42 protein-coding genes and 2 pseudogenes (2 of these 44 running past the window's edge) are annotated in these 57671 nt (G+C 71.5%); 12 read left to right on the top strand and 32 right to left on the bottom strand.

The window, feature by feature from the left end; translation table 11 throughout:
* A protein-coding gene (locus tag OG247_RS29870; protein WP_327255104.1) for a phosphocholine-specific phospholipase C crosses the window boundary here: on the top strand, positions 1–875 show its 3' end. 1156 nt of this gene lie to the left of the window's left edge; only the last 875 of its 2031 coding nucleotides appear in the window; its start codon lies off the left edge, out of view; it ends in the stop codon at positions 873–875.
* Between the two features lie 109 nt (positions 876–984).
* Here the strand turns inward: OG247_RS29870 and OG247_RS29865 are convergent, their stop codons facing one another.
* The 5 genes from OG247_RS29865 to OG247_RS29845 all read right to left on the bottom strand — a co-directional run bounded on the left by OG247_RS29865 (position 985) and on the right by OG247_RS29845 (position 9028).
* Positions 985–1233 (bottom strand): DUF6406 domain-containing protein, encoded by a 249-nt coding sequence (locus OG247_RS29865; RefSeq protein ID WP_327255103.1) that lies wholly within the window; start codon positions 1231–1233, stop codon positions 985–987.
* Positions 1234–1237: 4 nt separating this feature from the next.
* The gene (locus OG247_RS29860; RefSeq protein ID WP_327255102.1) at positions 1238–3391 is read right to left on the bottom strand and encodes a hypothetical protein; all 2154 of its coding nucleotides are present in this window, start codon (positions 3389–3391) and stop codon (positions 1238–1240) included.
* The gene (locus OG247_RS29855) at positions 3388–6420 is read right to left on the bottom strand and encodes an ATP-binding protein (RefSeq protein ID WP_327255101.1); all 3033 of its coding nucleotides are present in this window, start codon (positions 6418–6420) and stop codon (positions 3388–3390) included. The genes OG247_RS29860 and OG247_RS29855 overlap by 4 nt, the downstream gene beginning before the upstream one ends.
* The gene (locus OG247_RS29850; protein WP_327255100.1) at positions 6417–8297 is read right to left on the bottom strand and encodes a hypothetical protein; all 1881 of its coding nucleotides are present in this window, start codon (positions 8295–8297) and stop codon (positions 6417–6419) included. The genes OG247_RS29855 and OG247_RS29850 overlap by 4 nt, the downstream gene beginning before the upstream one ends.
* Positions 8298–8458: 161 nt before the next feature.
* A complete protein-coding gene (locus tag OG247_RS29845) occupies positions 8459–9028 on the bottom strand; it encodes a GNAT family N-acetyltransferase (RefSeq protein WP_327255099.1) in 570 nt (189 codons plus the stop codon).
* A gap of 129 nt (positions 9029–9157) precedes the next feature.
* Here OG247_RS29845 and OG247_RS29840 point away from each other — a divergent pair, with 129 nt between their 5' ends.
* The gene (locus OG247_RS29840; RefSeq protein WP_327255098.1) at positions 9158–9859 is read left to right on the top strand and encodes a nitroreductase family protein; all 702 of its coding nucleotides are present in this window, start codon (positions 9158–9160) and stop codon (positions 9857–9859) included.
* Here the strand turns inward: OG247_RS29840 and OG247_RS29835 are convergent.
* The 4 genes from OG247_RS29835 to OG247_RS29820 all read right to left on the bottom strand — a co-directional run bounded on the left by OG247_RS29835 (position 9856) and on the right by OG247_RS29820 (position 13770).
* Complete coding sequence (locus tag OG247_RS29835) at positions 9856–10050, bottom strand: hypothetical protein (protein WP_327255097.1); 195 nt, start codon at positions 10048–10050, stop codon at positions 9856–9858. The genes OG247_RS29840 and OG247_RS29835 overlap by 4 nt on opposite strands.
* Positions 10050–10928, bottom strand: coding sequence for a hypothetical protein (locus tag OG247_RS29830; RefSeq protein ID WP_327255096.1), 879 nt, complete (start codon positions 10926–10928; stop codon positions 10050–10052). The genes OG247_RS29835 and OG247_RS29830 overlap by 1 nt, the downstream gene beginning before the upstream one ends.
* A gap of 250 nt (positions 10929–11178) precedes the next feature.
* A complete protein-coding gene (pruA, locus tag OG247_RS29825; RefSeq protein ID WP_327255095.1) occupies positions 11179–12810 on the bottom strand; it encodes an L-glutamate gamma-semialdehyde dehydrogenase in 1632 nt (543 codons plus the stop codon).
* Positions 12811–12843: 33 nt separating this feature from the next.
* Positions 12844–13770, bottom strand: a complete 927-nt coding sequence (locus tag OG247_RS29820; protein WP_327255094.1) for a proline dehydrogenase family protein — start codon at positions 13768–13770, stop codon at positions 12844–12846.
* Between the two features lie 201 nt (positions 13771–13971).
* On the opposite strand from OG247_RS29820, the gene OG247_RS29815 reads away from it, so the two are divergent.
* A complete protein-coding gene (locus OG247_RS29815; RefSeq protein WP_327255093.1) occupies positions 13972–15225 on the top strand; it encodes a PucR family transcriptional regulator in 1254 nt (417 codons plus the stop codon).
* A gap of 53 nt (positions 15226–15278) precedes the next feature.
* Positions 15279–19397 carry a phosphorylase family protein gene (locus OG247_RS29810; protein ID WP_327255092.1) on the top strand — a complete coding sequence of 1373 codons (4119 nt, stop codon included), beginning with the start codon at positions 15279–15281 and terminating at the stop codon, positions 19395–19397.
* Positions 19398–19399: 2 nt separating this feature from the next.
* Here OG247_RS29810 and OG247_RS29805 read toward each other — a convergent pair whose 3' ends face one another.
* Positions 19400–19996, bottom strand: a complete 597-nt coding sequence (locus tag OG247_RS29805) for a TetR/AcrR family transcriptional regulator (protein WP_327255091.1) — start codon at positions 19994–19996, stop codon at positions 19400–19402.
* Between the two features lie 116 nt (positions 19997–20112).
* Here OG247_RS29805 and OG247_RS29800 point away from each other — a divergent pair, with 116 nt between their 5' ends.
* Positions 20113–21648 carry an MFS transporter gene (locus OG247_RS29800; protein WP_327255090.1) on the top strand — a complete coding sequence of 512 codons (1536 nt, stop codon included), beginning with the start codon at positions 20113–20115 and terminating at the stop codon, positions 21646–21648.
* A gap of 77 nt (positions 21649–21725) precedes the next feature.
* Here OG247_RS29800 and serA read toward each other — a convergent pair whose 3' ends face one another.
* The 6 genes from serA to OG247_RS29770 all read right to left on the bottom strand — a co-directional run bounded on the left by serA (position 21726) and on the right by OG247_RS29770 (position 31535).
* Positions 21726–23315, bottom strand: a complete 1590-nt coding sequence (serA, locus tag OG247_RS29795; protein ID WP_266881282.1) for a phosphoglycerate dehydrogenase — start codon at positions 23313–23315, stop codon at positions 21726–21728.
* Positions 23316–23602: 287 nt separating this feature from the next.
* On the bottom strand, positions 23603–24604 hold the full coding sequence (gene ilvC / locus OG247_RS29790) for a ketol-acid reductoisomerase (RefSeq protein WP_266881281.1): 1002 nt from the start codon (positions 24602–24604) through the stop codon (positions 23603–23605).
* 141 nt (positions 24605–24745) lie between these two features.
* Positions 24746–25270: an acetolactate synthase small subunit gene (gene ilvN / locus OG247_RS29785; protein WP_266904165.1), complete on the bottom strand. Its 525-nt coding sequence runs from the start codon at positions 25268–25270 to the stop codon at positions 24746–24748.
* A gap of 32 nt (positions 25271–25302) precedes the next feature.
* Positions 25303–27192 carry an acetolactate synthase large subunit gene (locus OG247_RS29780; RefSeq protein WP_327255089.1) on the bottom strand — a complete coding sequence of 630 codons (1890 nt, stop codon included), beginning with the start codon at positions 27190–27192 and terminating at the stop codon, positions 25303–25305.
* 215 nt (positions 27193–27407) lie between these two features.
* Positions 27408–30296 (bottom strand): putative bifunctional diguanylate cyclase/phosphodiesterase, encoded by a 2889-nt coding sequence (locus OG247_RS29775; RefSeq protein WP_442813453.1) that lies wholly within the window; start codon positions 30294–30296, stop codon positions 27408–27410.
* A gap of 282 nt (positions 30297–30578) precedes the next feature.
* Positions 30579–31535: a 2-hydroxyacid dehydrogenase gene (locus OG247_RS29770; RefSeq protein ID WP_327255088.1), complete on the bottom strand. Its 957-nt coding sequence runs from the start codon at positions 31533–31535 to the stop codon at positions 30579–30581.
* An 80-nt stretch (positions 31536–31615) separates the two neighbouring features.
* Here OG247_RS29770 and OG247_RS29765 point away from each other — a divergent pair, with 80 nt between their 5' ends.
* The 3 genes from OG247_RS29765 to OG247_RS29755 all read left to right on the top strand — a co-directional run bounded on the left by OG247_RS29765 (position 31616) and on the right by OG247_RS29755 (position 34329).
* Positions 31616–32617: an aldo/keto reductase gene (locus tag OG247_RS29765; RefSeq protein WP_327255087.1), complete on the top strand. Its 1002-nt coding sequence runs from the start codon at positions 31616–31618 to the stop codon at positions 32615–32617.
* Positions 32618–32886: 269 nt separating this feature from the next.
* A complete protein-coding gene (locus OG247_RS29760) occupies positions 32887–34113 on the top strand; it encodes a PQQ-dependent sugar dehydrogenase (RefSeq protein WP_442813452.1) in 1227 nt (408 codons plus the stop codon).
* A gap of 42 nt (positions 34114–34155) precedes the next feature.
* A complete protein-coding gene (locus tag OG247_RS29755) occupies positions 34156–34329 on the top strand; it encodes a DUF6191 domain-containing protein (protein ID WP_327257687.1) in 174 nt (57 codons plus the stop codon).
* 204 nt (positions 34330–34533) lie between these two features.
* On the opposite strand, the gene OG247_RS29750 is transcribed toward OG247_RS29755, so the two are convergent.
* Positions 34534–35544 (bottom strand): quinone oxidoreductase family protein, encoded by a 1011-nt coding sequence (locus tag OG247_RS29750; protein WP_327255086.1) that lies wholly within the window; start codon positions 35542–35544, stop codon positions 34534–34536.
* 133 nt (positions 35545–35677) lie between these two features.
* Here OG247_RS29750 and OG247_RS29745 point away from each other — a divergent pair.
* Positions 35678–35929 (top strand): annotated as a pseudogene (locus tag OG247_RS29745) (IS481 family transposase); the annotation flags it as partial.
* A gap of 140 nt (positions 35930–36069) precedes the next feature.
* On the opposite strand, the gene OG247_RS29740 reads toward OG247_RS29745, so the two are convergent.
* The 6 genes and pseudogenes from OG247_RS29740 to OG247_RS29715 form a co-directional block, all read right to left on the bottom strand.
* Positions 36070–39123, bottom strand: a complete 3054-nt coding sequence (locus OG247_RS29740) for a helix-turn-helix transcriptional regulator (protein ID WP_327257686.1) — start codon at positions 39121–39123, stop codon at positions 36070–36072.
* A gap of 81 nt (positions 39124–39204) precedes the next feature.
* Positions 39205–39372: a hypothetical protein gene (locus OG247_RS29735; protein ID WP_327255085.1), complete on the bottom strand. Its 168-nt coding sequence runs from the start codon at positions 39370–39372 to the stop codon at positions 39205–39207.
* Between the two features lie 189 nt (positions 39373–39561).
* Positions 39562–40152, bottom strand: coding sequence for a hypothetical protein (locus OG247_RS29730; RefSeq protein ID WP_327255084.1), 591 nt, complete (start codon positions 40150–40152; stop codon positions 39562–39564).
* A 124-nt stretch (positions 40153–40276) separates the two neighbouring features.
* Positions 40277–40831, bottom strand: a complete 555-nt coding sequence (locus OG247_RS29725; RefSeq protein WP_327255083.1) for a GNAT family N-acetyltransferase — start codon at positions 40829–40831, stop codon at positions 40277–40279.
* 39 nt (positions 40832–40870) lie between these two features.
* A complete protein-coding gene (locus tag OG247_RS29720) occupies positions 40871–43120 on the bottom strand; it encodes an MMPL family transporter (protein ID WP_327255082.1) in 2250 nt (749 codons plus the stop codon).
* 328 nt (positions 43121–43448) lie between these two features.
* Positions 43449–43835: pseudogene (locus OG247_RS29715) on the bottom strand (signal peptidase I); the annotation flags it as partial.
* A gap of 59 nt (positions 43836–43894) precedes the next feature.
* Between OG247_RS29715 and OG247_RS29710 the strand changes: the two are divergent.
* The gene (locus OG247_RS29710) at positions 43895–44704 is read left to right on the top strand and encodes a GNAT family N-acetyltransferase (protein WP_327257685.1); all 810 of its coding nucleotides are present in this window, start codon (positions 43895–43897) and stop codon (positions 44702–44704) included.
* 576 nt (positions 44705–45280) lie between these two features.
* Here OG247_RS29710 and OG247_RS29705 read toward each other — a convergent pair.
* Positions 45281–45748 carry a hypothetical protein gene (locus OG247_RS29705; protein WP_327255081.1) on the bottom strand — a complete coding sequence of 156 codons (468 nt, stop codon included), beginning with the start codon at positions 45746–45748 and terminating at the stop codon, positions 45281–45283.
* Positions 45749–46349: 601 nt separating this feature from the next.
* Here OG247_RS29705 and OG247_RS29700 point away from each other — a divergent pair.
* Complete coding sequence (locus tag OG247_RS29700) at positions 46350–46871, top strand: DinB family protein (protein ID WP_327255080.1); 522 nt, start codon at positions 46350–46352, stop codon at positions 46869–46871.
* A gap of 27 nt (positions 46872–46898) precedes the next feature.
* Here OG247_RS29700 and OG247_RS29695 read toward each other — a convergent pair whose 3' ends face one another.
* Positions 46899–47702 carry an alpha/beta fold hydrolase gene (locus OG247_RS29695; RefSeq protein ID WP_327255079.1) on the bottom strand — a complete coding sequence of 268 codons (804 nt, stop codon included), beginning with the start codon at positions 47700–47702 and terminating at the stop codon, positions 46899–46901.
* Positions 47703–47861: 159 nt separating this feature from the next.
* Here OG247_RS29695 and OG247_RS29690 point away from each other — a divergent pair, with 159 nt between their 5' ends.
* Positions 47862–49778, top strand: a complete 1917-nt coding sequence (locus tag OG247_RS29690; RefSeq protein WP_327255078.1) for a protein kinase domain-containing protein — start codon at positions 47862–47864, stop codon at positions 49776–49778.
* A 96-nt stretch (positions 49779–49874) separates the two neighbouring features.
* On the opposite strand, the gene gatB is transcribed toward OG247_RS29690, so the two are convergent.
* The 7 genes from gatB to ligA all read right to left on the bottom strand — a co-directional run.
* Positions 49875–51383, bottom strand: a complete 1509-nt coding sequence (gene gatB, locus OG247_RS29685; RefSeq protein WP_327255077.1) for an Asp-tRNA(Asn)/Glu-tRNA(Gln) amidotransferase subunit GatB — start codon at positions 51381–51383, stop codon at positions 49875–49877.
* A 15-nt stretch (positions 51384–51398) separates the two neighbouring features.
* Positions 51399–51650: a hypothetical protein gene (locus OG247_RS29680; protein WP_266904189.1), complete on the bottom strand. Its 252-nt coding sequence runs from the start codon at positions 51648–51650 to the stop codon at positions 51399–51401.
* On the bottom strand, positions 51647–53158 hold the full coding sequence (gene gatA, locus OG247_RS29675; RefSeq protein WP_327255076.1) for an Asp-tRNA(Asn)/Glu-tRNA(Gln) amidotransferase subunit GatA: 1512 nt from the start codon (positions 53156–53158) through the stop codon (positions 51647–51649). Before gatA ends, OG247_RS29680 begins: the two co-directional genes overlap by 4 nt.
* A gap of 5 nt (positions 53159–53163) precedes the next feature.
* A complete protein-coding gene (gene gatC / locus OG247_RS29670) occupies positions 53164–53460 on the bottom strand; it encodes an Asp-tRNA(Asn)/Glu-tRNA(Gln) amidotransferase subunit GatC (RefSeq protein WP_007266718.1) in 297 nt (98 codons plus the stop codon).
* A gap of 379 nt (positions 53461–53839) precedes the next feature.
* Positions 53840–54301, bottom strand: coding sequence for a nucleoside 2-deoxyribosyltransferase domain-containing protein (locus OG247_RS29665; protein WP_327255075.1), 462 nt, complete (start codon positions 54299–54301; stop codon positions 53840–53842).
* 5 nt (positions 54302–54306) lie between these two features.
* Complete coding sequence (locus OG247_RS29660; protein WP_327255074.1) at positions 54307–56529, bottom strand: putative bifunctional diguanylate cyclase/phosphodiesterase; 2223 nt, start codon at positions 56527–56529, stop codon at positions 54307–54309.
* Positions 56530–56917: 388 nt separating this feature from the next.
* Positions 56918–57671 carry the end of an NAD-dependent DNA ligase LigA gene (ligA, locus tag OG247_RS29655; RefSeq protein WP_327255073.1) on the bottom strand. It continues 1457 nt past the right edge of the window, so 754 of the gene's 2211 nt are visible here — the last part of the coding sequence; the start codon falls outside the window, past its right edge; its stop codon occupies positions 56918–56920.

Genomic DNA, 57671 nt, shown 5'->3' with positions numbered 1-57671 from the left:
TCGACCACACCTCCGTGCTGCGCTTCATGGAGAAGTGGACGGCCGCGCTCGGCACCCCCGCGAACTGTCCGAACATCAGCGCGTGGCGCCGCAAGGTCACCGGCGACCTGACGGGCGTCTTCGACTTCGCGCACCCGGTCTACGGGGTTCCCGCCGGCCTCCCCTCCACGGCCAAGGTCATCGGCCAGGCCACCTGCGGCCCGCTCCCCAACCCGGTGCCGCAGGACAACGCGCAGCCGGTGCAGGAGGCCGGGACCCGGCCCGCGCGAGCCCTTCCGTACCAGGTCAACGGGAACCTGGACCGATTCGAGTTCGGGTCGGGCGGCAAGATCCTCGCCTGGTTCTCGATGACGAACGCGGGCGCCGAGGCGAAGCAGGCGGCGCACTTCTCGATCCACCCGCACCAGCACCGGGACACGGCCGCCTGGCAGTACACGGTGGACGTCGGCGCCACGTCGACGGACTACTTCAACATCGGTACGGGCTCCGGCTCCGGCAAGTACGACATCTCGATGTACGGGCCGAACCGCTTCCTGCGGCGCTTCATCGGCGACGCGTCGAAGGCGGGCAAGTCGATCGAGGTCGCCTCCCGCTTCGCGGTGGAGCCGGGCACCGGCAAGACGGCGCTCTACCTCAAGATGACCAACGCCTCGGCCTCGCCGGTCACCTTCACCATCCGCGCGAACGCCTACCGCACGGACGGCCCGTGGACGTACACGGTGCCGGCGAACTCCTCGCGCGAGGACTACTTCAACGCCGTCGCCTACCACAACGGCTGGTACGACTTCACGGTCCTCGCCGACTCCGACGGCACCTGGTCGCGCCGCTACACGGGCCACATCGAGACGGGCGCCCCGAGCATCTCGGGGTCCTAGCGGCTTGCCGTTGACGGCACCGGGCGCTGCCGCGGGGAACGGGACGCACATACGTTGCCCGGACCCCGCGGTGCGCGGTGGGTTCCACCGCCGTGCGGTGCTCGGACCGCTACTCGACCCTGCGGATGAACACCCGCCAATTGCCGGCGGGGTCTTCCACACGGTCGAGCACCCACGTTTCGTCCCGGACCGAGAAGGTGTCACCTGGTTCGAGGGTGTACCGGTGCTCTTCGCCGTCGTCGAAACCGAGGCGGACCGTCAGAGGAAGGCCGGGACGGGCATCCACATCGATCACGTCGAACAAGGCGATGGAAGTCCGTGTCGGCGCACCGCGTCTGATGGAGACCTCAGATGCCATGTGGTCACTCCAAAGTGGAATACTGCGGCCGGATGTTGGCCCTGAACTGTGCGAGCGTCAAAGGCTCGGGGTGGTTGATGCCCAAGGGGTTGTGCAGGTGGAACCTTCCCCTGTCGTCCACTTCGGTCACCTCGTATGCGTGTTCCCTCTTGAGATCGTTCTCCAGCGGGTGGTTGATCTCCCTGGGGTGATGGGTACCGACCAGCACCGGCTTCCCGTCGGCGAGCCGCTGCCGGATGTCACCGATGAGCTGCGCGTCCGGACTGCGTCCACGGCGGTCGTACTGTTCGGGGAAGTCCATCACGACGGCAGGCTCGCCGGTGAGCTGAGTGAGCAGTTCGGCACGGTCTCTTGCGCTGCTCCCCTTTTCGAGCCGGACGTAGCCCTCCGTCGTTTCGGGCGCGTCGGCAATTTGATGCTTCTCGGCCCACTGGGCACGGCGCTGCCGGTCCCACCCGTGGTCGCCTCCGACCGCGATCGCCTTCTCCATGATGGGTGCCCACGCCGTTCCGCCGTCCGCGGAGGCGGCGAAGGCAGGTTTGCCGGGGTCGGCATCGAATACGGGAAGCTCGGGTGTCACCGTGAACTTGAACTCACGTCCTGTGGGCAGGAACCTGTCGCCCGGGGCTTCGGCCACCCCGTGCAGCTTGACCGCGTAGTTGCCGTCCTCGGTCTCTGACACCAATCCGCGTATCGCTTCGGGGCGATGGGCGGCGACTGCGCCGAACGTGGCGATGATGCCGCAATCCTGAATGCTTCCCTGCTTCGCCTGCTCGCGTACGGGATCACCGTCGAAGAGCGGTATCCGCGTGCCATCGGCGCGGTCGAGAGGAGTGCCGTAGCGGTCGGGAACATGCTCCCGGGCCAGGGTCGGATCCTGGAAGGCCGGGCGGTCGGCCGTGAGCGCCAGATGCTCGCCGACGCCCGCCTCCGGTCCCCTACCCGTGAGCTGCCTCAGTCTGTCCATGACTCCACCCTCGACCGGCTCGCGGTCGGGCCCGGGTGTTTCGGAATCCGCCCCTGGTTCCGCCGGTTCCGCGGGAGCATCCGCCGGGCTCGCTTCGTCCGCGAATCCCCGAGCCGTTGCGTCAGCGCGGGAATCGAAGGAAGCGGCGGCTGTGGCCCCTTCCAGGGCGTTCACCGCTTGTCCCACGATCTCCGCGGCGGTCTCGGTCGCGACGACCGCGAGCTTGCCCACGCCTTCGGCGGCCTTCGCCACGGTCTCGGCGGTTTCGTCGACAGGTGAAGCCTGGTCGTCCGTTCCCTCTACGGCGGCTCCCTCTTCGGGGTCCTGATCCTGCGCGTCGCTCTGCTCGGGCACGCCCGCCCGGTCGGACGGGGCGGCCTCGTCCGGTGCCCCGTCTGTGGCTTCGCCCCGCTCGGGACGGTCGGACCCGTCCGGTGATTCCTCGGGCGGGACGTCCCCGGGCGGGTCGACGGGCCGGCCGTCCTCCGGTGCCCGGGCGTCTGGTTCCGCTTCCCGTTCGGGCTCCTTTTCGGCCTGCGGTTCGCGGACGCGCTCGGCTTCGGGTTCCGGGGCAGCCACGGGTTCCGGGACGGCGTCGGGTTCGGGTTGGGTTTCCGGCTCGGGCTCGGGCTCCGGCTCCGGCTCCGGCTCGGGCTCGGGTTCCGGCTCCGGCTCCGGCTCGGGCTCGGGTTCCGGCTCCGGCTCCGGCTCGGGTTCCGGCTCCGGCTCCGGCTCGGGTTCCGGCTCCGGCTCCGGCTCCGGCTCGGGTTCCGGCTCCGGCTCCGGGGCGTCCGAGGTCGGTTCGTCGGGGGCGGGCTCCTGCGGGGTGGGGGAATCCGGGTTCTCAGGTGGGGCGTCGGGGGCCGCGGGGGCGTCCGGGGCGCTCTCCTCGGCCGACGGCGGCTCGGGCTCCGGCTGGTCGGCCTGCGCCTGTGTCTCCTGCATGCCGGGGTTGCCGTCCACCGGCTGGTCCGTGGCGGGGGCGGGCAGGTCGTCCGGTTCGGGCTCGGGTTCGGGTTCGGGCTCGGCGGTTTCGGCGTCCGGGTCCTCCTGGGCGGTGTCCTGGGTCCCGGTGTCCTCGGTCCCCGCCTCATCCGTCTCGTCCCCGTCCCGGGGAGCCTGCGCGTCCGCCGGCGGTGGTGGGGGCGGTGGAGGGGGTGGTGCGTCGGTCGCGCCGCCGAGCTCGCTCATGCGCGGGTCTCCCTTCCCTCGGCGCAGACCATCGCCACGCGTACCGCCGCTTGTGCCACCACCGCGTTCAGCAGCGGCCCGTCCGAGCAGGCCAGTGCGAAGGCCCGTGCGACGTGCTCCCGCGTCGTGCCGCCCGTCACCGCCGCCACCGCGTCCCGCAGGCCGCTGCGGTCCACGTCACCGACCCTGGCGTGGACCTTCTCCGGCCCGTAGCCGGGCAGGGCGTGGACCTGGAGGCGGTGGTCGGCCCCGGAGGTCCCGGTCAGGATCAGACCGCGGGCCGCCCATTGCGCCGCGTGCTCGGGGTAGCTGTGCGGGCCGTCCGGGTTCGCCTTCCGGGCCCGCGCGATGGACGAGATCACGTCCCGGAAGCGGAAGTTGGCGTACGTGTAGCGGCGCAGGTCCCCGTCCGGTGGCTCCACACCGCGCAGCGCGCAGGACAGTACCGCGTACAGCCGCCCCGCGAAGTCCGCCGGGTCGACCTCGTCCCGCATCAGGGACTCGCGCGCGCCGACGGCCCGTTCCACCACGTACACGAGGGTGCACTCCAGGTCGCGCTCGGGAAGCGCCGTCAGGGAGGAACGGACGGCCCCGCTCGGCTCGGGAGCGGCCATGCCCATCGCCTGGGCCATCGCGACCACTTCCACCCAGATCAGGTGGAGCGGTATCACCGAGCGGTGGTGGGAGTCGTTCATCGTGCGCAGGGTGCAGGGCTCACGGCGGCAGGAGGCCCCGCAGAGCGGGCTGCGGCTGGCCAGCAGGGGTGGCGCCGCCGATGCGTCCTTGGTGCTCTCGTCGTGTTCACCGTGCGGGATCGCCGTCAGCACGGGCCGGTCCATGCCGTCGGCGGCCACCGCGGCGCGTCCCGGGGGGAGGGCGACGACGTTCTCGCTCTGCTCCTGCTGGAGGTTCATGGTGGCGCCCACGGACCGGCGGTCGTCCTCCGCGGGCAGCCTGTGCATGATCTTCAGCGCGCTGTTCTTGATCACGTCGGGCAGGATCTTGCTGGGTATCTGTTCCACGATGACGACGCCCTCGCCGTACGCACGGATCTCGGCGAGGAGCGAGGCGAAGAGTTCGACGGCCGCGGCCGCGGGTCCGTCCTCGACGTTCTTGAGCAGCCGGTGCGCCTCCTCCACCACCAGGACGTGGCGCAGCGGGACGCCCCCCGCGCCGTGGTGGACCCTCAGGTGCTCGACGAGTCGGATCAGTACGGCGCCGATGAGGAAGGCCTTGTCCTGGTCGTTCGTGATCGATTCCAGTTCGAGGACCACGTTCCCGGACAACAGGCCGGCGATGTCCAGCGGATGACCGCCCTCGAAGAACCGGCCGGGGGTGCCCTCCCGCAGCGAGCCCATGCGGACGTCGACGAACCCCCTGACGTCGGCGGTGACCTCCTTGCCGTACCCGATCATCTCCACGACCTGCCGAGCGGTCGACTGGAGATCGCCGAGAGTGGGGCAGACCGCCGTCCGGGGCTCGTCGGGCTCGTCCAGCAGGTACTTCGGCTTGTGGGGCGGGCGCGGCTCGCCGGTGACGAGGTCCCACCCGGCCGCCGTGTAGCACTGGGACAAGGCCCGGGCCAGCACCTGGGGAAACGGCTCGTGTCCCTCGAACGCCGCCAGGAAGAGGGCCCGTACGAGGTCCACGTGGCTCTGGAGCGGGAATCCTGGTTCCGGCTCCAGCGGGTTGAGCGAAGCCGGCGGGACGTCCACGGACCCCGGCCGGATGACGGTGACCCGGCGCGCCGCCTCCGTACCGCCCGCCGTGGCGAGGCGTCCGGCCATGCGCGCGTACTCGGCCTTGGCCGGCTCGACCGCCAGCCAGGGGATCGGCCGTTCGTGTGTGGACAGGGCGGTGAGCAGGCTCCGTACCGTCTGGGACTTGCCCGACCCGGTGGCCCCGCAGACGAAGGCGTGCCGGTTGAGGGTCGAGCGCGACACGTGGAGCCGGCCCGCGGCGGACAGGGACTCGTCCAGGATGTCGCCGATCAGGAAGCCGTCCGCGGTCGCGGCCTCCCCCGGGTCGTCGGCGGTGACGTCGAAGCGGTTCGGGGTCACCGTACGGATGCCGGGCAGTTCGCGCTGCGGCGGCCTGGCGAGCGCCGCGACCAGCTCCGCGGTGGCGATGAACGGTGCGGCCCCCGGCGGTCCGGACCCGATGGCGGCGGGGGTGGACACGGCCAGCGCGTCCGCCAGGGGCAGGGGGCTGCGGGTCGGCACGAGGACGTACGGCAGGTCGTCCAGGTCACCCGCACCGCACAGCAGGGCCGCGGAGGCGAGCGCGGACTCGGGCCGCTCGGCACCGACCAGGACGCGTACGGTCCACACCCCGGTGGCGAGCGCCCGCGTCAGCTCGCGGTAGCGGGCCTCGGCCCGTTCGGCCGCCACCCGGTCGGCCTCGGAGTTCTCCCGCTGGCGCAGCCGGGGCAGTTGGACGGACAGCGCCGCGCGCTCCCGTTCCAGCCGCTCGTACGGGACGGGCTCGGCCAGCACCAGCCAGGCGAAGGTTTCCGGCAGGTGGGCCACGGAGTCGTCGAAGGAGCCGCGGCGCTCCGCCGGCAGGGCGCGCTCGTCGTCGCCCATCCGCAAGGCGTCGTGGGACCCGAGGCAGGGCAGCCAGTACGGCATCCGCCCGAACAGCGCGGCCGCCTCGCCCGCCGGGACGGCGCGGGCGGTCGCCCCCGGCGGATAGCTCAGGGGGTGCTCGTCCGCTGCGTGCGGCTCCTGCCCGGCGGGCGGGAAGTAGGGAGCTCCGCCCACGAGGAAGTGCATCGGCTGGTGGGCGCCCGGGCGGATCCACGCCGCGGCGAGCCCGACCGGGGGCCCGTCGTGCGGGTTCTGTGCCCCGAGGTGGCCGAGTACGGCATGGGCGGCCGTCACGGCCGCCGTGAGCTGCGCGGCGGTACGGTCCTCGGCGCGCGGGTCCTCCGGACGGCGGGGCACGGTGAGCAGCCGGTGGAAGCGGTAGGCGGCGAGGTCGGGGGGGCCGGCCGGGGGGCCGGGCGGGGCTCCGAACGCCCCGGTCACGTCAGGCTCGGGCGCGGTCGGGTCGACAGCCGGGGCAGGAAGTTGATTCCCGGATTGCAGTCCCCGAACACGACGCGGCGGCCGCCCGGGCCGGCCTCGACGAGCACCAGTCCGGTCACGGGAAGTGCCTGGAGCTGTGTGGGCTCGATGGTGAACTCGTAGACCCGGGTGAGGTTCTCGCCGGTCGTCGTCGAGCGGGCGGTCGAGGTGTTCGTCGAGTCCTGCCAGCTCCGGGACAGCGAGGTGGAGTACGAGCGGGAGCTCCCCCAGCTGGAGCCGGCCTTCCAGCCTCCGCCCCGGTTGAAGCCCTCCGTGTCCGACAGGCCGCGCTGGTGGCCGTAGCTGGTGCCGCGTCCCTCCGTGAGGGTCTCCCCGACCTGTCGGGTCAGCTGGTTCACGAGGAACTTGTGTTCCTGACCGATGAATTGCGCGGCGGCCTTCGCCTCCTCGCCGTTGCCCATGCGCATGAACACCGTCGCGCTGTCGGATCCGCCGGCGACCTGGACGGTGCCCTCCCTGAGGTGTTCCAGGAGGAAGACCAGCCGTACTCCCGCGGTACGGGCCTGCCGCGCCATGGTTTCGAGGGCTTCCCGGCCCAGGTGGTCCGCTCCGGCGACGACGAGCGTGCCCGAGCCTGGGGTGACGGCGCGCTTGCGCAGGGTGTGGAGCAGCTGGAAGAAGACGAAGCGGTCCGTCAGGTCCTTGCGGCGCTGGACCAGGTCCTCGGTCGTGACGACGGTCAGGCCACCGGGCCGCCACCAGCCCGGCGCGAGGGCCGGGGTGGCCACCGCCTCCGCCTTCGTGAGCAGCTCCGTCTGGGCCCGCACGTAGCGGAGCTCGTTCTGGACGCGTTCGCCCTGGCCCAGGAGGTCGACGGCCTGGGTGATCGCGTCGACCTCGGACAGGCTGAGGGCGCCGGGCCCCTGGGTGTCCACGTCGTACACGCGGAGCAGGACGCGCAGTCCGGCGGCGAGGCGGGCGAAGGTCACCGGGCCTTCCAGCCGGTCCGCCACGGTCTGGACCACGTCCACGTCGATGGTGTGGAGGTCGATGTCCGCGCCGGGCGGGCGCATGGACCCCAGCGCCTCGGCCAGGGCCTCCGCCAGTTCCTCGGAGGTGAACTCCTCGCGCAGGTCCAGGCCGAGCAGAGCCCCGGGCATGGGTACGTGATTGACGGCGACTCCGCGCCGGGCGGCGAGGCCGGCCAGCTCCAGGGCCACGGCCTGCTGGCTGAGGTCGAGGACCACCACCGACTGGCCGCCGCCGAGCAGGGGCCCGCCGAGCGTGGCGAGCAGGCTCGCCCAGCCGTTGCCCGTACCGCCGAAAACGTCGATCCGGCTGGGCTTGGAGGTGAGCGCGATCGGGAACCAGGTGTCGAGCGTCTCGTTCTGGCGAAGGTGCTGGGCGTTGTGGGCGTCGAGCCGCTGCCGCCAGGCGTTCGTGCGCGCCTCGTGGTCGCTCCGGGCCCGCTCCCTCGCGGAGGCCAGCCGGCGTTCGGCGGCCCGCAGCCTGGCCTGGGGCGAGGTCATGGCGAACACGACGAGGACGAGGGCGACCACGACGACCGCGGCTTGTACCCCGCCGGCCGCGAGCGCCGCGATGCCCGCGATCAGGATCGCGCAGCCGGAGCCGGAGGTCTTCCTGCCGCTCATGGTCCGCTCCTGAGCGGTGCGGACCTCGGCGTCGGAAGGGTCCTTGTACACGGGCGGGTTGCGGGCATCGCGGTGTGCCGGGGGCGCGGGAGGCTGGACGAACTCCCAGCCCCAGCGCTCGTCCCCGGTGAAGACGCGCAGCGCCAGCTCGGCGCCGGACTCGTCCTCCCGGTCCCCCGGACCACTCTCGTCCGCGAGCTCGGTCCCACCCTCGACAGCACTCATCACGACCCCCCGTTGAATGTCGGAGCATCGTGCCCGTCCCGGCGCGCCCGCCAGTGCCTGGATCCGGGGGCAGAGTGGTGTTTGACTCGAACTGAACTACAAACGACCAGAATTGACAGCCCGTCACATGATCGACTGAGAGGCGGCCCGCTATCCGGCCGCTACAGAACGTCCCCTTCGCGCCAGTCGAACCGAAGCGGCCCCGCGGTGGGATCGAGCAGCACCCCACCCCCGGCCGGCGCCCACACGTACGTCGACCCCTCCTCCTCGGGCAGCCGCTCGGGCCCGCCGGGCCCGAGGACCCCGATCTCCCCTCCCCACACCCGCCAGCCGCGGCCCGCGTACAGCCCGGCCCCGTCGGCGGAAGCGCTGAGTGCCCCGAGCACGTAGGCCCGCTCGACGATCCCCTCGAGCGCCTCCATCACCGTGCCGCCGAGCCCGCGCCGGCGCCGGTCAGCCCGCACCGCCACGGCCTCGACGTACCCGGTGCGCAGCGCCCGCCCCCGATGGAGCACCCTCCGCTGTACGACGCTCCCGTGCGCGACGAGCTCCCCGCCCTCGTGCACCAGCACGTGCATCCCGCCCAGCGCGTGCTCGAAGTCCTCGTCCCCGAAGTCCCCCTCGAAGGCTCCGTCGAGCAGCTCCCGCACCCGCCGCAGCTCCTCCCCGGCGAGCTGCGCGGTGTGCCGCAGCGAGACGTGCCGTCCGGCTTCCCTGCCCTCGTCACCCATCCCGGGACCGTACCAAGCGGGCTCCCCCACCCCTCGCATCCGGTATGCGGACATGAAATATCGCCCACCGGCCGGATTGGGCCGCCGCGACTCTGGCGGTCTGGACCATTGGCTCGGCAGACTCGCCCCATGTCTCCCGATACCCAGCAGTGGACCCCGATCCACGGCCAGCCGTACCGCCCCGCCTCCTACCGCCCCGAGCGGATGCCGACCGGGGAATCCCTCACGCGCGCCGCCGAGTTGCGCGAGCGGATGGACGGGCGCAGGACCGTACGCCACTTCTCCCCCGACCCGGTGCCCGAGCAGGTGGTCCGGGACGCCATCGCGTGCGCAGCGACCGCGCCCTCCGGTGCGCACCAGCAGCCGTGGACCTTCGTCCTCGTCAAGGACCCGGCCGTACGGGAGCAGATCCGCGCGGCCGCCGAGCAGGAGGAGCAGTTGTCCTACGACGGCCGGCTCGGCGACGAGTGGCTGGCGGCCCTGCGCCCCATCGGCACGGACGCCGTGAAGACCCACCTCACCGACGCCCCGGCCCTGATCGTGGTCTTCCAGCAGCGCTACTGGCTCGGCGAGGACGGCACGAAGCACAAGCACTACTACGTCGACGAGTCGGTCGGCATCGCGGTCGGCATGCTCCTGTCGGCCCTCCACCTCTCCGGCCTGGCCGCCCTGATCCACACGCCGAGCCCGATGCGCTTCCTCTCCCAGGTCCTGAACCGCCCGGAGAACGAGAAGGCCTTCGCGGTCATCCCGGTCGGCTACCCGTCCCCCGACTGCGAGGTCCCGGACCTGGTCCGCAAGTCCCTGGACCAGGTCCTGGTGGAGGTCTAGGGCCTGTCGTCACCCTCGGCGGGCGGCGCTTCCCGCCCGCCGAGCGCCCCGGCCAGCCGCATCCCGATCCGCACCCGGTCCTCGGCGCAGCACCCGTCCATGGCGGCCCGCACCTGCCGCAGGATCAGCCAGTCCCGCACCACTTTGGTCACGCCGAGCACGGCCGCCGTGACGATCGCCGCGGTCAGCATCAGCGCACCCGTCCCTTCAGGACCGGCCGCTGTTCGGCGCAACCACCCTGCCGGACGGTGACGACCGCGTCCCCGAGATGGAGTTGGCCGTACCGGGCCAGCTCCGCGTGGTCGGGCTCCTCGGTGCCCGCCAGGCTCGCCGGAACGGCCGTCAGTCCGCTGCGCACCAGACCGCGCGCCAGGTGATCGGCACTGACGGCACAGCACCATTCGATGACCACGCCCCTGCTGCCATGGGTGTACGTGTTCGCCCAGCCGTGCGCGGCACCGGCTTCGTTGACCAGGGAGTTCCTGCGCAGCAAGCGGCTGAGGAGCCAGTCCCGCGCCTCGCCCCAGCCATCGAGCGGACGATTGGTCTCGATGCCGTGCAGACGCCTCGGGTTGCGACGCCAGAGGTACGTCGTGTCGGCCTCGTCTTCCGGCAGGAACGGTGTCCACGCCGGATGGGGATGCCTCAGCCGGACCTCCGTGCCGTCGGCGAGTCCGGACAGTTGCCAGCGGCCCGGCTCTCCCGTCAGCCGCAGGCCGGCGACGCCCCGCATGCCGCCGTACCTCGTATCGATGCGCGGAAGCAGCTCCGCGACCACACGGTCCGCCGTGACCGGGTGGAGGTGCAGGATCAACCCGGCGCCGGTCGGTTCGGCCCGGGTGAACCCGAACAGTGCTCCGTCCACCTGTTCGTGGCGCAACCGGTCCGCGAGGACGAGGACGATCTGCGCTTCGAAGGCCCGCTGGCTCGCATCCACTGCGTCCGGCACCGGCTGGGCCCGCGTGATGATGCCTTCGGCGGCCCACCGGTGGCACACGTGGAGCGGGAGCCCGGTGGCCCGGCGGCAGATGGTGGCGACGCGGTGGCGGTTATCGGTGCGACTGGACATACGTCTCCCCGGGCGTCGTCCCGGCACGGACGCGTAGAGGTCTCGTATCTCCTGGCACTGCGGTCCACCCCGTACGGGAACTCGTGAGAGCCCTCGGCTCCCTCGGGAAGCCGGGCCCGAGTAATGGAGCGTGTCGCCGTACGCGACAACTCCGTTCAGGCTAGCACTGGTTGCCGCACCGGGAAATGGAAACCGCCCCCGCTCCGGACTTGGGGGTACCGGAGCGGGGGCGGGGTTCAGCGGGGCAGGGTCAGCCCATGTGGGGGTAGCCGTACTCGGTCGGCGCGACCAGGGTCTCCTTGATGGAGCGGGTCGAGGTCCAGCGCATCAGGTTCGATGCCGCGCCGGCCTTGTCGTTCGTGCCCGAGGCGCGGCCGCCGCCGAAGGGCTGCTGGCCGACGACGGCGCCGGTCGACTTGTCGTTGATGTAGAAGTTGCCCGCCGCGAAGCGGAGCTTCTCCATCGCGTCGGCCGCCGCGTAGCGGTCCTGGGCGATGACGGCGCCGGTCAGGGCGTACGCCGAGACGGACTCCATCTGCGCGAGCATCGCGTCGAACTCGGCGTCCTCGTAGACGTGGATCGCCAGGATCGGGCCGAAGTACTCGGTCGTGAAGACCTCGTTCGACGGGTCGGTGCACGCGATGACGGTCGGGCGGACGAAGTAGCCCTCCGAGTCGTCGTACGTGCCGCCCGCGACGATCTCGCAGGTCGGGTCCGCGATGGCGCGGTCGATCGCGGCCTTGTTCTTCGCGAAGGAGCGCTCGTCGATGACGGCTCCGACGAAGTTCGTCAGGTCGCGGACGTCGCCCATGGTGATGCCGTCGACCTCGGCCGCGAAGGCCTCCTTGAAGCCGTCGTTCCAGATCGAGGCCGGTACGTAGGCGCGCGAGGACGCCGAGCACTTCTGGCCCTGGTACTCGAAGGAGCCGCGGGTCAGGGCGGTCTTCAGGATCGCGCGGTCCGCGGACGGGTGCGCGACGACGAAGTCCTTGCCGCCGGTCTCGCCGACCAGGCGCGGGTAGGACTTGTACGTCTCGATGTTGGTGCCGACCGTCTTCCACAGGTACTGGAAGGTCTTGGTGGAACCGGTGAAGTGGATGCCCGCCAGCTCGGGGTGGGTCAGCGCCACGTCGGAGACGGCGATGCCGTCGCCCGTCACGAGGTTGATGACGCCCTTGGGCAGGCCGGCCTCCTCCAGCAGCTCCATCAGGAGGACCGCGGAGTGGGTCTGCGTCGGGGACGGCTTCCACACGACCACGTTGCCCATCAGGGCCGGGGCGGTCGGCAGGTTGCCCGCGATGGCCGTGAAGTTGAAGGGGGTGATCGCGTAGACGAAGCCCTCGAGCGGGCGGTGGTCGCTGCGGTTCCACACGCCGGCGGAGTTCGCGACCGGCTGCTCGGCCAGGATCTGGCGGGCGAAGTGGACGTTGAAGCGCCAGAAGTCGACGAGCTCGCACGGGGTGTCGATCTCGGCCTGCTGCGCGGTCTTCGACTGGCCCAGCATCGTGGACGCGGCCAGCTTCTCGCGCCACGGGCCCGACAGCAGCTCGGCGGCGCGCAGGATGATCGCGGCGCGGTCGTCGAAGGACATCGAGCGCCAGGCCGGGGCGGCGGCGAGGGCGGCGTCGACGGCCTCCTGGGCGTCGTCCCGGGTGGCGTTCGCGTAGGTACCGATGACGGACTTGTGGTCGTGCGGCTGCACGACGTCGAAGCGCTCGCCGCCGCCCATCCGCTTGACGCCGTTGATCGTCATCGGGAGGTCGATCGGGTTCTCGGACAGCTGCTTGAGCTGCGTTTCGAGGCGTGCGCGCTCCGGGGTGCCGGGGGCGTACGAGTGGACCGGCTCGTTGACCGGCACGGGGACCTGGGTTACAGCGTCCATGATGCGGGGTGCTCCTTGAGCTAGTGGGAGGGCCTAGTTCTTGGTGATCATCGAGCGGAGGAAGAAGAGCAGGTTGGCCGGCTTCTCCGCGAGGCGCCGCATGAAGTAGCCGTACCAGTCGGTCCCGTACGCCGTGTAGACGCGCATGCGGTGGCCCTCGGCGGCCAGCCGCAGGTGCTCCTCACCGCGGATGCCGTACAGCATCTGGAACTCGTACTCGTCCAGCTTGCGGCCCGCCTTGCGGGCGAGCTCCTGGCCGATGGCGATCAGGCGCGGGTCGTGGGACCCGATCATGGGGTAGCCCTCGCCCTCCATCAGGATCTTCAGGATGCGGACGTACGCCTTGTCGATCTCGGCCTTGTCCTGGTAGGCGACCTCGGCGGGCTCCTTGTAGGCGCCCTTCACGATGCGTACGCGGCTGCCGGCGGCGGCCAGGCGGCGGGCGTCGGCCTCGGTGCGGAACAGGTACGCCTGGATCACGCAGCCGGTCTGCGGGTACTCGCGGCGCAGCTCCTCGTGGATGGCGAACATCGAGTCGAGGGTGGTGTGGTCCTCTGCGTCCAGGGTCACGGTGGTGCCGATGGCGGCGGCGGCCTCGACGACCGGGCGGACGTTGGCGAGGGCGAGCTCGTGGCCCCCTTCCAGCGCCTGGCCGAACATGGACAGCTTCACCGACATCTCGACGGTCTCGCCGAGGCCCAGGTGGGCGAGCTGCTCGATGAGCTCGAGGTAGGCGTCACGCGCGGCGTGGGACTGCTCCACGGTGGTGATGTCCTCGCCGACGACGTCGAGGGTCACCTCCAGGCCCTTGCCCGTCAGGTCCTCGACGATCGGGATGACCTGGTCGACCGTCTCACCGGGGATGAACCGGTTCACCACGGGCTTGGTCACCGGGGCGGCAGAGACGATTCGGCGCATCTTGTCGCTGCGCGAGGCGGCGAGGATCGCGGGACCCAGCACGGGGTACCTCCAACGGGGGCGGGCAGAAGGAGACATTCAGCCCGCGCCGGGACGACGGAGGCCATAAGGAAAACGCAAGTAAAACCACCGTGAAACCTAGGGATCTCCCCGATCCTCTGCCATCGACAGCTGTCACGCATCCGTGGCCCGGATCTCATACATCTGTCTGAAGAGCGGCTGCGGGGGTGGGAGAATGTGCGGGTGAAGGGCGATTACCAGGACCTGGTGGACGAGATCTCGGCGCTGCTCGGCGCTCCGGCGACGCTGGAGAACCGCGACTTCCGGCTGATCGCCTTCGGCGCGCACGACAGCGACAGCTTCGACGGCGAGCTGGCCCTGGACCCCGTACGGACCCGCTCGATCATGACCCGCCAGTCGACGGCGGCCGTCCGGTCCTGGTTCGAGGGCTTCGGCATCGCCCGCGCCACCGGCCCGGTCAGGATCCCGGCCGCCCCGGACGCCGGAGTCTTCCGGGGGCGGATCTGCCTGCCGGTGCGCCACCGCGGGATCGTCCAGGGCTACGTATGGCTCCTCGACCAGGACCCCGGCCCCGACGCGGAGTCCCTGGCCGCCGCCATGGAGGTGGCCCAGCGGATCGGGCTGCTGCTCGCGGAGGAGGCCCGGGCGGGGGCCGACCTGTCCCGGGAGTTCCTCGCGGTGCTCACCGCCGGGCGCGGTTGGCAGCAGGACATGGCGGTGGCCGCGCTACGGGTGGCGCTCGGTCCGGGCGGCGAAGGACCGCACGCCGCGGTCTGCGTGAGCCCGTGGTCCGGCGAGGCCCCGGCTTCGGTCCCGGGGGCGGCGGCCGTCTGCGTGGTGCCCTGGCGGGGGGCCGGCGAGCAGGAACCCCACCCGGACGGCGGCGGCCCGGCGGGGCAGTCCCTCGCGATCCTGATCCGCCTGCGCGGCACGGACCCGCTGGCTCCGGCGCTCACGGCGATCTCCCGCCTGATGCCCCGCACGGGCGGCGGGACGGCCTCGGCGGCCGCGGCCGGCGCCAAGCCCGCCACCCCCGCGGCGGCCAACGGAGTGACCGCCGGGGTGACCGCCGGGGTGTCCGACCCCGTGCGGGCGCTCACGGCACTGCCCGCCGCCTGGCAGCAGGCCACCGCCGCCGCCCGGGCCGCCGCCGCGGGGCCGCGGCTCGGCCCGGTCGCGCAGTGGTCCGCGATCGGGCCCTACCGCATGCTGGCCTCCGTCGCCGAGGAAGCCCTCGACGACCCGGTGGCCCGCGCCCTGCGCGGCCCTGCCAACCCCGAACTGGCCCGGACCGCCGAGGTGTTCCTGGACTGCGCCGGCCAGGCGGGCCGCGCGGCGGCGGCCCTGGGCATCCACCGCCAGACCCTGTACTACCGCCTGTCCCGGGTGGAGCAGCTGACCGGCCTCGACCTGGACGAGGGCGAGGACCGCCTGCTCCTCCACATGGCCCTCAAGGCCGCCCGCCTGCACGGCTAGTTCGGCTTCCCGGTCGGGCGCCTGACCCCCTGCTCGGCCGGTACCGTAGGAGTGTGCCCGAGACTCAGCCCACTGTTCTCGTCCTGACCGCACTCCCCCTTGAATACGCCGCTGTCCGCGCGCAGCTCGAGCAGTGGCAGGAGCTCGTCCACCCTGACGGGACCCGGGTCGAGCGGGGCCGGCTGCCCGGCACCCCCTGGCATGTCGCCATCGGCGAACTGGGGGTGGGCGAGGGCCGGGCGGCTTCTCTGACCACAGGACTCGTCAACTGGCTCAACCCCGAGGCCGTGTTCTTCGTCGGTATCGCCGCCAGTGTGAAGGACGATGTCGGGATCGGGGACGTCGTCGTGAGCACGCGGGTGTACGAGGTCCACGGCGGGCGGACACCCGAGGGTTTCCCGGTCCGGCCGAAGCCCCTCGGGGGTTCGCGCGCGCTCGAACAGTCGGTCCGTTCCGCCGTGCGGGACATGCCCGACGTACGGGCGCACTTCAGGCCGATCGCCACGGGGGACGCGGCCCTGGCGGACCCTGAATCCGAGATCTCCCGGTTCATACGCCGCAACCACAACGACGTCGTCGCGATCGACATGGAGGGCTCCGGGCCGGCCCACGCGGCTGACCTGAACGGCCCGTTGGACGTCGTGGTGATCCGGGGCATCAGCGACCACGCCGATGCCGCGCACAAGTCCGCCGCCCCGGGTGCGCAGGAGCGCGCCGCCGAGCGGGCGGCCTCGCTGATGGTGGCGGCGCTGCGCAGGCACCGACCGAAGGCCGAAGGCGTTTCGGGGCGCCGCTACGCGATCCTCGTGGGAGTCTCACGGTATTCGTCGGGCCTGCCGGACCTCCCCGGGGCGGTGGACGACGTACAGCGCCTCGACGACGTCCTCGGCCCGATGGGTTACGAGCGCGTCCTGTCCGAGGTGTCGCTCAATCCGACCTCGGCCGAACTGCGTGCTGGTCTGGACAGGTGGAGCAGGGAGCAGCGGCTGGGACCGGACGACGTCCTGGTCGCGTACTTCGCCGGTCACGGCGTCCGGCACGGCGGCCGGCAGTACTTGCTCTGCTCGGACGACGACGATCGGTTCTTCCGGCACTCAGCCATCACCCTGGACGATTTCACCACCCTGGTGACGGACGATCTGGCCGGGCATTCGCTCATCCTCCTCAATGCCTGTTGGAGCGGCGCCTCCACCGCGAGGGACACGACCGCTTCGGCCTTCCTTCCGGGGAGTACCCGGCCGTCGGAGGGCAATGCCTGGGTGCTCAGCTCCGCGCGGGACGGCGAACGCGCGGAGAGCAGCACGTTCACGCGGGCGCTGCAGGAGGTTCTCACCGGACCACCGGTCGACAGGCGCCAGCGCTTCCTCAGCATCCGGTCGGTGGCGGAGGGCGTGCGGGAGCGGCTCCGCGCGTCCGACCTGTTCCAGGCGTTCGGCACGACGACGTACGGGGAGGAGGACCCGTTCTTCCCCAATCCGGCCTACGTTCCCGGCCTTCCACCCGATGAGCTCGACATCTCCAGCGTCGTGCGACTCCGCCGGGAACAGGACGACCACTTCACGCCGCCCGGTCGGGGCGTGGCGCACGCGTCGGTCGAGGGTGACTTCTTCGTCGGGCGTCTGGCTGCATTGAACGCGCTCACCGACTGGCTCGATGCGCCTGGCGGTGACAACGAGACGCTCGTCGTCACAGGCGCTGCGGGCAGCGGCAAGTCCGCGCTGCTCGGCCGTCTCATCCTGCTCATGGACCCCGACAGTGCGGCCAGGCTGAGCCTCCCGCCCACGGTGTCGACGCCGCCGGATGCGGCCCTCATCGCGCTGAGCTGCCGTACGACCACTCCTGCCGACATCACCGCGAGACTCGCGGCAGCGCTCGCCCTGCCGGCGGCCTCGGACCGTCACGACGTGTTCGCGGCGCTCGGCGCACGCACCGACCCCCTCGTGATCATCCTCGACGGGCTCGACGAGGCTCCGGACGGCGACCGGCTCGTCGCCGAATTGATCCGGCCGTTGAGTCCCCTTCCGGGGGTACGGCTGGTCATCGGCGCACGCCCGCACGAGGTGGCCCGGCTCGGCCCGGCCGTCAGAGTCATCGACCTCGACGAGCCGCCCTACCGGGACGACGCCGATCTCGAGCAGTACGCCTACCGCATGCTGCTGGGCGAGGCGACCGTGCCGCACGCGCGGCGTTCACTCCTCTACGCCGCCGACCCGGCCCGCGCCAGGACCGATGCAGCGGCCATCGCCCGGCGTGCACAGGGCTCCTTCCTCGTCGCACAGTTGGCGGTCCACGCCATGGTGGACGGCGGCGGGACGGCGGAGCGGTCGCCGGGCTCCGTCCCGACCATCGAGGAGTTGTACGAGAGCTACGCCGGACGCGGCTCACACGGCGACGCCCGCCGGGCCCCCTCCGCCCACCTCCTCTTGCCCCTCGCCTACGCCCAGGGAGCGGGGCTGCCGCCCGAGCTCTGGGCTCCGGTGGCCGAAGCACTCTCGGACGAACCTTGCACGGACGAGGACGTGCGGGACCTTGTCGCACAGCGCCACGGGCTCATCGTCGAAGACCGGCAACACGGCGCCACCGTCTACCGGTTCTTCCACCAGACCTTCGCGGAGTACCTGCGGCCTGCCGGTCAGGACCGGGAACGGCACCGCCGCGTGGCGCTGGCCCTCATACGGCAGGTACCGCTCACCGCTTCCGGTGAGCGCGACTGGGGAGCGGCGAACCCCTACATCCGCGAGCACCTCGTCACACACGCCGTGGCGGGCCGAGTGCTCGACGGCCTGTTGCCGGACGTCGGCTTCCTGCGGCATGCCGCACAGGGGCCGCTGCTGCGGGCACTCCGGGACAACGGCACCACCGGCTCCGCCCCCTCCTCGCACGTACCCACGCCCACCGGCGATGACGGGTCTGCCGAGGGGATCGCCTCGCGCCTGCTGTCCGAGCGACCCATCGTCCTGGTCGTCGCCACCGAGTGGTTCTCCTCCCACGGCGGGCTGAGCACCTTCAACCGGTACCTGTGCACGGCGCTCGCGGCCGCGGGGGCACAGGTTTTCTGCACCGTGCTCGAAGCGAACGCGACCGCGTCGGCCGACGCGGAGTCCAAGGGCGTCACCCTTCTGTGCCACCCGGGTGCGCCCGGCGCTCCCGAGTACGGCAGGCTGTCCCGCCGTCCCCGTCTCGACGTGGAACCCGACCTCATCATCGGCCACGGCCGGATCACCGGACCGGCAGCCGTACATCTGAACGAGGACTGCTTCCCGAAGGCCCGGAGGCTGCACATCATCCACATGGCGCCGGACGAGATCGAGTGGCACAAGCTCGACGCCACCACGGACCGGGCCCAACTCGCGGAGGACCGTACGGAAATCGAGCGGGAGCTGGCCGCCACCGCGCACCGCACCTTCGCCATCGGCCCGCGTCTGCACGGGCGTTTCTCCAACGCGCTCTGCGAGGCGGACGTGCTGCCGCCGCTGCAGCTCGACCCGGGCTTCGACCTGCAGCCCGGGGTCCTGCCCGCCCCGCGCACCCCTCCGCCCGGGTTTCCGCTCAAGGTGCTCCTGGCCGGCCGGACCGACGATGCCAGACTCAAGGGTGTCGATCTGGCGGCCCGCGCCCTCGGCCTGGTGCACGAGCTGCGGACCAAGGCGTCTACCGACCCGGTGGAACTCCTGGTGCGTGGAGCGCTGTTGGGTGAGGGCGAGGCCCAGCGGAACGAAATCATCGGCTGGTCGGGAGTTCACGCGCTGGAGGTGACCGTGCGCGGCTTCTCGCCGGACCCCGGCCGGCTGGACCAGGACATGGGCTGCGCGAGTCTGGTCATCATGCCCTCCCGCTCGGAGGGGTTCGGGCTGATCGGGGTCGAGGCCATCATCCGCGGTGTCCCGCTGCTGGTGAGTGGCAACAGCGGGCTCGCCCAGCTCCTGCGCAAAGAGTTGGGCGGTGACGCCGAAGAACTCATCGTGCCGGTCACCATGGACATCGAAGCGGACGCCGTCGTGTGGGCCGAGCGGATCAACCGGTGTCTCGACAACCGGGAATCCGCCTACGCCCGGATCGCCGACGTCCGCAGTCGCCTCTCCGCGCGCGTGACCTGGGCAGCGGCGGCCGCGCTCGTACTGGGCGAGGCGCCGCCGCGCCGTGAGCAGGTACCGGGCCCGACGCTCCCCTGACGTCAGGGCGCGGATCCCTCCACCGAGGCCGTCTTCGCCATCGCGGCCGCCGCCCGCCGCATCCCCTCCGTCAGTTCCGCCGGGGTCGCGGCCGACGCGGGGTCGAAGAGCCACTGGAGCATGAACCCGTTCAGCAGGGCCTGGTAGAAGGCGCCGGTGGTCCGCAGGTCCTCCTCCGTCAGGTCCTCCTCGGGTACGCCGGTGAACATCGAGATCAGCCCCCTGCGCCCCTCCCCCTGCGAGGCGGCGAGCATCGCGCGCAGTTGCGGCATCCGGCCCCCGGCGAGGGCGATCTCCATGCTGGCCGACCAGATCGGACCGGACTCCTCGCGCCCGGCGTGCACCCCGTCCCATACCGAGCGGAAGCGTTCCAGCGAGCCGCCCTCGCCCTCCACCTCGCCCGTGAACCGGTCACCCCACTCCTGGACGACGGCGACGAACGCCTCCGTCATGAGGGCGTCCTTGGAGCCGTAGTGGTAGCCGATCGAGGCCAGGTTCGCGCCCGAGACCTTGACGATGTCGCGGGCGGTCGTGCCCACGAAACCCTTCTCGAGCAGGCACTTCTTGGCGCCTTCCAGCAAGTCTTCGCGATGTCCCATGCCTTCACGGTAGCCAAGACACCCGTCCAAGACAAACGTCCTACACGACCGTCCTACACAGTTGTTCTATACAGCCGTACTAGACAGACGTTTATGACGCTTGTACATTGCTGCTCATGACGAACCCCGCAGCACGTCTCGCCGGTCGCCGGGAATGGACCGCCCTCACCGTGCTCCTGCTCCCCCTGCTCCTGGTCTCGATGGACGTCTCCGTCCTCTACTTCGCCATCCCGGCCATCACCCGGGAGCTGGACCCCAGCGCCACCCAGCAGCTCTGGATCTTCGACAGCTACGCCTTCGCCCTCTCGGGCCTGCTCATCACGATGGGCTCGCTCGGCGACCGGATCGGCCGCCGCAAGTTGCTGCTGACCGGCGCGGCCGCCTTCGGACTCGCCTCCGTCGCCGCCGCCTACGCCTCCAGCGCCGAGATGCTCATCGCGGCCCGGGTGCTGCTCGGGATCGGCGGCGCGACCCTGATGCCGTCCACGCTCGCCCTCGTGCGCAATCTCTTCCAGGACGAGCGGCAGCGCGGCAAGGCCATCGCGATCTGGTCCGGCGCCATGACCGGCGGCGTCGCCCTCGGCTCGGTCATGAGCGGCGTGATGCTGAACCACTTCTGGTGGGGCTCCGTCTTCCTGATCAACGTGCCCGCGATGCTGCTCCTGCTGGTGCTGGTCCCCGTGCTGGTCCCCGAGTTCAAGGACCCGGCGCCCGGCCGCTTCGACCTGCTGAGCGTGCCGCTGTCGATGGCCGCCGTGCTCCCGGTGGTCTACGGGCTCAAGGAGATCGCCGCCGAGGGCTTCACCCCGCTCCACGCCGGCTGCCTCGCCGCCGGCCTGGCCTTCGGGTGGCTCTTCGTCCGCCGCCAGCGCACCCGTGACGACGCCATGGTCTCCCGGACCCTCTTCCGGGAACGCGGCTTCGGTGCCGGCATCGGCCTGAACACCATCGCCGCCTTCGCCATGATGGGCTCGGCCTACTTCACCACCCAGTACCTGCAGTCGGTGCTCGGCATGGGCACCCTGGAAGCCGCCCTCTGGAGCCTCGCCCCCTCGGTCGTGATCGGCGCCGCCGCCCCCGTCAGCGCGGCCCTCGCCCAGAAGACCGACCGGGCCTACGTCATCTCGGGCGGCTTCGTCCTCGCCGCCGCCGGGTTCGCCCTGATCGGCCTGGTGGACACCGACTCGCTGTGGCTGCTGCTGACCGGCGCCGGGACCCTCGCCTCCGGCATCGTCACCGTGATGTCCCTGGTCTCGGACATGGCCCTCGGCTCCGCCCCCGCCGAGAAGGCCGGCTCGGCCGCCTCTCTGCTGGAGACCGGCCAGGAGTTCGGCGGCGCCCTCGGGATGGCCGTCCTGGGCAGCCTGGGCACGGCCGTCTACCGCTCCGACCTGGCCGGGTCCGAGCCCGCCGTACGGGAGACCCTGGGCGGGGCCGTGGCCACCGCTCAGGAGCTCGGCGGCGCGGCCGGCGGGCAGGTCCTGACCACGGCCAGGGAGGCCTTCGTCCACGGAATGCAGTACGCGGCCTGGGGCGGTACGGTCCTGCTCCTCGCGGCGGCGGTGCTCGCCGCGGCCCTGCTCCGGGGACGCGGAGCCCCGGCCCCGGACCAGGCGGAGCCGGCTCCGGCCGGCGAAGCGCTCGCGCACTGAGCGGCGTAGCGGGGCGGGACACACGAAAGGGCCCGGGGTCTCCCCCGGGCCCTTCGCGTGGGTCTGCTGCCGCAGCGTCAGCCGAGGCTGACCGTACGGGCCGAGACGGCGCCGATCTCGGTGGCGATGTCCGCGAGGACGTTCACCGGGGCCTCCGCGTCGACCGTGAGGACCGCGAGGGCCTCGCCGCCCTCTTCGGCGCGGGCGACCTGCATGCCCGCGATGTTCAGGCCGGCCTCGCCGAGGATGCGGCCGACGGCGCCGACCACGCCCGGGCGGTCGGCGTAGCGCAGGACGATCATGTGGTCGGCGAGCGCCAGGTCCACGTCGTACTCACCGATGCCGACGATCTTCTGCAGGTGCTTCGGACCCACGAGCGTGCCGGAGACCGAGACCTCCTGGCCGTCCGACAGGGTGCCGCGGACGGTCACCACGTTGCGGTGGTCCGGGGACTCCGAGGAGGTGGTCAGGCGGACCTCGACCCCGCGCTCCTGCGCGAAGAGCGGGGCGTTGACGTAGGAGACCGTCTCGTCGACGACGTCCTCGAAGACACCCTTGAGCGCGGAGAGTTCGAGCACCTTGACGTCGTGCTGGGTGATCTCGCCGCAGACCTCGACGTCGAGGCGGACCGCGACCTCGCCCGCCAGGGCGGTGAAGATGCGGCCGAGCTTCTCGGCGAGCGGCAGGCCCGGACGGACGTCCTCGGCGATGACGCCGCCCTGGACGTTGACCGCGTCGGGCACGAGCTCACCGGCGAGCGCGAGGCGCACCGACTTGGCTACCGAGACACCGGCCTTCTCCTGGGCCTCGTCCGTGGACGCGCCGAGGTGCGGGGTGCAGACGACCTGGTCGAGCTCGAACAGCGGGGAGTCCGTGCAGGGCTCCTTCGCGTACACGTCGAGGCCGGCGCCGGCGACGCGGCCTTCCTTGATCGCCGAGTACAGCGCGGCCTCGTCCACGATCCCGCCGCGGGCGGCGTTGACGATGCGGACGGACGGCTTGACCTTGTGCAGGGCCTCGTCCCCGATGAGACCGAGGGTCTCGGGGGTCTTGGGCAGGTGCACGGTGATGAAGTCGGCGACCTCGAGGAGCTCGTCCAGCGTCAGCATCTTGACGCCCATCTGGGCGGCGCGCGCGGGCTGCACGTAGGGGTCGTACGCGACGATCTTCATACCGAAGGCCGACATGCGCTGGGCGACCAGGACGCCGATGCGGCCGAGGCCGACGACACCGAGGGTCTTCTCGCTGAGCTCGACACCCGTGTACTTGTTCCGCTTCCACTCGCCGTTCTTCAGGGCGGTGTTGGCCTGCGGAATGTTGCGGGCCGTCGCGACGAGCAGGCCACAGGCCAGCTCGGCGGCGGTGACGATGTTGGAGGTCGGAGCGTTCACGACCATCACGCCGGCCTTGGTGGCGGACGAGACGTCGACGTTGTCGAGACCGACGCCCGCACGGGCGACGACCTTCAGCTTCTTGGCCGCGGCGATGGCCTCGGCGTCGACCTTGGTCGCGGAGCGGACCAGGATCGCGTCGACGTCCACGATCGCGGGGAGCAGCTCCGCACGGTCGGCGCCGTTGCAGTGACGGATCTCGAAGTCCGGGCCGAGCGCCTCGACAGTGGCGGGCGACAGCTCTTCGGCAATGAGTACGACAGGTTTCGAGCTCACGTGGGTCCTCACAAGTCCAGTGCGGACGGCCGTCCCGACGGCCGCAGGCGGTGGAGGGGGGTAGCCGCGTGGAAGACGCACGACACTGTGGGCCTGACGCGTTGTGTTGAGCAGTGTAGTGGCGGATCAGGAAGGGAATTCCGCCTGTACGGAAGGATCACCCGCACGAGATTGGCCAGGGTGGACAAGCGGTCCCCCAGGAGGCCCCTCGGGGCCCGCCGTACGGGTGGTCCCACCGCTGTGCCGCGGGGCCGGGACGCACCGTCCCGGCCCCGCGGCGAGGCGGATCAGCTCTCGTCGTTGTCGACCCAGCTCATCAGCTTGCGGAGCTTCTTGCCGGTGGTCTCGAGCAGGTGCGCCTCATCGGCGCTCTTGTACGCGTTGTACTTCGGCAGACCGGCCTTGTACTCGGCCATCCAGGTGTTGGCGAACTCGCCGCTCTGGATCTCCGCGAGGACCTTCTTCATCTCGGCCTTGGTGGCGTCCGTGATGATGCGGGGACCGGTGATGTAGTCGCCCCACTCGGCGGTCTCGGAGACCGACCAGCGCATCTTCTCCAGGCCGCCCTCGTACATGAGGTCCACGATGAGCTTCAGCTCGTGCAGGCACTCGAAGTACGCGATCTCCGGCTGGTAACCGGCCTCGGTCAGCGTCTCGAAACCGGCCTTCACCAGCGCGGAGGCGCCACCACAGAGAACGGCCTGCTCACCGAACAGGTCGGTCTCGGTCTCCTCGGTGAACGTGGTCTTGATGACGCCGGCGCGCGTGCCGCCGATGCCCGCCGCGTACGACAGCGCGAGCTGGAAGGCGGAACCGGTGAAGTCCTGCTCGACGGCGGCGATGCAGGGCACGCCGCGGCCTTCCTCGTACTGACGGCGAACCAGGTGGCCCGGGCCCTTCGGGGCGACCAGGGCGACGTCCACGTTGGTGGGGGGCTTGATGAAGCCGTAACGGACGTTGAAGCCGTGGCCGAAGAAGAGCGCGTCGCCCTCTTCCAGGTGCGACTCGATGGAGGCGGCGTAGATCTCGGCCTGGAGCGGGTCCGGGGTCAGGATCATGATGACGTTCGCCCAGGCCGCGGCCTCGGCGACGGGCAGGACCTTCAGGCCCTGCTCCTCAGCCTTGGCCTTGGACTTCGAGCCCTCGTGCAGGCCGACGACGACGTCGACGCCGGAGTCACGGAGCGACAGCGCGTGGGCGTGGCCCTGGCTGCCGTAACCGATGACCGCGACCTTGCGGCCCTGGATGATGGACAGGTCGGCGTCGTTCTCGTAGAACAGCTCGGCCACTGGGATATCTCCTTGGTGCGCTGGTGTTGCTCCCACCGTACGGCGGGGAACGGAATACGTGGTTCTCGGTCTCGCCATACGAGCGAGCGAGAAACGAACGGGCGGGGCACGACCGGGCCGGTGACACCGGCCCGGGCGGGCTCAGGCGCTGCGGTCGAGCGCGCGCAGGCTGCGGTCCGTGATGGACCGGCCGCCGCGCCCTATGGCGATCGTCCCGGACTGGACGAGCTCCTTGATGCCGAAGGGCTCCAGCATCTTGAGCATCGCGCCCAGCTTGTCGGTGCCGCCGGTGGCCTCGATGGTGACGGCCTCCGGGGAGACGTCGACGGTCTTGGCGCGGAACAGCTGGACGATCTCGACGATCTGCGAGCGCGTTTCGTTGTCGGCGCGGACCTTCACCAGAACGAGTTCGCGCTCGATGGCGTTAACGTGCTCCAGCTCGACGATCTTGAGCACGTTGACCAGCTTGTTGAGCTGCTTGGTCACCTGCTCCAGCGGGAGGTCCTCGACGTTCACGACGATGGTGATGCGCGAGATGTCGGGGTGCTCGGTGACACCGACCGCGAGGGAGTCGATGTTGAACCCGCGTCGGGAGAACAGCGCGGCGATCCGGGCGAGGATGCCGGGCGTGTTCTCGACCAGGACGGAGAGCGTGTGCTTGGACATGTGAGTCGTTCTCTCTCTCGGGCTCTCTCGGCTCAGTCGTCTTCGTTGTCGCCGAAGTCGGGGCGGACGCCCCGTGCGGCCATGACCTCGTCGTTCGAGGTGCCGGCGGCGACCATCGGCCACACCATGGCGTCCTCGTGGACGATGAAGTCGATGACGACCGGGCGGTCGTTGATCGCGTTGGCCTCGGCGATGACCTTGTCCAGGTCTGCCGGGTCCTCGCAGCGCAGTGCCACGCAGCCCATGGCCTCGGACAGTTTGACGAAGTCCGGGACGCGGGTGCCCATGCGGGGGGCGGCCGACTCGCCGAGCTGGGAGCCGACGGCCGTGTCGGTGCCCGTCTCGCCCGCGTGCAGGACGGTGTTCGAGTACCGCTGGTTGTAGAACAGGGTCTGCCACTGGCGGACCATGCCCAGCGCACCGTTGTTGATGATCGCGACCTTGATCGGGATGTTGTTCAGGGCGCAGGTGGCCAGTTCCTGATTGGTCATCTGGAAACAGCCGTCGCCGTCGATCGCCCAGACGGTGCGCTCCGGCATGCCGACCTTGGCGCCCATCGCGGCGGGGACCGCGTAGCCCATGGTTCCGGCGCCGCCGGAGTTCAGCCAGGTGCGGGGCTCCTCGTAGTTCACGAAGTGCGAGGCCCACATCTGGTGCTGGCCGACACCGGCGGTGTAGATGGTGCCCTTCGGTGCCAGCTGGCCGATCCGCTCGATGACCTGCTGGGGGGAGAGCGTGCCGTCCTCGGGCAGGTCGTAGCCCAGCGGGTAGGTGTCGCGCCAGCGGTTGAGGTCCTTCCACCAGGCGGTGTAGTCGCCGGCGTTGCCGTCGTTGGCCTCGGCCTGGACGGCCTGGATCAGGTCGGCGATGACCTCGCGGGCGTCACCGACGATCGGGACGTCCACGGCGCGGTTCTTGCCGATCTCGGCCGGGTCGATGTCCGCGTGGATGACCTTGGCGAAGGGGGCGAAGCTGTCCAGCTTGCCGGTGACGCGGTCGTCGAAGCGGGTGCCGAGCGCGATCAGCAGGTCCGACTTCTGGAGCGCGGTCACGGCGGTGACGGCACCGTGCATGCCGGGCATGCCGACGTTCTGCGGGTGGCTGTCCGGGATGGAGCCCAGGGCCATCAGGGTGGTGACGACCGGGACGCCGGTGAGCTCGGCGAGGACCTTCAGCTCGGCGGTCGCGCCGGCCTTCATGACGCCGCCGCCGACGTAGAGGACCGGCCGCTTGGCGGCGGCGATCATCTTGGCGGCCTCGCGGATCTGCTTGGCGTGGGGCTTGGTCACCGGCCGGTAGCCGGGGAGGTCCTGGCTCGGCGGCCACGAGAAGGTGGTCCGCGCCTGCAGGGCGTCCTTGGCGATGTCGACCAGGACCGGGCCGGGGCGGCCGGTTGAGGCGATGTGGAAGGCCTCGGCGATGGTCCTCGAGATGTCCTCGGCCCTGGTCACCAGGAAGTTGTGCTTGGTGATCGGCATGGTGATGCCGACGATGTCCGCCTCCTGGAAGGCGTCGGTGCCGATGGCCTTGGAGGAGACCTGGCCGGTGATCGCGACGAGCGGCACGGAGTCCATGTGCGCGTCGGCGATCGGGGTGACCAGGTTGGTGGCGCCGGGGCCGGAGGTGGCCATGCAGACGCCGACCTTGCCGGTCGCCTGGGCGTAGCCGGTGGCGGCGTGGCCGGCCCCCTGCTCGTGGCGGACCAGGATGTGGCGGACCTTCGTGCTGTCCATCATCGGGTCGTAGGCCGGGAGGATGCAGCCGCCCGGAATACCGAAGACGGTGTCGCACCCCACCTCTTCGAGAGAGCGGATGAGGGACTGCGCACCCGTGACGTGCTCAACTGCGGCGGTCTGGTGTCCGCCGGTACGGGCCCGCGGCTGCGGATGGTGGGCCCCGGTGGCCTGCTCGGTCATCGGCATTCTCTTCTCGAAGCTGAGGGTTTTACGAGGAGGGTTTTACGAGATTCGACGTTGCCAGTGCAACAAAAAACCCCTCGTGCCGGGAGGCAAGCGAGGGGAGCGCGTCGGGTGCGTTGAGCGGGGACATGCTGGTCCCAGCTTCAGCCGACGCGCTTTCCAAGTACGAGAATTCGGGTGCGCATGGCATTGACCCTCCCTCTGGCGGGAGGGTGATGTCAAGCGGGTGGGACGGGCGTCTCATTATGTGAGCCTCTGTGGATAACCATCGAGCCACCTGGCGAACCACCGGCCAACGCGGGTTGGGCCGAACCGCCCGGTACTGGGAACGTACCGCGCACGAGCGCTCGCCGCAGCCTGTACTCGTCCAGAGGGCCGGAGAAGGCCATTCCCTGCCCGTGGCTGCAGCCCATCGCGCGCAGTGCCATGACCTGCTCCGGGAGGTCCACGCCCTCCGCCACCGACTGCATGCCGAGGTCGTTTGCGATCCGCAACAGACCTGCGGTGATCTTGTGGAGCCGGGGGGATTCCACGACCCCCTCGACCAGGCCGCGGTCGAGCTTGAGCATGTCCACGGGGAGCCGGCGCAGCGCGCTGATGGCCGCGTAACCGCTGCCGAAGCCGTCCAGGGCGATCAGGACCCCGAGCCGGCGCAGCGCCGCCAGGCGGCGCTCCAGGTCGTCGAAGGGCACCCTGGGGTCGGAGACGGCGAGCTCCAGGACGAGCGCGCCCGACGGCAGCCCGTTGCGGGTCAGCAGGGCTTCCACCGAGCCCAGCGGCATCGACCGGTCCAGCAGCCGCTGCGCGGTCATCCGTACGGCCACGGGGACGTCGTGCCCGGCCCGGTGGCGCTCGGCCGCCTGCCCGACGGCCTCCTCCAGCAGCCAGCGCCCCAGCTCGGCGGTGCGCGAGGCGTCCGGCACGGCCGGATGCCCGCCCTCGCTGTACTCGGCGACCCGCAGGAACTCGGCCGGGGTGAACAGGATCCCCTGGGCGGAGCGCCACCGGGCCTGCGCCACCACGGCCGAGATCTCCCCCGAGGCCAGGGAGACCACGGGCTGGTGCAGCAGCGCGAACTCTCCGTCGTGCAGCGCGGTGCGCAGCCGCCCCGCGAGCTCGGCCTTGCGGACGACCTCGGCCTGCATCTGGGGCGCGTACATCTCGACCCGGTTCTTGCCGCCCGCCTTGGCCCGGTACATCGCGAGATCCGCGTTGCGCATCAGGTCCGAAGGGGTGATGCCGGGGTCCGCGAAGGCCACGCCGATGCTGGCGGCGACCCGGACCTCGCTCCCGGCGATCCGGTAGGGCTGGGAGAGGGTGGTGCGCAGCCGGTCGGCGATCTCGTGGACCTGGTACTCGCGGGCGCTGCGGTCGCGGTTGCCGTCGCCCAGGATCAGGGCGGCGAACTCGTCGCCGCCCAGGCGGGCCGCGGTGTCCCCGGCCCGGACCGAGTCCTGGAGCCGGCGGGCGGCCTCGATGAGCAGCTCGTCACCGGCCTGGTGGCCGATGGTGTCGTTGACCGCCTTGAAGCCGTCGAGGTCGATGAAGAGCACGGCGGTGCTGTGGTCCCCGGCCCGCCGGCCGGTGAGGGCCTGGCGGACCCGGCGGGTGAACAGGGCCCGGTTGGGGAGGTCGGTGAGCGGGTCGTGCTCGGCGCTGTGCTGGAGCTGCGCCTGGAGCCGGACCCGCTCGGTGACGTCGCGGCTGTTCAGGATGAGGCCGCCCTGGTGACGGTTGACGGTGGACTCCACATTGAGCCACTCGCCGGCGCCCGATCTGAACCGGCACTCGATGCGGGTGGTCGGTTCCTCGGTGGGCGGCGCGGCCAGGAAGCGGCGCACCTCGTGGACGACGCGGCCCAGGTCCTCCGGGTGGATCAGGGTGGCCAGCTCGGTACCGACCAGCTCTTCCGCCTCGCGGCCGTAGACCCCGGCGGCGGCGGGGCTGACGTAGCGCAGGGTGCCGGTGGGCGCGGCGATCATGATGACGTCGCTGGAGCCCTGGACCAGGGAGCGGAAGTGGTTCTCCTTCTGGGCCAGTTCCTGGGTCAGCGCGATGTTGTCGAGCAGCATGATGCCCTGGCGGATGACCAGGGCGAGCACGACCGTGCAGCCCGTGAAGACGACGACCCGGTCGACCTTGCGGCCGTCCACCACGTTGTAGAGGATGCCCAGCGTGCAGACGGCCGCCGCGAGGTACGGGGTGAGGGCGGGCAGGGAGCCGGTGATGGGGCGGCTGTGCGGCCGCTCGGCGCGCGCCTGGGCGACGGGGTCGGGACCGGGGTGCAGCCTGCGGGCGCCCCAGGGCGCGTAGGCGAGGAGGAGCGATCCGGCGAACCAGCCGGCGTCGAGGAGCTGGCCGGACTGGTACTCGGCGCTGAGCAGCGGCGAGGTGAACAGCGCGTCGCTCAGCACGGTCAGGGCGAGGGCCGCGATGGCGGTGTTCACGGCGGAGCGGTTGGTCTCGGAGCGGCGGAAGTGCAGCACCAGCACCATCGAGACGAGCGCGATGTCCAGGAGCGGGTAGGCCAGCGAGAGGGCGGCGCGCGGGACGCTGCCGGGGGCGCCGGACTGGGCGGTGCGCGCGGCGTGCGCGAGGGCCAGGCTCCAGGAGAGGGTGAGCAGGGAGCCGCCGATGAGCCAGGAGTCGAGGCCGAGGCAGACCCAGCCCGCTCGGGTGACCGGGCGCTTCGCGAGGACGAGCAGGCCCACGATGGCGGGCGGCGCGAAGCAGAGGAAGGCGAAGTCGGCGAGGGAGGGCTTCGGCACGGCCTCGCCGAGGACCACCTCGTACCAGCCCCAGACCGCGTTGCCGCAGCAGCCCATGAGCGAGGAGAACGCGAACAGCAGCCAGGCCGGGCGCTCCCGGCTGTCAATGGCGCGGGCGTACGTGAAACAGGAGACGGCGGCGAGCAGGCCGGCCGCGCTGAGTCCGAAGTCGCCCATGATCTCGGCGAGTTCCTCGGAGCCCCAGCCGAGGGCGGCACCCACGCCGTACCCGCTGCTGACCACCGCGAGGAGGAGCTGCATCGCCAGCCCCCTGGCACCTCTGCCACCGTCGCCTGCGAGGGGCCGGCGGGTCAGCAGCGCCGCCCCCGGGGTGCTCACCGGTCCCCCTCGCTGGCTGGTTCCGGCGCGGTCCAGTCCCGGCACCGTCGCCTCCGGCGGCTTCGCCGCATCGGATCCTTCGTCCATTGGCCGTGCATCGCCCGTCGCCCCCCAAAGTGTCCGATCACTCCCCAGCGCCAGACGTTCGTGGCGCAGCCCCTTGTTCCGGACGATACACCACTTTCGTCACTCAGGGACATAGTTTCTCTACGCTCCGTCACCAACAAGGGAGTTGTGCCCACCGAGCGCATCCGGACGAACGCGGAGCGTGCCCGCCGCACGTCATTCCGTGATCAACACCGTGTTCTCCACGGGCTCTCCCGCGGCGAACCGGCGGAGCTGACGGGCCACCAGACGCTTGGCCCGCGGCTCGAACGCGGAGCTGCTGCCGCCCACATGGGGCGTGATCAGGACACCCGGAGCATGCCAGAGCGGATGGCCTGAAGGCAGTGGTTCCGGATCGGTGACGTCCAGCGCGGCGCGCAGCCGGCCCGACTCCACCTCCGTCAGAAGGGATTTGGTGTCGACGACGGGTCCGCGGGCCACGTTCACGAGCAGCGCGCCGTCCTTCATGCGGCCGAGGAACCGGGCGCCCGCGAGCCCCCTCGTCTCCTCCGTGAGCGGTGTGGCAAGGATCACCACGTCGGCCCCGGGCAGGAGTTGGGGCAGCTCGGCGAGGGCGTGCACCGGCCCGCGCGCCGTGGTGCGCGCCGTCCGCGCGACCCGGACGATCCGCTCGCACTCGAAGGGGGCGAGCCGGTCCTCGATGGCCGCGCCGACCGCTCCGTAGCCGATGATCAGTACGGACTTGTCCGCGAGGGCCTCGTAGAACCCGAAGCGCCACTCCTCGCGGTCCTGGCCGCGCACCATGCCGGGGATCCCGCGCAGGGAGGCCAGGATCAGGGTGAGCGCGAGCTCGGCGGTGCTCGCGTCGTGGACGCCCTTGGCGTTGCACAGCCGTACGCCGGGGGCCAGATCGCCGAGGCCGCCCAGGACGTGATCGACCCCGGCGGTCAGGGTCTGGACGATCCGCAGGCGGGGCATCGCGGGCAGCGGGCGCAGGGTGACGGCCGGGGACTTCATGTACGGGGTGACGTAGAAGACGCAGGCGGCCGGATCGGCCGGGAAGGTCTCCTCGCCGTCCCAGTGGCGGTAGCGGAAGGAATCGGGCAGGCCCTCGATCTCCTCGGCGGGAAAGGGGAGCCATACGTCGAGGGTCTCGCGGTTCTCTGCAGTCATGATCAGGAGGCTATGCCAGGGGATCCGGATCGAACCGTTAGTTTGTGTGCCGGAACCGGGGGGACCAGGGGGGACGCACGGTGGAGCGCAGGTCGATCGGGGCGGGGGCGCTGACGGTGGGAGCCGTCGGCCTCGGCTGCATGCCGATGAGCGGGGCGTACGCGCCTTCGCGCAGACGGCGCGAGGACTCGCTGCTCACCGTGCACACGGCCCTCGACCTGGGGGCGAACCTGCTCGACACCGCCGATCTGTACGGCCCCTACACCAATGAGCTGCTGCTCGGCCGGGTGCTGCGCGAGCGCCGGCCCGACGCCTTCGTGTCCGCGAAGGCGGGGCTGCGGGCCGACGGGGTGCACATGGTGGCCGACGGGCGCCCCGGGTACCTGCGGCGGGCCTGCGACGCCTCGCTGCGGCGGCTGCGCACCGACGTCATAGACCTGTACCAGTTGCACCGGGTGGACCCGGACGTGCCGGTCGAGGAGTCCTGGGGCGCGATGGCCGAGCTGGTGGGTGCGGGGAAGGTGCGGGCGCTGGGCTTCTGCGCGCTGGGGGCGGGCACCGGGCCGGGCGCGGGGCGGCGCGGGGACCCGGCGTACGAGACGACCGTGCGGCACCTGGAGCGGGCCCAGCAGGTGTTCCCGGTGAGCGCGGTGCAGGCGGAGCTGTCGGTGTGGTCCCCGCAGGCGGCGTGGCGGCTGCTGCCGTGGTGCGCGGCGCGGGGGGTGGGGTTCCTGGCGGCGATGCCGCTGGGGAGCGGGTTCCTGACCGGGACGCTGGTCCCGGGTGAGGGGTTCGAGCCCGAGGACGTGCGGGCCAGGCATCCGCGGTTCACGGCGTACGCGATGGCGGCGAACCAGGTGCTGGTGGCGGGGCTGCGGCGGGTCGCCCGGCGGCACGGGGACGAGGTCACGGCGGCGCAGGTGGCGCTGGCGTGGGTGCTGGCGCAGGGGCCCCAGGTGGTTCCGGTGCCCGGGACCGGGCAGGCGCACCGGGCGGCGGAGAACGCGCGGGCGGCGGAGGTGCGCCTGACCGCCGAGGACCTGGCGGAGCTGGCGGAGCTGCCGGCGCCGGTGGGCGCCTGAACCAGCGCCCGAACCAGGACCGGAATCAGGTCCCGAATCAGGTCCCGAACCACTCGATCGAGTGTACGAGTGGCGGAACTTGAAGCAGGGTCGGCGCTGTTGAGTCGTGTGAGGGCACGATCGGAGGACCGGAGGGGAGTACGGCGATGCGATACGGACACGAGCGCGGACAAGGGCCGGGAGACGGGCCGGGACACGGCCTGCCACAGGGGCCTGACCAGGACCTGGGGGCGGACCAGGACCGGGCGCAGGATCGGGATCGGGATCGGATGCAGGGTCGGGCGGGGGTGGCGATGCGGGCGTACGGCGGCCCGCGCGGCCGGGCCCGCGGGGTGCTGGCGGCGTTCGCCCTGGCGGGATGCGGGGCGCTGCTGGCGGCGGGGTGCTCCCCGCCGGACGGCGTCGGAGCAAGGCCCGGCGATGCGCCACCGGGCGCGACGGCGGGCTCCGCGCCGCCGGGGGCCTCGGGCTCCCCCTCCGCTTCGGCCTCCGGGCCGCCGGCCAAGGGCGGGGTGACGGTGACCGGCGTGGCCGCCCAGGGTCTCGAGTCCCCGTGGGGGGTGGCTCCGCTGCCCGACGGGAACCTGCTGGTCGCCTCGCGGGACAAGGGCACGATCAGCAGGGTCGACGTCGCCGCCGGCGCCGTGACCCCGGTCGGCAAGGTGCCCGGGGTGGCCCCGGGCGGCGAGGGCGGGCTGCTGGGCCTGGCCCTGTCCCCTACGTTCGCCTCGGACCGCATGGTGTACGTCTACTTCACCACCGAGTCCGACAACCGCATCGCCCGGCTGCGCTATGACGATAAGAGACCGGCCGGCGATCAACTGGGCGCACCCGACACGGTGTTCAGGGGGATCCCCAAGGGGCTCATCCACAACGGCGGACGGATCGCCTTCGGCCCGGACAAGATGCTCTACGCCGGGACGGGCGAGACCGGGGAGACCGGGCTGGCCCAGGACAAGAAGTCGCTCGGCGGGAAGATCCTGCGGATGACCCCGGACGGGGAGCCGGTGCACGGCAATCCGGAAGCGGACTCGGTCGTGTACTCGTACGGGCACCGCAATGTGCAGGGCCTCGCCTGGGACAAGGACAAACGGCTGTGGGCGGCCGAGTTCGGGCAGAACACCTGGGACGAGCTGAATCTGATAGAGCCCGGCGCGAACTACGGCTGGCCGGAGGCCGAGGGCAAGGCCGGCAAGCCGGGGATGCGCGATCCGGTGGCGGTGTGGAAGACCGACGAGGCCTCGCCGAGCGGGATCGCCTGGGCGCAGGGCTCCGTCTGGATGGCCGGGCTGAGGGGGCAGCGGCTCTGGCGGATTCCGCTGGCCGGGGCGGAGCCGGTGGCGGAGCCCGAGGCGTTCCTGGCGGGCGAGTACGGCCGGCTGCGCACCGTGGTGCCCCTCGGTGGGGACAGGTTGCTGCTGGTCACAAGCGAGACGGATGGGCGCGGGTCGCCGGAAGCGGGCGACGACAGGATCCTGACACTGACGGTGCGATGACCGGCGGGCCCCGACGCGGGGACGAAAGGTGCGGTGGACGCGATGTTCAACATGATCGAGGAGCTGTTCAGCCCGGGGCGCAAGCACACGGACGAGGAGAAGAAGCGGCTGGAGCTTTCCCGGACCGACGTCAGTGACGGCGATCCGGGAAAGGGCCCGATAGACCTGGACTCCGGCAAGGTGCTCATACGGGCGAAGGAGGACCCGGCGGCCTAGGTGTTCTGTCCCGGGAGGTTGTGGACGGGTGAGCCAGGTCTCGGCTGAGGGATCTTGAAGGGGTGTGACCCGGATACGCCAGAAACCCGCCAGAACTTGATCTTGGCCTGCTGAGTGCCTGACGCTGTCGGGGATCTTGGCGATGACGGTCGGCCATGCCCTCGACATCCCAGTCTCCAAGATCCCCGACCTCGTCACCCGCGATCAGCTCTGCGTCTCCTCGCGGCGTCCCATAGCGGCCGCATCGGGGATGACGAGCAGCTTGCCGGTGGTACGCCGAGCCTCCAGATCGCTGTGGGCCTGGGCGGCCTCGGACAATGCGTAGCGGCCCGTTACGGTGACCTCAAGCGCCTTGGAGCGCACCCACTCGAACACATCGGCGGCCCGTCGGAGCAGTTCGGACCGATCGGCGATGAAGTCCCCGAGGCTGGGCCGGATCAAGGTCAGCGAACCGCCGTGGGCGAGGCGAATCGGATCAAACGGCGGCACGGCACCACTTGCCGCGCCGAAGAGCACGAGATGGCCGCGGGTTCGCAGGCTGGCGAGGCTCGCATCGAAGGTGTGCGCGCCGACGCCGTCGAAGACAACCGGCAGTCCCTGACCGCCGTTGAGCCGCCTGACCTCGGCTGCGAGATCGTCGACTGCGGAGGAAAGGATCACCTCAGCGGCCCCGGCACGCTTCGCCAGTTCGGCCTTCGCCGTGGTCGACGTCGTGCCGATCACCCTGCCGCCGAGATGGGTGATGAGCTGGGTCAAAAGCAGCCCCATGCCACCAGCAGCCGCATGCACGAGCACCGTGTCGCCCCCCTGAACCGGGTAGGCGTCCTTGACGAGATAGTGCGCGGTCATGCCTTGGAGGAGCACGGCGGCGGCTGTCTCGAAGCCGACATCGTCGGGCAGCGGCACCAGCCGGGAGGAGTCCACGACGGCCCGCTCGGCATACGTGCCGGGAATCTCCACCCAACCGACCCGGTCCCCGACTGCGACGTCAGCGACGCCGGGCCCAACTTCGACGACCGTGCCGGCGCCCTCAGAGCCCGGGGTGAAGGGCAGCGGGAGGCTGTACCGGCCTTCGCGGTGGTAGACGTCGAGGAAGTTGACCCCGGATGCGGCGACCTCCACGATCGCCTCGCCCGGACCCGGCCGCGGCTGGTCCACCTTGGCCTCCTGCAGCACCTCGGGACCGCCCACTTCGTACACCTGAATCGCTCGCATGGCCCTCCAATAACGGCTCATCCCCACCAACCCCGTTGATGGCTCATCCCCCACCAACCCCGTTGATGGCGATCCGATTCCCGGCAAGCAGACCAGCCCGCCGCCCTGCTCGGCCTGGTCCCCTCGACCGCGCGACCGCGCGACCGGGCACGTCATACGCCGCTACGAACGCGAGAAACCCGGCGAGCTCGTGCACGTCGACATCAAGAAGCTCGGCAACATCCCCGACGCTGGCGGACACAAGGTCCTGGGCCGGCAAGCGGGCCGCAAGACCCGCAGGAACGCCGGCTACAGCTACCTGCACACCGCCGTCGACGACCACTCCCGCCTCGCCTACAGCGAGATCCACGCGGACGAGAAGAAGGAGACCGCCACCGCCTTCTGGCAACTGGCTCCACTCCTACAAGCACCACCGCGGACACACCGCACTCGCAGGCAAACCACCCGCAAGCCGCGTCCCCAACCTGACGAGGCAATACACCTAGGGCCCGGCGCCCGGGGGGGCCTAGGGGGACGACGCCGCCTTCACCGCTTGCCGGCCGGCTGCTGGGTGACGGGGCCGAAGAGCCGTAGCCGGTGGGCCAGGGCGGCGGCCTCGCCGCGGCCCGCGACGCCGAGCTTCGCCAGGATGTTCGAGACGTGCACGCTGGCCGTCTTCGGGGAGATGAAGAGCTCCTCGGCGATCTGGCGGTTGGTGTGGCCGGCCGCGACCAGGCGCAGCACGTCCCGTTCGCGGCTGGTCAGCCCCAGCGCCTCGACCGGGTCGGTCTCCGGAGCGAGCAGGGCCTCGGCGGCGGCGCCCACGGGGACGAGCGGGAGCCTGGCGCGCTGCGCGAGCAGGGCCAGGTCCTCGCGGAGCCTGCGGGCACCGAGCTGCTCGGAGGTGGCGTAGGCCTCCTGGAGCCGCCCGGCGGCGGCCTCGCGGTCCCCGCCGGCCGCCAGCAGGGCCTCCACGAGCCGGTGCCGGGCCCTGGCGAGCAGGTAGGGACGCTCCAGGGGGCGTACGGCCGCTTCCACGGCCGTCCAGTCGGCGACGGTGTCCCGGTCCTCGGCCCGCAGCAGTTCGGCCCTGAGGAACTCGGAGTGGGCGGTCCACAGCGGGACCGGGGTGGCCAGGGTCCGGGCGGCGGCGCGCAGCACCGTCAGCGCCTCCTCCCGGCCGGCCTCGGCGACCGGCAGGCCCCGGGCGTCGGCTTCGGCCGAGGCGGCGGCGAGCAGCAGCGGCCAGGCGTAGCGGTGGTTGCCGAGTGGGAAGCCGAAGTCGACGGCTGCGGCGACCTCGGTGCGGACGTCGGCTATCCGGCCCTCCCCCGCGGCCACCCCGATCGCGAGCCGCGACAGCGGGATCTGGTGCTGGGGCTGGCCGTCGTGCGATCCGAAGTGGGCGCGGGCGGCGGTGAGCTGGGCGGCGGCCTCGGCGAGTTCACCGCGGGCCAGAGCCAGGTAGGCCAGCCGTCCGGCCGCGGCGGCTCGCGGGGCGGCTCCGCTGCTGACGAGAGCCAGGGTGCGCCGGGCCTCCGCCGCGGCCTCGTCCCAGCGGCCGAGGCTGTACAGGCTCTCCGCCATGTTCCCGCGGACCCAGGCCTCGGAGTCCATCAGCTGGGACTTCTTGACCAGTGCGACACCTTGTTCGGCCAGTTCCACGGCTTCGCGGGACCGGCCCAGGCTTTCCAGATGAGAGGTGAGGTTGATATGTGCACGTCCCACCAGCATGCCGAGTCCGAGTTCCGCGGCCCGGTCCTTGACCGCGTACATCTCGGCGAGTCCGCGCTCGGGTGCACCCGTGTCGACGAGCAGGCTGCCGACGGTGATCCGGGCGTTCAGCTCGGTGTCCTCGGCGCCGACCATCCGCGCGTACTCCACGGCGCGTTCGGCGGCGACCAGGTTGTCGGGTCCCGGTGTGTGGAGCATGCCCCAGCTCGCGGCCCGGACCAGGACGTCGGCGTGCACCTGGGACGGGGGCAGCCCGCGGACGAGTTCCTGTGCCTTGGCGAGCTCTTCCCAGCCGTCGCCGCGGCCGAGGCCGGTGATCAGCCGGGAGCGTTCGGTCCAGAACCAGGCGGCGCGCAGCGGGTCGTGGCCGTCGTCCAGCGACCGCAGGGCGGTTTTGGTGAGCTTCAGCGCACGCTCGCGCTCGCCGCCGAAGCGGGCCGCGACGGTGGCTTCGGCCAGCAGGTCGAGGCGTTGCAGCGGAGTGGTCTCCGGGTCGCAGCCGCAGGGCGGGTACACCTCGGTGTAGTCCGCCGGTCGCAGCGCTCCGCGCACGTCTTCCGGTACGGCCTCCCACAGCTCCATGGCCCGCTCCAGCAGTCGCAGCTGCTCGGAGTAGGCGTGCCGGCGCCGGGCGGCGACCGAGGCGGCGAGCACGGCGGGCAGGGCCTTGACCACGTCGTTGGCGTAGTACCAGTAGGTGGCGAGCCGGATGACCCGCTCCTCCGCGCGGATCAGCGAGTCGTCCTCTTCGAGCGCCTCGGCGTAGCGGCGGTTGACGCGGGCGCGCTCGCCGGGCAGCAGGTCGTCGGAGACGGCCTCGCGGACCAGGGAGTGGCGGAAGCGGTAGCCGTCGCCGTCGGAGGTGGCGAGGAGGATGTTGGCGCCGACCGCCGAGCGCAGGGCCTCGATCAGTTCGTCCTCGGTGAGCCGGGTGACGGCGCGCAGCAGGTCGTACTCCACGGTGGAGCCGCCCTCGGCGACGATGCGCACGACGCGCTGCGCGGCGTCCGGGAGGACTTCGACGCGGACCAGGAGGAGGTCGCGCAGGGATTCGGTGAGGCCGGTGAGACAGCCGCTGGCGCGGGAGGCGACGAGTTCCTCGACGAAGAAGGCGTTGCCGTCGGAGCGGTCGAAGACCGATTCGACGAACTCCTCGTCGGGCTGCGAGGCGAGTATCCCGGCGAGCTGGCGGCGCACTTCGGCCCGGTTGAAGCGGGACAGCTCGATGCGCTGGACGGTGCGCAGCCGGTCGAGCTCCGCGAGGAGCGGGCGCAGCGGGTGGCGGCGGTGGACGTCGTCGGCGCGGTAGGTGGCGACCACGACGAGCCGGCCGCTGCCGAGCGCGCGGAAGAGGTAGGAGAGCAGGTGCCGGGTGGAGGTGTCCGCCCAGTGCAGGTCTTCCAGGACGAGGACGACGGTGCGGTCGGCGGCGAGGCGTTCCAGCATCCGGGCCGTCAGTTCGAAGAGCCGGGCGGTGCTTTCCTCGTCGTGCGGGCCGCGGGGGGTCTCGCCGAGTTCGGGGAGGATGCGCGCGAGTTCGTCCTCCTGGCCGACGGCGGCTGCGGCCAGTTCGTCGGGGAGCAGGCGGTGCAGGGTGCGCAGCGCCGTCGAAAACGGGGCGAAGGGAAGTCCCTCCGCCCCGATCTCCACACAGCCTCCGACGGCCACGACCGCGCCGCGGCGGTCGGCCTCGCAGAGGAACTCCTCGGTGAGGCGGGTCTTGCCGACCCCGGCCTCGCCGCCTATGAGCAGTGCCTGCGGCTCCTGGCCGGCGGCGCGCGTCAGGGCGTCGGTGAGTACGGCCAGTTCGTCGGCTCGGCCGACGAACACCGGGCTGACAGATCTGGTCTCCACGCCGCCGAGCATCGCACAGAGGCCCTGCTCACCGGCACTGGATATCGGTGCGCTTCTCATCACGCGGGGGTTCGTACGGTCGCGCGACGCGGGTTACGCGGCGCGGGTGAACCGGCCGCGCTGCCCTCTCACCGACCCCTCCGGTTCCTGGCTCCGGGAGAAGGCGCGGCGGGCCTTCTTCGCTTCCTGGACCAGACGGTAGGCGTCGGCCTCGCGGATGAGGTCGGCGCGACGGGCGGTGGCGATCTCGTACTCGAACATCTCGTGCTCCCTGGTTCGCGTTTCTCGGACACCTCGTTCGGTGTGATCCAAGATTCGCGCCCCAGGGGGTGCCGGCACATCGGGAGCATGCCGCATCTGCGGGAGCCGGGGGGCCTTAGGTCGGGACCCGAGGTCCCTGAGGTGGCCTAAGGCAGTACCTAGGCGGGCCGCCGCGCGGCAGCGATCGGACTAGGCGGCGGGGGCCACCGGGAGGGCGAGCAGGTACATGAACAGGAAGGCGATCACGCCGATGACGGCGACGACCACGGCGGCCCAGGACACGGAGCGGACCCAGGCCGGGAGGGTGCGGCCGGAGGCGCCGAAGGCCGGGCGGGCCAGTACGAAGACGGCGATGAGCAGCGCGATCGTCGACAGGACGCCGTTGACCAGGGCGGTCATGTGCCAGGCGTTGCCGTACAGCGCCTCGATCTTGTCCTCGGTGGTGGTGGCGGTGGCGGAGCTGATCTGGCCCTTGAGGGTCTCCCGCTCGCCTATGACGCGGGAGGTCCAGCTGCCGCTGAGGGCGATCAGACCGAGACCGGCGGCGACGATCGCGGAGGCTCCGGAGGCGACACCACTGCTCTGCTCCGCGTCGGCCGCGGCGTCGAGCTCGTCGAACTCGTCGTCGAGGTCGGTGGCGAGCTCCTCGCCCTGGACCTCCTCGGTGGCGGCGGTGTCCGCGGCGGCCGGGGCGGTCGTCTCGTCGGTGGCGGCCTTCTTCAGGTCGGCCGGGGAGTCCGCCTCGGGAGCGGTCGGGGCGGGGGTCTTGGTGGTGTCCATGCGGGGCACCGTAGGCGGCTTTTCTGAGAGGTTCCTGAGAATCCGGCCGGGCAGCGGGCAGCGCCCCGCCCCGGTCCCCCGGGAGAGCCGGGGTGGGGCGGGGGCGGGCGGCCGCGGGGGGTGGTTACGCGGGGCGGGCCGCGGACCACTCGTGGGCGAGGAGCGCCCAGATCTCGGTGTCCTGACGGACGCCCCGGTGGAGGTGGTTCTCGCGCATGACACCCTCACGGGTCATGCCCAGGCGCTCGGCCACGGCGAGGCTCTTCTTGTTGCCGGAGGCGGCGTGCCACTCGACGCGGTGCATGCCGCGCTCGCCGAAGGCGTAGTCGATGAGGACGCGGCAGGCCTTCGTCACCAGGCCGCGGCCGGCCGCGGCGGGCTCCAGCCAGCAGCCGATCTCGCAGTTGCCCGTCCCCGCGTCGAACGCCGGGAAGAGGACCCCGCCCACCAGGGTGCCGTCGAGCCTGATCCCGAAGAACCGCGCGCCGTCCTCCCCGGCCGTGACCGCGTACTTGGCCAGCAGGGCGCGGGCGGATTCCGGGTCGACGGACCGGTCGGGGAAGCCTACGTACCGGCCGATGAACTCGCGTCCGCGTTCGATGTGGGCGAAGAACTCCTCCGCGTGCCGGGCTTCCAGCGGGAACAGCTGGGCGTCGTCGGCGAGGTCTATCGAGAACATGCGCGTTCTTCCTTGGCTATCGAGCGGCGGGTGGCCGGATCACCGGGAGCTGGTCGCGGGCTCGGCCGCGTCCTCGCTCGTGGCGGGGTCCGCGCCGGGCCGCTGCAGGGGAAGTTTCGCATGCGGACGGCGCTCCGGGGGCTCGATGCTGATCTTCGGGAGCCGGCGGTCCAGCCAGGCGGGCAGCCACCAGTTGGCTCCGCCGAGCAGGTGCATCAGGGCCGGGACGAGGAGGGTCCGCAGGACGAAGGCGTCGAGGGCGACGGCAGCGGCGAGCGCGATGCCGAACATGGCGATGATCCGGTCGCCGCTGAGTACGAAGGCCAGGAAGACGGAGATCATGATGACGGCCGCCGAGTTGATCACCCGGCTGGTCTCGGCGAGGCCGACGCGCACCGCCCGCTGGTTGTCCCCCGTCTCCAGCCACTCCTCGTACATCCGGCTGACGAGGAAGACCTGGTAGTCCATGGACAGTCCGAAGAGCACCGAGACCATGATCACCGGGAGGAAGGGCTCGATCGGCCCCGCGCTGCCCAGCCCCAGCGGTTCGCTGCCCCAGCCCCACTGGAAGATCGCGACGACGACTCCGAAGGAGGAGGCGACGGCGGCGACGTTCATGGCGGCGGCCTTGACCGGGATGCCTATGGAGCGGAAGGCCAGCAGCAGGAGCAGGCAGCCGAGTGCGATGACCACACCGACGAAGAGCGGCAGTTTGCCGACGATGACCTCGGCGAAGTCGTCGTACCCGGCGGTCACGCCGCCCACGTGCACCTGCATGGAGTTGTCGTGGCCGGCGCGCGGGATGACGTCCCCGCGCAGCCTGTCGACCAGCTCGCTCGTGGCCCGGGACTGCGGAGAGGAGTCCGGTACGACGGTGACGACGGCGGTGTCGCCGCTGCGGTTGAAGACCGCCGGTCCGGCCGCTGCCACGCCCCTGGTCGTACGGAGCGACTCGGCCAGCGCGTCCACGGCGACCCGGTCGCCGGCCCCGCCGAGGCGGGCGACCACGGTCAGCGGGCCGTTCATCCCCGGGCCGAAGCCCTCCGCGAGCAGGTCGTAGGCCTTGCGCGTGGTGGACGCGGCCGGGTTGTTGCCCTGGTCGGAGGTGCCGAGGTGGAGGGAGAGCGTGGGCAGTGCCAGCACCACCATGACCGCGGTGGCGACCAGGCCGAGCAGCTTCGGGTGGCGCTCGACGAAGGCCGACCAGCGGGCGGCGAAGCCGGTGACCGCGTCGGGCCGCGGACCCTCGGCGGCCAGCTTGCGGCGCTCGCGGCGGGACAGCGCGCGCATGCCGATGTACGAGAGGAGCGCGGGCAGCAGGGTCACCGAGGCGGCGACGGTCAGGACCACGGTGAGGGAGGCGGCGATGGCGACGCCGTTGAGGAAGTTCAGCCGGAGCACCAGCATGCCGAGCAGCGCGATGCAGACGGTGGCCCCGGCGAAGACCACGGCCCGGCCGGTGGTGGCGACGGCGCTCTCGGCGGCTTCCGCGACCGGGAGTCCGCGTTTGAGGCCCTTTCGGTGGCGGGTGACGATGAACAGGGCGTAGTCGATGCCCACCCCGAGGCCCACGAGGGTGCCGAGCATCGGAGCGAAGTCGGCGACCGGCATCGCGTGGCCGAGCAGGGTGATGCCGAAATAGGCGGTGCCCACGCTGACCAGGGCGGTGGCGATGGGCAACAGGCTGGCGGCCAGCGACCCGAAGGCCAGGAACAGCACCAGCGCGGCGATGGCCACCCCGATGACCTCGGCGAGGTGCGCGGAGGGCGCTTCGGTGAGGCCGATGGCGCGCCCGCCGAGCTCGACCTGAAGTCCGTCCGCCTGGGTCGCCGGGTTCCTCGCGGCGTCGACGACGGCCTTCGCCTCGCCCTTCGGCACCGAGTCGGCCTGCCGGTCGAAGGTGACCACGGCGTACGCGGTACGCCCGTCGGGGCTGATCCGGGCCCCGCTGTCGGGCCCGGGACCATAGGGGCCGGCAACCGAACCGACACCGGGCAGCCCGGCTATGGAGTCGAGGGCCCGCGCCATGCGCTCCTGCACGGCCGGCGTCCGCACGCTCTGCCCGTCCGGAGCCCGCCACACGATGGTGTCGGTGTCGCCGCCCTGCCCGTGGAAGCCTTCCCGCAGCAGGGCGTGCGCCTTGGCGGACTCGGTGCCGGGGACCTCGTAGTCATTGGAGAACGCCGTCCCGGCGCCGACCGCGGCAGCGGCGGTCCCGCCGAAGGCGAGGAGCCAGAGCAGGACGACAACGAGTCGGTGCCGCATGCACCAGCGTGCGAGGGCTGACAACGGACGGGCTCCCTGGTGGTTCGGATCTTTACCGGGGAACGGCCCGTCGGAAAGAACGCGTGAACACTGAAAACTGAACGCTGGGCGTCTGGAATTTTGGTGCGGGGTGCGTGCGGTTGGTCTACACCTCCACGATCGCAGCGCCGCGTGATCGTTGGCGGCCATCGTGGGCAGCGTCACAGGCGTGCGGGCAGGCGCGGGACCATGGTCACACGGGGTTCGGAGCGGAGGTCCGGCCGGACTGGTCGTCGGGGTGGCCGTGGGGGTGACCATTGGGGTGGTTATCGGGGTGGCCATCGGGGTGGTCATCGGGGTGGCCATCGGGTTCTTCGTCGGTGCGGTAGCCGGGCAGCGAGGGCCAGCGCACGGTGAGCACCACCGAGTCCTCCTCCGCGCACCAGGAATGGTCGACTCCGCGCCCCCACACGACGTAGTCCCCCTGTTCGGCCAGAACGACGCTCCGACCGGGGAACTCCAGCCGGAACCGGCCGCTGATCAGCACCTGCAAGGCCGTACGGGACTCTCCCCGCACCCACTGCGCCCGCTCCTCACCCTTGGGGTGGACGCCCCACTTGATCTCCACGTCCTCACTGTGACGGGCATCCCCGGGCTCCTTGAAGTGCCCCAGCAGCCAGCCCCGGTCGACGGCGGCGTCGGGGGTGGCCTTGCCGGTGTAGACGGAGGGGTGGGTGGACGGGTGGGTGGGGTCGCTCACGGGGTGAGGCTAATGCAGTTGTCGGACCCGTCGGCGGCTGGTGAGCTGGCCGGATGACGATGGATCCAGATGACCTGCTGAAGGTGCGCGCCGAGTTCGACTCCGCGATGCGACGGGAGGCCCGGCCCGACACCAGTGACGCGCGTGTGGAACGGGTGGGGGCGGTCGTACGGCAGATCGTGCCCGGCGCCGGAGGGAACATGGTGCTCTGGTCGGACCTCGACGAGCACACGGCGGATGCGGCAATCACGGAGCAGGTGGCGTTCTTCACGAAGCTGGCCGATCGGGGCGAGGTCCCGTCGGCGGAGTTCGAGTGGAAGCTGTACGGCCACGACCGCCCCGCCGACCTCGGGGACCGGCTGCGCGCGGCGGGCTTCGTGGCGGAGCCCGCGGAAACACTGCTGGTGGGACGGGTGGCGGACCTCGCAACCCTGTCCGTGGAGCCGCCGGAGGGCATCACCCTGCGGGTGGTGACCGATGAGGCGGGCGTGGATCTGATGATGGAGGCCCACCGCCGCGCCTTCGGCGCGGATCGCCCCCGCGTCAAAGACCTGATGCTGAACCTGCTGCGGGACGAGCCGGACACGATCGAAGCCGTCGTCGCGATGGCGGGCGACACCCCGGTGAGCGCGGCCCGGATGGAGATGCGCCCGGGGAGCCCGTTCGCAGGCCTGTGGGGCGGCGGCACGGTCCCGGAATGGCGAGGCCACGGCATCTACCGCCTCCTGGTGGCCCACCGAGCCCGCGTGGCGGCGGACCGGGGCATCCGCTACCTCCAGGTCGACGCATCGGAGGACAGCCGCCCGATCCTGGAACGGCTGGGCTTCGACGTGCTGGGGGTGACCGTGCCTTGGGTTTGGGAGGGGTAGGGGGGAGAGGGGAGAGGGGAGAGCCGGTCGGGGTGGTGGGGAGGGCTTGTGCTGCGGGTGGGGTGGTGGCTTTGACAGTGGTTCGGGGGGCGTCCCGGTAGTCCAGTGTTCTTTCGGCGTGGGCCGGTCCCTCAAGGGCGCTCCCTTCGGTCGCGTCGCTTCGCGATGGCCTTCGGCCACCCTTGACCGACCGACCCACGCCGAAAAGCCACAAGACTTCCGGGATCCCCCCGGGGAACGGCCGGGAGGGAAGTGTGGGGAGGAGCGGCCTCGTCTGGGATGCGCAGCCCCCTTGAGTCGGTGGTCATCTGGACACGGCCCCGGCAGGACCGTGACCCCAACCGGAACGAACGCGCGGGGCGATCAGAGCATCCAGGGACGGGCGTCTGGACACCCTTCCCGTGACCGTCGACCGCCGACATGAGCGAGAGAGTGACGAGAAGGGCTTCAGGGTCGGTGGGCGCGACAGATCGCTACACACTCCCACTCGGCCAAGCGACTACCGACCGTCCGTGGCTGATCTAGCGGGGGGGCGGACGCTGCCGGACGGTATGAGCCGGTACGGCGGCGCGGGGGTCAGGAATTGGTGTTGAGGAAGCCAATGGTTACCGCGCCCCACCAGCAGAGCTGCGAGATCACGGCGGTGGCTCCGCCCCAGAGCAGAAGGCGCGGGGTGGCGACGGGTCCGGCCGCGAGGCGGTGGCCGAGGAGGCCGGCCTGGAGACCGTTGAGGGTCAGGAGGACGACGAGCCCGAGCTTGGCGAGGGTGAGGGACGAGTTGAGATCGGGTTCCAGCATCATCCCGCTCACGACGAGACCACCGAGTCCGGCCCAGATCGGTATGTGAAGTCGGGACGTCGCACCGACCACTTCGGTGAGCGTGCAACGCCTCATGGCCCACAGCAGACCGTAGTAGTCAGCGGACAGAACCGCGCCGAAGCCGACGACGAGCGAGGCGAGGTGCGCGAAGAGCGTCGCCGTGTGCAGCGCCGGGTCGGTCTTCATGTGAACGGAGACCCACAACCCGACCGTCAGAACGATCATCGCCCCAAGCCCTGCGGCCACGACCGTCCACCAAGAGTCGTACAGGCGGATAGGACGAGCAGACAGATCAGCGGCAGGAGACGACATGAGGATGAGCTCCGAAGGAAGGGCGGCCACGAACGCGATCTGGGCGAGGTAAGGCCTACCTAAACATTCCTTGAGGTCAAAACCCGTCCACTGCCCAAGACGGGGCGCCGGCCGCTTCCCCACACAAATCAGGCCATAGCTATCAAGCCACGTCCGGTCCGCAGTCGCTAAGCCAAGTGGGAGGGGAACCGGTCGCTGGGCGGCCTTTGATCAGCCACGGACGGTCGGTAGTCGCTTGGCCGAGTGGGAGTGTGTAGCGATCTGTCGCGCCCACCGACCCTGAGGGGCTCGCGGGCGTTCTTGCGCTCATGTCGGCGGTCGACGGTCACGGGAAGGGTGTCCAGACGCCCGTCCCTGGATGCTCCGATCGCCCCGCGCGTCCGCACCGGCCGAGGTCACGGTCCTGCCGGGGCCGTGTCCAGATGACCCCTGACCGAAGGGGGTTGCGCATCCCAGACCACACGTAGGGGCGAAGGCCTTCACGCCCCGGGGCCAACGGGGCAAGATCTCAGCCATGGCAGCAACAACAGGATCCGCCCACCGCGTCGCCCCTCCCCTCGCCGGGGGCGAGCGCGAGACGCTCCGCGCGTACCTCGACTTCCACCGGGCCACCCTCGCCTGGAAGTGCGAGGGCCTCACCGACGAGGAGCTGCGCCGCCAGGCGTCCCCGCCCTCCACGCTGTCCCTGCTCGGACTGGTACGGCACATGGCGGAGGTGGAGCGGCACTGGTTCCGGCGCACCTTCGGCGGGGCGGAGGTCCCCCATCTGTGGTCGGACACCCACGACTTCCAGGCCGCCTACGACGCCTCCGGCTCGACCCGCGCCGAGGCCTTCGCGGCCTGGCGTGCGGAGGTCGAGCACGCCCGCGCGGTGGAGGCGGCCGCCGAGTCCCTCGACGTGACAGTGCGCGTCGAGAAGTGGGAGGAGGACGCCTCGCTGCGCCTGCTCATGCTGCACATGATCCACGAGTACGCCCGCCACAACGGCCACGCGGACTTCCTCCGCGAGGCCGTCGACGGCGCCACCGGCGCCTGAAGCGGAGCGGGCCCCCAACCCCGCCACTCACCCCCGTTCGGCCGCCGTCCCCGCCAGGAATCCGGTGATCAGCTCCGCCCACTCCCCCGGGCGTTCGACGAACGGCAGGTGCCCGGTGGCCAGTTCCGCCCACCGGGCGCCCGGCAGCGAGTCCGCCAGCTCCCGCTGACCCTCCAGCGATGCGAGCAGGTCGGCGGTGGTCGCGATGACCAGCGCGGGTACGTCGATCCGCGCGAGGTCGGCGCGCAGGTCGGCCCCCTTCACCAGTGCGGCATGGTCCCCGCCTCCGGGCGGGAAGGAGGCCGCGGTGGCCCGTACGACCTCCTCCACCTGCTCACCGGTCATCCCCTCCAGTGCCTGCCGGCTGAGGGTGAGCGGGACGAGGAGCCGGGCGAGCAGCTCGACCTCCCCACGGCGGGCCAGTTCGGCCCAGAGGTCGGTGATGAGGCCGAGCCGGTGATCGGCGCGGGCGAAGCTCGCCGTGAGCACCAGGGCGGTGACCCGCCGCGGGTACCGGGCGGCGATGCGCACGGCGACGTTCCCGCCGAGGGAGTAGCCGAGCACGGCGAACCGCTCCAGCCCCTCGGCGTCGGCGGCGGCCACCAACTGGTCGGCCAGATCGTCCAGTTCGAGAGGTTGCGTGGCGCGCGGGGTGGCCCCCGTTCCCGGGTAGTCGATGCCGACGACGCTGTGGCCGACAGCCAGGGCGTCGAGGACCGGACCGAAATTCGACTCCACCGAACCGCCTCCGCCATGGGCGAGGAGGAGTCCGGGCCCACCGCTCTCCTTGCGGACGGTGCGGGCGTAGGCGCTGACCTGAGTGGCATGCACGAGAGGTTCCCCTGACTTCAGTAACGATCACTACAGAAAGAACCGTACCCGATTAAATTAGCGATCGCTACAGAACTTCCGGCCGTGGCCGCAACTTGACCGGCGCCCTCCCGCGCCGGGAAGCTGATCCCCACTCAAACAACCAGCGCTGGGGGGAAATTGACCAGCCAGAATCTGCACATCGGGCCGGACGCGGCAGCGGACCGCTACCGGTTGCTCCGGTCCATCGGGCGCGGCGGGGAGGCCGTGCTCTATCTCGCGGAGATCGAGCTCGCGGGAGGATCCGAGCCCGTCGTCGTGAAGGTGCTCGACTCCAAGACCACGATCACCCCGGACGTCTTCGACCGGATCAGCCAGAAGTGGAACGAGCAGGCGGAACTGCTGCGCTTCGTGCACCGGCCCGGCGTCGTGGGCGTACGGGAGCATTTCGAGGGGCCACCGATCCACCGGCCCGGGGAGTCCTCGACGCTGACCGGACGGGCCCTGGTCCTGGTCATGAACCACGTCGACGGGCTCGACCTGCGCGACTGGCGGGCCGAGCGGACCCTCGCCACGGCCGCCGAGCGGCGCGAAGTGATGCGCACGCTGGAGCAGTTGGCCGAGGTGCTGGACTGGCTGCACTCGGGGAAGGCCACCCCCTCCGGACGTCAGGTGATCCACGGCGACCTGTCCCCCGGCAATGTCATGGTGGATGCGCACGGGCAGGCCACCCTGGTGGACTTCGGCCTCAGCAAGCTGACCGCCGACCACCAGACGGCGGAGGTGTGGTTCACCCAGGGCTACGCCGCGCCGGAGGTCTTCGAAGGGAAGCGGACCCCGGGCGCGGACCGGTACGCCTTCGGGGCCATCGCGTACTTCCTGCTGAGCGGGGAGTCCCCGCCCTCGACGCCAGAGCTGCTGGCCCAAGCCCTCGTACGGCTGCCGCAGTTCGCCGTACTGGATGCGGAGCAGCGGGCGCGGATCGCCTCCATCTACGCCGCCGACCCGCTGAAGCGTCCGGTGAACCTGGCGGGCTGGATGAAGGACATCCGCCGCGTGGTGGTGTCCACCACCACGTCCACCTCCCAGCGGGTGGTCCAGGACGCGGTGCCGGTTCCCCCGGCGACTCCCCCGGCCGCGGCCCCGCCGAAACCGGTGGCCCCTCCCCAGCAGGCCCAGCAGCCCTCGCAGCCGCCGGCGGCTCCGGTGGTGGCCCCGGCCGTCCCGGCGAGTCCCCCGGCCGCTCCCCCGGCCCAGCCGGTGCACACCCCGCCGCCCGCGTACACCCCGCCCCCCACCGAACCGGCTTACACCCCGCCGTCCGTCCAGGCGAGCGTGCCGCAGGGGTACGGTCCCGCGCCCGTGGCCGTGTCCCCCGCGGAACCGGCGCTCCCGGCGCCCCCGCCGCCCCCGCGCAAGAAGCGGCGGACCGGGCTGGTGCTCGCGGCGGTACTGGCGGTCCTGGTGGTGGCGGGCGGCGCCGTGGTCGGCGTGAAGCTGCTCGGGGACAAGAAGGACGCGGACGGCGCGAACACGGCGTCCGGCGGGGACAAGGCGGCTTCGTCCTCCTCGGCCTCCGAGAGCCCCTCCCCGCTCCCCACTCCCACGCCCACCCCGACGCCGAGCTCGTACGCATCCGAGTCCGTCGACCCGACCGCGCAGCCCACGGCGACGGGTTCCCAGCCCCCTTCGGGGGTCGCGCCCGGAGTCAACGCCGCCGATCTGACGGTCATGAGCCCCGTAAAGGACCTGGGCGGCTTCGAGGTGCGGCCCGCCAAGATCGACACCAAGCAGTACGGGGCGGCGTTCGTCGCGGAGCGCCGCTGCTACACCGACACGTACACGGAGTTCGACCTCAATCGCGAGTGGAAGAAGCTGGACTTCATCGTGGGGATCGACGACGGCTCGACCAACGAGAAGGGCCGGGTCAGCTTCTCCCTCGACGGCCAGCCCGCCGCCTTCTCCGAGCTCGTGCAACTGGGCAAGCCGATCACCCACACCGTGGACGTGAGCGGCGCCCTGAGGCTGCGCATCAAGGTGGACAAGGGCTGCGACAACGGCACGGTGGTCATCGCCACCCCTCAGTTGTCACGCTGACCCGCTGGACGAAGACAACGAAGACAACGAAAGGCGGCCCCGCACCGGAGAACCGGTGCGGGGCCGCCTTCGTACGTGCGCGAGTGACTGCGTCGACTACTCCGAGACGCCCAGGCGCTCCAGGATGAGCTCCTTGACGCGCGCCGCGTCGGCCTGACCACGGGTGGTCTTCATGACCGCTCCGACCAGTGCGCCGACGGCGGCGATCTTGCCACCGCGGATCTTGTCGGCGATGCCCGCGTTGCCCGCGATGGCCTCGTCCACGGCCGCGCCGAGCGCGCCCTCGTCCGAGACGACCTTCAGGCCGCGCTTCTCGACGACCTCGTCCGGGGTGCCCTCGCCGGCGAGTACGCCTTCGAGGACCTGGCGGGCCAGCTTGTCGTTGAGCTCACCGGCCGCCACCAGGGCCGCGACGCGCGCGACCTGGACGGGGGTGATGGGCAGCTCGTCGACGACGACGCCCTGCTCGTTGGCGTTGCGCGCCAGCTCGCCCATCCACCACTTGCGGGCGGCCGTGGAGTCGGCGCCGGCCTCGATGGTGGCGACGATGGAGTCCACCGCGCCCGCGTTGAGGATCGACTGCATGTCGTGCTCGGTGACGCCCCACTCCTGGAGGAGGCGGTTGCGGCGCACGCGCGGCATCTCCGGCAGGCCGGAGCGCAGTTCCTCGACCCAGGTGCGGGCCGGGGCGATCGGGACGAGGTCGGGCTCCGGGAAGTACCGGTAGTCCTCGGCGTTGTCCTTGATGCGGCCGGCCGTGGTGGAGCCGTCCTCCTCGTGGAAGTGCCGGGTCTCCTGCACGATCGAGCCGCCGGAGGAAAGCACCGCCGCGTGGCGCTGGATCTCGAAGCGGGCCGCGCGCTCGACGGAGCGCAGCGAGTTGACGTTCTTCGTCTCGCTGCGGGTGCCGAACTCGGACTCGGGGGTGGGGCGCAGCGACAGGTTGACGTCGCAGCGCATCTGGCCCTTGTCCATGCGGGCCTCGGAGACGCCGAGCGCCTTGATGACCTCGCGCAGTTCGGCGACGTACGCCTTGGCCACCTCGGGGGCGCGCTCGCCGGCGCCCTCGATCGGCTTGGTGACGATCTCGATGAGGGGGATGCCTGCGCGGTTGTAGTCCAGCAGCGAGTGGGACGCGCCGTGGATGCGGCCGGTGGCGCCGCCGACGTGCAGCGACTTGCCGGTGTCCTCCTCCATGTGGGCGCGCTCGATCTCCACGCGGAAGATCTCGCCGTCCTCCAGCTGGACGTCGAGGAAGCCGTTGAAGGCGATCGGCTCGTCGTACTGGGAGGTCTGGAAGTTCTTCGGCATGTCCGGGTAGAAGTAGTTCTTCCGGGCGAAGCGGCACCACTCGGCGATCTCGCAGTTCAGCGCGAGACCGATCTTGATGGCGGACTCGATGCCGATCTCGTTGACGACCGGCAGCGCGCCGGGCAGGCCGAGGCAGACCGGGCAGGTCTGCGAGTTGGGCTCGGCGCCCAGCTCGGTCGAGCAGCCGCAGAACATCTTGGTCTTGGTGCCGAGCTCGACATGGACCTCGAGGCCCATGACGGGGTCGTACGACGCGAGGGCGTCCTCGTACGACAGCAGTTCAATGGCAGTCACAGTGGAAATTCCCTCTCAGCCCAGCAGGACGTCGTCGTCGCCGAGACGCTTCAGTTCGCGGTACAGGATCGCGAGGCCGGTGACGATGGCGGCGGCGGACACGACGGCGTCGATCAGCTTCAGCGTGTCGTGCTCGGTGCGGGCCTTCTTGGCCTGCTTGACGACGCTGAGGGCACCGAAGGCGGTGGTGCCGATGGACAGGTACGTACCGGACTTGGACTTCCTGAAGCCCTTGGCCTTGGACAGCGCACTCGTGTTGGAACTCACAGCGACGGAGCCTCCTCAAGCAGCGGGTGACCCCAGCGCTCGACGAAGGCGGCCTCGACTGCGGCACCCACCTTGTACAGGCGGTCGTCCTTCATCGCCGGGGCGATGATCTGGAGCCCGACCGGGAGACCGTCCTCCGGGGCCAGGCCGCAGGGCAGCGACATGGCGGAGTTGCCGGCCAGGTTGGTCGGGATGGTGCACAGGTCCGCGAGGTACATCGCGAGCGGGTCGTCCGAGCGCTCGCCGATGGGGAAGGCGGTGGTGGGCGTGGTCGGGGAGACGATCACGTCGACCTGCTCGAAGGCCTTCTCGAAGTCCCGCGTGATGAGCGTGCGGACCTTCTGGGCCGAGCCGTAGTACGCGTCGTAGTAGCCGGAGCTGAGCGCGTACGTACCGAGGATGACGCGGCGCTTGACCTCGTCGCCGAAACCGGCTTCGCGGGTCAGGGCGGTGACGTCCTCGGCGGACTTGGTGCCGTCGTCGCCGACGCGCAGGCCGTAGCGCATGGCGTCGAAGCGGGCCAGGTTCGAGGAGCACTCGGACGGCGCGATCAGGTAGTACGCGGCCATCGCGAGGTCGAAGGACGGGCAGTCCAGCTCGACGATCTCGGCGCCGAGCTCGCCCAGGAGGGCGACGGACTCGTTGAACCGCTGGACGACGCCGGCCTGGTAGCCCTCACCGGCGAACTGCTTGACGACACCGACGCGCATGCCGGCGACGGAGCCGTTGCGGGCCGCCTCGACGACCGGCGGGACCGGGGCGTCGATGGAGGTCGAGTCCATCGGGTCGTGCCCGGCGATGACCTCGTGCAGGAGGGCCGCGTCCAGGACCGTACGGGCGCAGGGGCCGCCCTGGTCGAGGGAGGAGGAGAAGGCCACCATGCCGTAGCGGGAGACGCCGCCGTAGGTGGGCTTCACGCCGACGGTGGCGGTGAGGGCCGCGGGCTGGCGGATGGAACCGCCGGTGTCCGTGCCGATGGCCAGCGGCGCCTGGAAGGCGGCCAGCGCGGCCGCGGAGCCGCCGCCGGAGCCGCCGGGGACCCGGGTGAGGTCCCAGGGGTTGCCGGTGGGCCCGTAGGCGCTGTTCTCGGTGGAGGACCCCATGGCGAACTCGTCCATGTTGGTCTTGCCGAGGATGACGACGTCGGCTTCCTTCAGCTTGCGCGTCAGGGTGGCGTCGTACGGCGGGATCCAGCCTTCGAGGATCTTCGAACCGACGGTGGTGGGAATCCCCACGGTGGTGAAGATGTCCTTGAGGGCGAGCGGCACGCCGGCCAGCGGGCCGAGCTTCTCGCCGCGCTCCCGCTTGGCGTCGACGGCGGCCGCCTGGGCCAGCGCGCCCTCGCGGTCGACGTGCAGGAAGGCGTGGACCTTCTCGTCGGTCGCCTCGATACGGGCCAGGTGGGCCTCGGTGACCTCGACGGCCGTGAGCTCGCCGGAGGCGATCTTCTCGGCGGTCTGTGCGGCCGTGAGCCTGATGATGTCGATGGTGCTGTTGATGTCAGCCATGGTGATTAGTCCTCCCCCAGGATCTGCGGCACCTTGAAACGCTGCTGCTCCTGGGCGGGAGCGCCGGAAAGCGCCTGCTCGGGGGTGAGCGACGGACGGACCTCGTCCGCGCGCATGACGTTCGTCAGCGGCAGCGGGTGGGAGGTCGGCGGGACGTCTTGGTCGGCGACCTCGGAAACGCGGGCGACCGCGCCGATGATGTCGTCGAGCTGTCCAGCGAAGTGGTCGAGCTCTTCGCTCTTCAGCTCCAGACGTGCCAGCCGAGCGAGGTGGGCGACCTCCTCGCGCGTGATGCCAGGCATGCAGCGATCCTCTGGGGGTTCGGGTGTGTAGGTTTCGGCCCCAATCCTATGGGGCCCCGCCCCCGCCCGGCGCCCCGGTTTCCCCCCGGGGCGGTACGAAGCCCCCGTGCGGGGTGATTCCGCCGCGCGCCGGGGCCGCCTGCGGCGGCTTGCGCGGAGCCCGCGCGGGGCGAAGTCCCCGCGGCGACCCTTGCCGCTGCGCGGGACGAAGTCCCCTACCCGCCCTTCGCCCGTTCCCTGGGGCTCCGCCCCGGACCCCGCTCCTCAAACGCCGGAGGGGCTGGATTTGGCTCCGGCGTTTGTGGAGCGGGGGTCCGGGGGCTGGCCCCCGGGGAACGGGCGAAGGGTGGGTAGGGGACCTCGCCCCGCAGGGCAGGCCTCAGGCCGGGACGGTCAGCTCGGCGCGGGCCGCGGTCACCGTTTCGGGAAGTGTGGAGTGGACGGTGAGGTCCGGCCTGGACAGGGACAGCTGCGTGACGACGTCCGCGCGCCGCGGGTAGCCGGGGTCGGCGCCGACGACCAGGCGGCGGCCGGGGGTGGCCGCGGCCGCGCCGAGTTCGTAGAGGGTGATCGGCTGGACCGTCAGCGACGCCTCGCACGCGGGGAACCAGAACAGCGTCAGGTCCGCCCGCAGCAGATGCGCGTACTCCCACGCGATCTGGATGTCCGTCTGCGACGTGTCGGACACGTCGAAGTCCGTCCGCCGCGGGTTGAACACGACGAAGTCGGCCAGCTCCCGCGCCGCCTCCGGCTGCCAGCTCGGGCAGTGCGTGATCCCGCCCGCCAGGAAGACGGACGGCGGATCGCCCGGCACGGTGCGGTACCGGACCGGTGCTTCCACGTACCTCACTGGGACTGGGACGCCGCGGCCGCGGCCGCGGTCTGGGCCGCCGCCTCCGCCTCCGCGGCCAGCTCCGCCGTGATGTCCGCCGGCCGCCGCCAGCCGCGTTCCCCGCGGGCGAGCAGCCAGGCCGTCGCCTCCTGCGGAGGCATCGCGGCGGCGACCAGCCAGCCCTGGACGGCGTCGCAGCCCAGGTCGCGCAGCCGCTCCCACGTCTCGTCGTCCTCGACGCCCTCCGCGACGACCAGCAGGCCCAGCGAGTGGGCGAGGTCCACGGTGCAGCGGACGATCTCCGCGTCCTGGGCGTCCACCGCGAGCCGCGCCACGAAGGACCGGTCGATCTTCAGTTCGCTGACCGGCAGCCGCCGCAGGTGGACGAGGGAGGAGTAGCCCGTGCCGAAGTCGTCGAGGGACATCTTCACGCCGTGGCCGGTCAGTCCGGCCATGGTGTCGGCGGCCCGCTGCGGGTCCTCCAGCAGGACGTGTTCCGTTATTTCCAGCTGGAGCCCGCTCGCGGGGACCCCGTGCCGGGCGAGGCGCGCGGCCACGGCTCCCGCGAAGCCGGGGGTGTGGACGTCGCGCGGGGACACGTTGACGGCGACCGGGACCTTGAGGCCCTGGGCCCGCCACCGGGCGACCTGCGCGAGCGCGGTCTCCAGTACGTACTCGGTCAGGTGGGGCATCAGCCCGGAGGTCTCCGCGATCGCGATGAACTCGTCCGGGGGGACCCGCCCGCGCTCCGGGTGCACCCAGCGCACCAGGGCTTCCAGCCCGGCCACCTTGCCGTCGAAGCAGACCTTCGGCTGGTAGTGCAGTTCCACATCGCCCGCGTCCAGCGCCCGGCGCAGGTCGCCCAGCAGGCCGAGGCGGTCGGGGGTGTTGCTGTCGCGCTTGGACTCGTAGACCTCGACTCCGGTCCGGTCCCGCTTCGCCTGGTACATGGCGACGTCGGCGCGGCGCAGCAGGCCCTCCGCGTCCAGCGCGTGGTCGGGGAAGACGGCGAGGCCGGCGCTGGCTTCCAGGACCAGGGTCAGGCCGTCCAGGTCGAGGGGGGAGCTGAGTTCGGCGACGAGGTTGCGTGCGATCCGCTGGGCGCTGGTGGTGGAGTCGGCGACGGGGAGGAGGACGGCGAACTCGTCGCCGCCGAGCCGGGCCGCCTCGGCGTCCGGGGGCAGGGCCTGGCGCAGCCGGTCCGCGATCTGCAGGAGCAGCCGGTCGCCGGCGAGGTGGCCGAGGGTGTCGTTGACCGCGCGGAAGCGGTCCAGGTCGATCAGCACCAGGGCCGCGCGGGTGCCCGACCGTTCGGCCTGGTCGAGGGCGCTCCAGGCGCGCTCCAGCAGCCACTGGCGGTTGGGCAGTCCGGTGAGCGGGTCCCGCAACTGCTCCTCGGCGCGGGCGCGGGCGATCCACAGGGTGGAGTCCAGGGCGATCAGCGGTACGGCGAACAGCGGCAGCAGGACCGGCTTCGATTCGGCGACCACGCAGATCAGCGGGGCGATGCCGAGGAGGGCGACGGCGACCAGGGCCTGGCGCAGCAGCGCCGTACGGGCGACCGTGGGCAGTCCTCCGCCGCTCGGGGCGAGGGCGAGCCACAGCAGGACGCGGGTGACGAGCAGGTAGGCGAGGGCGACCAGGATGACCTCGGGTACCGCGTCGAGCTCCCAGCCGGTGGGCCGCCACGGGGCTTCGACGGAGGGCGACTCGCCGAACGCGGCGAGGACGAGGGCGCCCGCGCCGATGCCGAGGATGTCGGTGGCTCCGTGGAGCAGGCCCTGGCGCCAGCGGTGCCTGCGGGCGGCGCCGACGAGGGAGACCACGGCGAGGGAGACCAGTCCGGCGGGGACCCATCCGTAGAGGATGAGGACGCCGAGGGTGAGGGCCGCGCCGGATCCGGTGCCGCCCCACCAGCGGTCGCGGCCGAGGGCGACGAGGTGGCCGACGATGATGCCGGTGAGCAGGGCGAGCGCCCAGCCGACCGGGCCGCCGGGGAACAGGGCGTGACGGCTGGTCAGCGCGGTGACGACGCCGATGCCGAGCACGACGGCGGCGAGACCCACGATGAGGGAGGGCAGCGCGGCGCCGCGGCCCGCGGGGCCCGTGCCCGCTCCGGTGTCGAGCGGTCGCGCTTGCGGTGTCCTGGAACCCAGGACACCGAGCCGGCCCGTCCGCATGGACGGGAAATCCCCGCCGAAATCTGGTGACGGGTCGGCGCTTTCGGTGGGTTTCATGCCCGTCCCTCTCACAGCCGGCGATGCCGATGCCACGCGATGGCCCCGATGTCATGCCATCACGGCTGGAATCGCGTCAAGCAGCCGTGCACGACAGGCGCACCCCTCAACAGTAGGACGCGGGAGGCGCCCAGGGGCAGCGGTCGGCGGCGGTTGCCCGAATACGACCCAGCCATCCTCATCAGTACGGTATCCGCCGAACGGGTGAGTTCGGACCAGGACCCTCCGGCCGCCCGTCCGATGATCCGACAGGTCACGGGCCCGCCACCAGCCTTGTACCGGCCTCGCGGGGGCCCGGTACCGGCCGCGCCCCCGCGGGTGCCACCGCCGTCCGCGCCCGGCGCGCGCCCGCTCGTACGGCCGCACGCCACGCATCCGTTCGCCTTCGCTACTCGGCTGCGGCGTCGCCGTCCACCGGGAGCGCGGCCTCGCGCGCCGCGTCCGGGCCCTCTTCGAGCAGGACGGCGAAGCCGGCGTCGTCGAGGATCGACAGCTTCAGCTGCACGGCCTTGTCGTATTTCGAGCCGGGGTTGTCACCGACCACGACGAAGGAGGTCTTCTTCGAGACGGACCCGGTCACCTTGGCGCCGCGGCTCTGCAGGGCCTCCTTCGCGCCGTCCCGCGTGTGGCTCTGCAAAGTTCCCGTGACGACGACGGTCAGCCCCTCCAGCGGGCGCGGCCCCTCGTCCTCGCCGGAACCTTCCTCCTCCATCCGGACGCCGGCCGCCCGCCACTTGCGCAGGATCTCCTCGTGCCACGGCTCGGCGAACCACTCCTTGAGGGAGGTGGCGATGATGGCGCCGACGCCCTCGGCCGAGGTCAGTTCCTCCTCGGTGGCGCTGCGGATCGCGTCGATCGACCGGAACTGGCGGGCGAGGGCCTCCGCCGCGACCGGGCCGACGTGACGGATCGACAGCCCGTTGATGATGCGGGCGAGCGGGCGGTCCTTGGCCGCGGCGATGTTCTCCAGCATCGCCAGGGCGTTCTTCTTCGGCTCGCCCTTCTGGTTGGCGAAGACCGTGACGATCTTCTCCTCGCCCGTCTTCGGGTCCCGCTTGGGCAGCCCGCTGTCCGGGTCGAGGACGTACGCCTTGATCGGCAGCAGCTGCTCGATGGTCAGGTCGAAGAGGTCGCCCTCGTCG

Origin of the sequence: Streptomyces sp. NBC_01244 (assembly GCF_035987325.1) — a bacterium.
GTDB lineage: Bacteria > Actinomycetota > Actinomycetes > Streptomycetales > Streptomycetaceae > Streptomyces.
Note: the sequence above shows the minus strand (reverse complement) of the source record. Positions and strands in the feature narration are given on the sequence as shown.

What these genes read in the sequence shown, in the direction of transcription:
- OG247_RS29750 (WP_327255086.1), bottom strand. Translation starts at nt 35,544, where the DNA reads ATGCGAGCGATTCAGGTGTACGAAGTGGGCGGTCCCGAGGTGCTGCAG.
- ilvN (WP_266904165.1), bottom strand. Translation starts at nt 25,270, where the DNA reads ATGTCCAAGCACACGCTCTCCGTCCTGGTCGAGAACACGCCCGGCATC.
- OG247_RS29840 (WP_327255098.1), top strand. Translation starts at nt 9,158, where the DNA reads ATGTCTCCCGATACCCAGCAGTGGACCCCGATCCACGGCCAGCCGTAC.
- OG247_RS29725 (WP_327255083.1), bottom strand. Translation starts at nt 40,831, where the DNA reads ATGTTCTCGATAGACCTCGCCGACGACGCCCAGCTGTTCCCGCTGGAA.
- OG247_RS29710 (WP_327257685.1), top strand. Translation starts at nt 43,895, where the DNA reads ATGGATCCAGATGACCTGCTGAAGGTGCGCGCCGAGTTCGACTCCGCG.
- OG247_RS29760 (WP_442813452.1), top strand. Translation starts at nt 32,887, where the DNA reads ATGCAGGGTCGGGCGGGGGTGGCGATGCGGGCGTACGGCGGCCCGCGC.
- gatC (WP_007266718.1), bottom strand. Translation starts at nt 53,460, where the DNA reads ATGCCTGGCATCACGCGCGAGGAGGTCGCCCACCTCGCTCGGCTGGCA.
- OG247_RS29660 (WP_327255074.1), bottom strand. Translation starts at nt 56,529, where the DNA reads ATGAAACCCACCGAAAGCGCCGACCCGTCACCAGATTTCGGCGGGGAT.
- pruA (WP_327255095.1), bottom strand. Translation starts at nt 12,810, where the DNA reads ATGGACGCTGTAACCCAGGTCCCCGTGCCGGTCAACGAGCCGGTCCAC.
- OG247_RS29800 (WP_327255090.1), top strand. Translation starts at nt 20,113, where the DNA reads ATGACGAACCCCGCAGCACGTCTCGCCGGTCGCCGGGAATGGACCGCC.
- OG247_RS29700 (WP_327255080.1), top strand. Translation starts at nt 46,350, where the DNA reads ATGGCAGCAACAACAGGATCCGCCCACCGCGTCGCCCCTCCCCTCGCC.
- OG247_RS29755 (WP_327257687.1), top strand. Translation starts at nt 34,156, where the DNA reads ATGTTCAACATGATCGAGGAGCTGTTCAGCCCGGGGCGCAAGCACACG.
- OG247_RS29735 (WP_327255085.1), bottom strand. Translation starts at nt 39,372, where the DNA reads ATGTTCGAGTACGAGATCGCCACCGCCCGTCGCGCCGACCTCATCCGC.
- OG247_RS29705 (WP_327255081.1), bottom strand. Translation starts at nt 45,748, where the DNA reads ATGATCGTTCTGACGGTCGGGTTGTGGGTCTCCGTTCACATGAAGACC.
- OG247_RS29850 (WP_327255100.1), bottom strand. Translation starts at nt 8,297, where the DNA reads ATGAGTGCTGTCGAGGGTGGGACCGAGCTCGCGGACGAGAGTGGTCCG.
- OG247_RS29770 (WP_327255088.1), bottom strand. Translation starts at nt 31,535, where the DNA reads ATGACTGCAGAGAACCGCGAGACCCTCGACGTATGGCTCCCCTTTCCC.
- OG247_RS29860 (WP_327255102.1), bottom strand. Translation starts at nt 3,391, where the DNA reads ATGAGCGAGCTCGGCGGCGCGACCGACGCACCACCCCCTCCACCGCCC.
- OG247_RS29740 (WP_327257686.1), bottom strand. Translation starts at nt 39,123, where the DNA reads ATGCTCGGCGGCGTGGAGACCAGATCTGTCAGCCCGGTGTTCGTCGGC.
- OG247_RS29730 (WP_327255084.1), bottom strand. Translation starts at nt 40,152, where the DNA reads ATGGACACCACCAAGACCCCCGCCCCGACCGCTCCCGAGGCGGACTCC.
- OG247_RS29835 (WP_327255097.1), bottom strand. Translation starts at nt 10,050, where the DNA reads ATGCTGACCGCGGCGATCGTCACGGCGGCCGTGCTCGGCGTGACCAAA.
- OG247_RS29830 (WP_327255096.1), bottom strand. Translation starts at nt 10,928, where the DNA reads ATGTCCAGTCGCACCGATAACCGCCACCGCGTCGCCACCATCTGCCGC.
- OG247_RS29780 (WP_327255089.1), bottom strand. Translation starts at nt 27,192, where the DNA reads ATGCCGATGACCGAGCAGGCCACCGGGGCCCACCATCCGCAGCCGCGG.
- OG247_RS29845 (WP_327255099.1), bottom strand. Translation starts at nt 9,028, where the DNA reads ATGGGTGACGAGGGCAGGGAAGCCGGACGGCACGTCTCGCTGCGGCAC.
- gatA (WP_327255076.1), bottom strand. Translation starts at nt 53,158, where the DNA reads ATGGCTGACATCAACAGCACCATCGACATCATCAGGCTCACGGCCGCA.
- OG247_RS29865 (WP_327255103.1), bottom strand. Translation starts at nt 1,233, where the DNA reads ATGGCATCTGAGGTCTCCATCAGACGCGGTGCGCCGACACGGACTTCC.
- OG247_RS29805 (WP_327255091.1), bottom strand. Translation starts at nt 19,996, where the DNA reads ATGGGACATCGCGAAGACTTGCTGGAAGGCGCCAAGAAGTGCCTGCTC.